Genomic DNA, 53,263 nt, shown 5'->3' with positions numbered 1-53,263 from the left:
CGCAGCAGCGGCTGCGGCGCACCGGCATACACCGGAATCTCTTCACGCCCTGCCCACTCGCGCGCCAATCGCGCATTACGCGAGGTCTTGTCCAGCCGCACGTTGCCGGCCACGGTAGTCAGCGCACGAATGTTCAGCTCCTGCGGCGAGGCCATCGCAAACAGCAACGCGACCACGTCGTCGGCGCCCGGATCGGTATCAATGATCAGGTCGATTTTTTCCACCGCCTGGGCGCTTGCAGCAGTTAGCACGGACAAAAGCAGCACACTCCGAAACAGGTGTCGCAGGGTTGGGGTTCTACGTTGCATGACGCACTCCTTGTCATTGTGGGAAATGCTAGAAAGTCACGCCAGACACCAGCGCGATATTACAGTAAGGCTGGCACTCGCCAGTACGCACCACCGCGCGGGCCTTGTGAGTGAGCCGCTTGAACTCCTCATGACTGAGCAGGCGGCGCTCACCCAGGTCACCCGGGGCCAGCGCGTTGAGTTCCGCCAGCGCCGGCGGTTGTTTGTGCAGGATTTCCTCGGCCAATACGTGGCTTTCAACCTGCATCTCTGTAAGCACGATACGCAGGGTACTGATGAAATCGGGAATGCCCTGGGTCAGCGCCAGATCAATCAATTCCACACCCGGCGGCACCGGCAGGCCGGCATCACCGATCACCAGGATGTCACCATGACCAAGGGAGGCGATCACGCGCGACAGGGCAATATTGAGCAATGGGGTCTTTTTCATGGGTGAACAACGCCTTGGACTTCATGCAATGTGGGAATCGACGGTTGCGCTCCGGCACGGGTGACCGACAGGGCCGCCGCCACCTGGCCAAAACGGATGGCCTCGGCCTCGCTCTTACCGCTCGCCAGTGCCGCGGCAAAGCCACCGACAAAGGTGTCGCCCGCTGCCGTGGTATCCACCGCCCGGACCTTGGGCGCCAACAAGTGCTCGAAGCCCTGGCCATCAGCAAACAGCGCACCGTGCGCGCCAAGCGTCACTATCACCTTGCCTGCCCCGGCCTTGATCAACTGCGTGGCCGCAACCTTGGCCGCGTCCAGGGAATCCACCGGCACACCGCTCAAGGCCGACGCCTCGCTTTCGTTGGGGATCAGGTAATCAATGGCCGCGTACCAGTCTGCTGGCAACGGGCCGCTGGCTGGTGCGGGATTGAGAATCACCGTCTTGCCCAGTTCGCGGCCGCGCTTGAGGGCATACCCCACGGTGTCCATGGGCACTTCGAGCTGGCAGACGATCACCTCGGCCGCCTGCAACACGGCATCGAACGCCAGCAGCGACGCAGGCGTCAGGTGGCCGTTACTGCCAGCGACAATCACGATCGCATTCTGACTGCTGTCATCCACCACGATCAGCGCAACACCACTGGAGCCCGCCACTTCACTGACCGCCTGGCAGTCGATCCCTTCCACCACCAACGCCTCGCGCAGTTGCGCGCCGTAGGCATCGTTGCCCACACAGCCAATCATCGCGACGTTTGCACCCAGACGCGCCGCAGCCACCGCCTGATTGGCGCCCTTGCCGCCCGGAACGGTGGAAAACGACTGGCCGACCAGGGTTTCACCGGCATGGGGCAGCCGGCTGGCGCGGGTCACCAGGTCCATGTTCAGGCTGCCTACTACCACTACTGTTGCTGGCATACATCAATACTCATCAATTCGTTCAGCGGGTTGAGGCAAACACGGCAGCCAACGGCGCCGTTGACTCACGCAAGACGATGCTCGGCGTGACAATGCGCTGGTCAACCGGCAATTGGGGTGTCGCAATCCGTCGCAATAACAGCTCCGCCGCCATCTCCCCCAGTTGCAGGATCGACTGGCCCACGGTAGTCAACGCGGGGTAGACATACCGACTCATTTGAATGTCATCAAAACCAATCACCGACAGCTCGGCAGGCACCCGCAGGTTGCGCTCGGCGGCTGCGCGCAACACACCGAAACCGATCATGTCGTTGCCGGCGAATATCGCGCTGGGCGGATTGTCTGCCAGCAACTGCACCGCCGCCGCATAGCCACCGGTACTGGTGAAATCGCTTTCCAGCACACGACTGGCGGACACGGTGACCCCGGCTTCCTGCAACGCCCGCTGGTAGCCAGCCAGGCGCATCTGCGCAACACGCGTATGTGCGGGCCCACCGATACAGGCGATATCCCGGTGCCCCAGCCCCAACAAATGCCGGGTCGCCAGGTACGCGCCCTGCTCGTGATCGATGCGCACCAGATCCACATCAATGCCCTCCAGGCCCCGGTCGACAATGACCATGGGCGTGCGCACCGCCTTGAGGCCCGTGGTCAGGCCACTGTCATCGCCCCCCACTGACGTCACGATCAGGCCATCGATACGTTTCTCCAGCAGCACCCGCAAATAGTTGCGCTGTTTCTCGGCGTTATCGTCGGAGTTACACAGGATCACGCAGTAGCCATTGCGTTCACAGTAGTCTTCGATGCCCCTGGCCAGCTCGGCGAAATACGGGTTGAGGCTGTTGGGCACCAGCAAGCCAATGGTGGCGGTGGTCTTGGCCTTCAGCGAGCGGGCAACCGCACTGGGCACATAGTCCAGTTGCTTGATCGCGGCTTCGACCTTGAGCCGCACGGGCTCGCTGACCGGGCGCGTCCTGTTCACCACATGAGACACCGTGGTGTAGGAAATGCCCGCAAGCGCCGCCACATCCTTGATCGTTGCCATGTCTTAGCCCCGCCGGCTGGCGCGCTGACTGCGGTAGGTGTCCAGCACCACTGCAATCACGATAACGGCGCCGGTAATGATGCGTTTGGTCGGCTCGGTCGCACCGATCTGCGCCAGGCCAGCCGCCAGTACGGAAATGATCAGCACCCCGAAGAACGTGCTGATCACCGAGCCACGCCCGCCCATCAGGCTGGTGCCACCGATCACCACTGCGGCAATCACCTGCAACTCCAGGCCGGAACCGGCATTCGGATCAGCCGCTTCCAGGCGGGAAATCTGGAACAGTGCCGCCACTCCGGCCAACAAGCCCATCAGGCTGAACACCAGGATTTTGTAGGGCTTTGGATTGATCCCCGCCAGGCGCACCGCTTCTTCGTTGGTGCCGATACCAATCAGGTAGCGACCGAACACCGTGCGCGTCAGGACCGCCTGGGCCACGATAATCACCAGCAGCGCGATGATGAACGATGGCGAGATGCCAAACGCCACTGGGTTGGACAGCCAGGCGAAGGAGTCGCCGATATAGGCGGTGCGCGAGCCTGTCATCTGGTAGGCCGCGCCACGGGCCATTTCCAACACACCGAGGGACACGATGAACGACGGAATGCGCCAGGCCACGGTGATGGAACCGGTAATAGTCCCGGCCAATGCCGCGCAGCCCATGCCCAGCAACGCTGCGGGGATTACGCTCCAGCCCCAGCCCAGGATCGCCACACTGACCGCCGATGCTGCCAGGGCCAATACCGAGCCTACCGACAGGTCAATGCCGCCGATGATCAGGATGAAGGTCATGCCCACCGCCAGCACCATCAGGTCGGGAATCTGGTTGGCGATGGTGCTGAAGGTGTCATAGGACCAAAAGTGACTGCTCAAGGCCGAGAACAGCGCAATCATCGCCATCAAGGCGCCTGCCAGGCCCAGGTAAGTGCCCAGGCCGTAGAAGTTGCCGCCGGCTTTTGCGGTTGGAGTAGCTGTTTTCATGGGGTTGTCCTGGGCGCTGCCTCGTTGAGCAGCGCATCACGTTTCTGATAGCCGGCAAACGCGGCGGCAAGCAATTCGTCCTGGGTCCAGCGGTCACGCTCGAAGGTTTCGATCAAGCGTCCGGCAGACAGTACGCCGATGCGGTCGCAGATCAGCATCAGCTCGCGCAGGTCGCTGGAAACCACCACCAGCGCCTTGCCCTGGCGGGTCAATTCACCGAGCAACGCATAGATATCGAACTTGGCGCCGACGTCGATGCCACGGGTCGGCTCATCAAACAGCATCACCGCGCAATCGCGCTCCAGCCAGCGGCCGATCACCACTTTCTGCTGGTTACCGCCCGACAGCTCGGACACCAACTGCGCCGGGCTGGAGCTGCGGATACGCATGGCGTCGATCTGTCGCCTGGCCAGCGCCGCTTCATCACGTCCGTTGACCAGGCCGGCGCTGGACACCTTCGCCATATTGCCCAGCGCCGTGTTGGCGCTGATCGATTGGCTGAGCAACAGCCCCTCGCCCTTGCGATCCTCAGTAATCAGCGCAATGCCATGGCCCACCGCATCCACCGGCGAGCGAATGCTCACCACGCGCGCCGGCGAGCCAAGGGCCACCGTGCCACTGTCGGCCAGGTCGGCACCGAAGATCAGGCGCAACAACTCGGTGCGGCCGGCACCGATCAATCCCGAAATGCCGTAGATTTCACCGGCACGCACTTCAAAGGAAACATCGCGAACCTTGTCCGAGCGGCTCAGGCCGGTGACCGTCAATGCGGGCGCGCCGATGGTGCGCGGGCCGAGGTCGATGTGCTCGCCCAGCTCACGACCGACCATCAACGTGACCAGTTGCTCGCTGCTATAGTTGGCCATCGGCTCGACACACACCAACTGGCCGTCACGCAGCACCGCAATACGCTGGGCCACCCGTGCCAGCTCTTCGAGCCGATGGGAAATGTAAATAATCGCCACGCCCCGGGCCTGCAGGCGGGTGATTTGTTCAAACAGCATCTCGACTTCACGGGCGGTCAGCATCGCCGTCGGCTCGTCGAGGATCAGCACGTGGCAGTCGCCAATCAGGTTGCGGGCAATCTCGACCATCTGTTGATGGCCGATGCCCAGGCTGCCGACCAGGGTATCCGGGTCGATGGCATCCAGGCCCACTTGTGCCATGGCCTCGATCGCAGCCTTGCGCAGTTGTTTGCGGCTGATCCAGCCACCGCGACTGGGCAGGTTATCGAGGAACAGGTTTTCGGCCACCGTCAGGGTCGGCAGGAGGTTGAGTTCCTGCATCACCATGCGGATCCCCTGCCGTTCCGCCTGGGTCCGGCTGGCCGGGGCATAGTCCTGGCCATTGAACTGCATGTGGCCAGTGGTCGGTGTCACCAGGCCACCGATGATCTTCGACAGGGTGCTTTTGCCCGCGCCGTTCTCACCCGTCAGTGCCAACACCTCGCCGCGATTGAGCGTCAGGGTGATGTCAGACAGGACGGGCTGGGCATAGGTCTTACCGATACCGCTGACCGAGAGGACAGGGGCCGGTGCGGAAGATGACATAGGAAAATCTCCAGGCGCCCGCTCAGTCCGAACGGGCGCGGTGCTGCGCAATCAGGGATTACTACTTGAGGACCAGCGCTACGGGCGTTTCGATCACGCCGTCCACGGCCTCGACTTTTTCGCCCTTGACCAGTTTCAGCGCATTCTGGATGCCAAACACCGCTTGCTGTGCCGCCGCCTGGTCGGCGGTGGCCAGGATGCGACCGTCCTGCAGCATCGGCTTGATGGCGGCGATGTTGTCATAGCCCACGACCTGGACCTTGCCGGCCTTGCCAGCCGCACGCACCGCAGAAACGGCGCCCAGGGCCATATTGTCGTTACCGGCCAGCAGCGCCTTGAGGTCCGGGTATTCGCTCAACATGGCAGCCGCCACCTTGTTGCCCTGGTCGATTTCCCAGTTGCCGGACTGGATGGAAACAATCTTCATCCCGGCCGCATCCATCGCGTCCTTGAACCCGGCGGTGCGTTGCTGGGCGTTGGTGGTGGTCGGCACACCTTCGATAATGCCTACCTTGTCGCCGCTCGCCAGTTGCTTGGCCAGGTACTCACCGACCAGGCGTGAGCCCTTACGGTTATCAGGCCCTACAAAGGGAACTTCGAGGTTTTTGCTTTTCAGCACCTCGGGGTCGAGGCGGTTATCAATGTTGACCACCTTGATCCCGGCATCGGAGGCTTTCTTCAGCACGTTGACCAAGGCCTTGGAGTCGGCGGGCGCGATGACGATTGCGTTAACTTTGGCGAGAATCATCTGGTTGACGATATCAATCTGGGCAGAGGTATCGGTTTCGTTCTTGATCCCGTTGGTGATCATGTCGAAATCAGCGGCATGGGCTTTCTGATAGTCCTTGGCACCGTCTTGCATGGTGACAAAAAACTCATTGGCCAGGGATTTCATCACCAGGCCGACCTTGGGCTTGGTGGCGGTGTCGTCAGCAAATGCAGAGGACAGAGGCAGGGCAGCGGATGCGGCAGCCAGCACAGCGATAGCAAGAAGACGTCCAGCAAATGGCAGCTTCATGGGTTCACTCCGATCTTATGATTATTGTGAGCAATGTCTGCACCTTCACGTCACTCACGGAGTGCTCGTGAAACATCTCGCAAACGTTTGCGCTTAACAAACTATGCGAAGGCTGCCGAATTTTGTCAACGAAAGAAAAAGTCTTTTTCCTCACTGGCTCTACCTTCGGCCCTACAGCCCGATGACCTCGTGGCTAAACATCCGGGCCGGGTGATCGTTATCTAAAACGACAGCTGCGCAGGAACATTTCAGGAGGTACATCCTGATTTTTCCAGCACTATTTTCGGACAACCGAACGCCAAAGCCTCCAGCGTTCGGAAACTCGGACACGCGCTGAAGCCGACAAATCGAACATTGATATAAAATTGATTTAAATCAACAAGTTAAAATCAAACCCCAAACAAAATCCCGCTGGTACAAATCCTGCTCTTAATCAGCACCTTGTGGCGCTCAGCGCAGCCCGGGGTGTTCTGGATGAACCTGCACACGCACTCATCAAAACTAGAGAGAAAAATAATGAAATCTGCACTCAAGAACTTTGTTCCGGGCGCTTTAGCCCTGCTGCTGCTCTTCCCGGTTGCCGCCCAGGCCAAGGAAGTTGAATCCAAGACCAAACTGTCCAACGTGGTCGTCCTGGCCACTGGCGGCACCATTGCCGGCGCTGGCGCCAGCGCTGCCAACAGTGCCACCTACCAGGCCGCCAAGGTCGGTATCGAACAACTGATCGCCGGCATTCCCGAACTCAGCCAGATCGCCAATGTGCGTGGCGAGCAAGTGATGCAGATTGCTTCCGAAAGCATCACCAACGACAACCTGCTGCAACTGGGTCGTCGTGTCGCGGAACTGGCCGACAGCAAGGACGTGGATGGCATCGTGATCACCCACGGCACCGACACCCTCGAAGAAACCGCTTACTTCCTCAATCTGGTGGAAAAGACCGACAAACCAATCGTCGTCGTGGGCTCCATGCGCCCGGGCACGGCCATGTCGGCCGACGGCATGCTTAACCTGTACAACGCCGTAGCCGTTGCCGGTAGCAAAGACGCACGCGGCAAGGGCGTACTGGTCACCATGAACGACGAGATCCAGTCGGGTCGCGACGTGAGCAAGATGATCAACATCAAGACCGAAGCCTTCAAAAGCGCCTGGGGCCCACTGGGCATGGTCGTAGAAGGCAAGTCCTACTGGTTCCGCCAGCCAGCCAAGCGTCACACCATGAGCTCGGAGTTCGACATCAAGAACATCAAGAGCCTGCCAGACGTTGAAATTGCCTACGGCTATGGCAACGTCAGCGACACTGCCTACAAAGCCCTCGCCCAAGCTGGCGCCAAAGCCATCATCCATGCCGGCACTGGTAACGGCTCGGTACCGGCCAAGGTTGTGCCTGCCCTGCAGGAACTGCGCAAGGAAGGTGTACAAATCATTCGTTCTTCCCACGTCAATGCCGGTGGTTTCGTTCTGCGCAATGCCGAACAGCCTGACGACAAATACGACTGGGTCGTGGCCCACGACCTGAACCCGCAGAAAGCCCGCATCCTGGCCATGGTCGCCCTGACCAAGACCCAGGACAGCAAGGAACTGCAGCGTATTTTCTGGGAATACTGAGTCACTGATACAACCCTTGTAGGAGCCGGCTTGCCGGCGATGGCGTCCCTGAGATCGCCATCGCCGGCAAGCCGGCTCCTACAAAATCCTCGCCGTACACCAGTCCGCGTAACCGTTGTCACACAGACTTCTTGGATTTTAAGCAGTTGCGAATTTCTTCACAGTTAAATACTGTATGTTCGTACAGCTAACTAAGGACTCCTCCGTGGCCAAGCCCTCCTCTACAACACCGACACCTCCCGACGCCTACCAACGCCTGGCGATCCGTGTGCAAAAAGTCATCAATTCCACCAACGCCCAAAAAAACAAGGCCGCGTTGATTTTTCGCCTGCCCGAAGAACCCGAAGACGATTGGGCACGCCTGCTGGAGGAAATCGCAGAAAACGACAACGTCACCCTCGCCTATCGCGATGATGGTGGCGTGCAGATTTTCTGGGTCGTACCGAAGGAAGATTGAGTCAATGAGTGTCCGTTTTATCGCCCTACTCTGTGTTTTGTTTGCAACCGCCGCCCACGCCCAAGCCCCACGTACCTTCAGTGAAGCCAAGAAAATCGCCTGGAAACTTTACGCCCCGCAATCCACGGAGTTCTATTGTGGCTGCAAATACACGGGTAACCGGGTAGACCTGAAGGCCTGTGGCTACATCCCACGTAAAAACGCCAACCGGGCGGCGCGCATCGAATGGGAGCATATTGTGCCGGCATGGCAGATCGGCCATCAACGCCAGTGCTGGCAAGACGGCGGGCGCAAGAACTGCACACGCACCGATAACGTCTTCAAGCGCGCCGAAGCTGACCTGCACAACCTGGTGCCGAGCATTGGCGAGGTCAATGGCGATCGCAACAACTTCAGTTTTGGTTGGTTGCCGGCGCAGAGCGGGCAATATGGTTCATGCCTGACTCAAGTGGACTTCAAGGCCAAGAAGGTTATGCCCAGGCCGTCCATCCGCGGCATGATTGCCCGGACTTACTTCTACATGAGTAAACAATACGGCCTGCGCCTGTCGAAACAGGACCGCCAACTGTATGAAGCCTGGAATCGGACCTACCCCGTGCAGCCCTGGGAACGCCAGCGCAATCAGACCGTGGCCTGCGTGATGGGGCGTGGCAATGAGTTCGTCGGCCCGGTGAACCTGAAGGCCTGCGGATGATGGCGAGCGGGATCCGTAGATCCCGCTGAGCCGCGCCTTACTGGCTGGCCTTGTGCTCGATCACCAGCGACTCGGCGTCGGTTTTCTTCTTTTTCACCAGCCTTTCCTGCAATTGGGTCTGTTTCGCCTCGGCCTCGGCCTTGCTGGCGAACGGCCCCAACAGCACCAGGTCCTTGCCGTCTTCCTTGGCCAGGTAGAACGGGAAGCCGTTTTCCAGCAGCCAGGCGGTCAGGTCGGTCAGCGCCTGCAATTTGTTGTCGGGCGAACGCACCAGGACATCCCACTGCACAGAGGCAACCGCAGGGGCCTGGGCCTTGGCGGCTTCAGCCTTGTCTCGGGGGGTATCGAGATTGGGCCCGTCACCACATCCGGCCAATGCCAATACCACAATTGCCATCGCTACTTTACGCACTGCCCTGCCCCTTTAAGGATCAAAGAGGCAACTTTATCATTCACTGTCTATTCTGGCCGTCATAAACGTTGGCTTAAACATTGCGAAGGATGTTTCCCAGACCTGTATGATGGCGCCATGGGAATTAATGCCGCCTCCATGCGTCCTAAAAGAGGCAGCCACAGGGAAGCGCTTCACAGTAAGCTACACGTAACCGACATCCGCCCTGTTAGAAACATGCGTCCTTCAAAGCAATCAAGGAGAAGTCCATGCTGATACTCACCCGCAAAGTCGGTGAAAGCATAAATATCGGTGATGACATTACGATCACCATTCTGGGCGTTAGCGGCCAGCAAGTAAGAATCGGCATCAATGCTCCCAAAGATGTTGCCGTGCATCGCGAAGAGATTTACCAGCGCATCCAGGCAGGCCTGACTGCCCCGGATAAACGCGAAACACCTTGAAGCACCCCCAGTAGCCAGCCCGCTCGTCCCCTGTAACGGCTGGCGAAAGCCCCTTGGCCTGTCTACGGTATTCCGTGATCAGCGCAGCACTCGCGCCAGGCCCCGACACTTGTCGTCAGCACGCAGGCTCATCCACGGAACTTGCTGGACGTTTAGCAGACAAATCCCTCCAGGAACGTAACAAAACCTTACAGTGCCTCGGAGCGCGTTGATGAGGCGATCCCGCAAACAGCCTTATACCTATAAATCCTGGATAATCGCCCTGCTGATTGCCCTGCCCTTCGTGACGATCGGATACGGCATCAGGCTGTACATGGAAGGCACCACCACCGCACAGGATGCCCATTCGTGGCCCGACCTGGCGTTGTTTCTCGGTGGTTATCTGTTCTGCTTCTGCCTCAAACCCATTCAGGCTGCCATCCAGCGAAAACTCAGTCGCCGGGCATTTCGGCGTGCTCGCCAGCAAAATCCCTCTTGAAGCAGCGATTGGATCCTATATTTAAAACATAAGGAACTATCCGCCTCGGCAGCACCCATACCCATACATTCATAAAAAACGTTATCGACATGGACATAGAACATAACGCCAGGCACCTCCAGTCCCTGATCGAACAGCTCTCGGCAGATAACCCAAAATCTGCCACCGAGTTGCAGGGCAAACCCGATGAAGTCCTCGCCGGCCTGCGCCAGCTTTACCTGCTGAAACTGATCACAGGCACCTTCATCCACGGGGACATTATCGACCCACTGGGCCATCAATGGGTGGGTGCCGAAAACATCCTGCTGACCCGTCGCGGGCTGGTATTCAAGCCATCGTAGAAGGCCGCAAGCGCAGCAAACCGGCGGCATCACACTGGACCTGTACCTCGTCATAACTCGCAATCGTCGGATGCCGCGTTACCATCGACTCGTCATGCGCCGCTGTCACCACCACGACGTCCGCACCCGCCGCCTCACCGGCACGGATACCCACCGGTGCATCCTCGAATACCAGGCACTCCCCCATCGGTATCCCCAAACGCTGCGCCCCCAGCAGGTAACAGGCCGGGTCTGGCTTGCCATTGGCCACATCCTCAGCCGTCACCATGACAGCCGGCGGCACCAGGCCTGCCGCGTGCATGCGGCGCAGGGCCAGGGCCTTGGGCGCTGACGTGATCACGGCCCAGCAGTGTGCAGGCAAGCGCTGCACAAATGCCACGGCCCCCGGGATCGCCACCACGCCCTCCACGTCCGCGATCTCCGCCTCGGTAATACCACGCGCCTCAGCCTGCGCGTCCACCCCTGGCAGTGCCTGGCGGCTGATTGTATCGATGGCGCGAGCGCCATGGATGGTGGTCAGAAACGCCTCGACATCCAGGCCATGGCGCTGCGCCCAGGCAGCCCAGACTCGCTCTGCGGCGGCGATGGAGTTGAGGAGGGTGCCGTCCATATCGAACAGGAATGCACGGTACTGACGGTCAAATACGGCCGGATCTTTGGCGGACACTGCTGGGTTTCCTCTTGCGCTCGTCGCCCGTAGTTGGGCCCTGATGCAATCTACGGATCGGCCCAGAGCTTGTAAACGGAGGATGACGCGTCAGGCAATCAGCACACCTGGCCACCGCTCTCAGCAATATCACGCGGCGTGGCCCAGGCAGCCAAAACGGCCACCCTCAGCCCTTCAACCGTTGTCGCCAACGCCATCGAGGGCTCAGCCCCCTGCCCTGGCAGGCCGGGTACATGGATAAACCCACTGCGCACGCCAGATCCCGCCAGGGCATGCTGCAAGCTGTAGAACACCTGATTGCAGACGAAGGTGCCTGCCGTGTGCGAGACCGAGGCTGCGATTCCGGCCTCGCGCACCGCCTTGACCATGGCCTTGACCGGCAAGGTGCTGAAATAGGCCGCCGGCCCGCCGACGATCACTGGCGTATCGATGGGCTGTGCCCCCAGGTTGTCCGGGATCCGCGCATCATTGAGGTTGATCGCAACCCGCTCGATGGAAATATCGCTGCGCCCCGGCCCCAGCCCGGTGGCAATCACCAGTTGCGGATCGTGCTCGGCCAGCAACTGGTTCAAACAGTCGACTGCGGTGGCAAAGGCACAGGGCAGTTGGCGGGCGATAATCGTCACCCCCGCTTGCAACTGCACCCCATCCAGCAGGCGCACCGCCTCCCAGGATGGGTTGATCAGGTCGTGGTCGAATGGCTCGAACGCCGTCAGTAGCACCGTACCCATCACCACCTCACATCAAGACATAAAGAAGGACGATATTGACCAGCAACATCATCAACGCCGTGGGCATCTGCGCCTTGATCACCGCGTTTTTGTCGGGCAACTCCAGCAGCGCCGCAGGCACAATATTGAAGTTCGCCGCCATCGGTGTCATCAGCGTGCCGCAATAGCCGGAAAACATGCCGATGGCTGCCATTACCGCCGGGTTGCCACCATAAATGCCCACCAGCACCGGCACGCCCACACCGCCGGTCATCACCGGGAAGGCGGCAAAACCATTCCCCATGATCACCGTGAACAGCGCCATGCCCAGCACATAGACCATCACCGCCACCAGCTTGTAATCCAGGTTGATGTAGGTGGTGGTGACATGAGCGACAGCCGTACCGACACCGGCTTCGTTAAACAGCAGGCCGAGCATCGCCAGCATCTGCGGCAGCACCATGGCCCAGCCCAGGGCTTCGGTCAGGCGTCGCGATTCGCGCAAGGCCTGCACCGGCGTGTCGCGTGTCAGCCAGCAGGCCAACCCCAGGGCGATCAGGCAGCCGAGGCCCAAGGACACAAACGTGGTGTTCTTCGGGTCCAGCAGCGGCACGCCGCCAATCTCGGCATTTTTGAGCAGTACAGAGCCGATCACAGTGGTCAGCGGAATCGCCAGGGCCGGAATAAACAGTTTATGACCCAGCCGCCCAGCACTGGCGCGCGAGGCCTTGTCATGCAGCTCTACATGGGTACCACGCCCCACCCCGCCGAGCCCGGCGATAAGCGCCATCAGCACCACACCAACCCCCACGACCACCGACGGCAGGTGCTCGCCCACCAGGAACGGAATGGCGAACAGCAGCCAGAACAACGCGCTTGACCAACGCTTGGGGTGGGTTCGGTCAGCCAGGATCATGCCCGCTGTGATCAGCAACAACACACCGGCGAGCCAGTACAGGTATTGAATGGAAATGATCATTGCACGACCTCCGACTGAACGTTGACTGGCGCAGTGGCCGTCAGTTCGCGTGTCAGTCTTCGGTCAAACCGGTGCAAACGTATCGCATGAACAATGAACGCACAGATCGCCGTGGGGATGCCCCATACCGCAATGTGCAGCGGCTCGACATCAATGCCCGAGCCCAACAGGAAGGTGTGCATCAGTGCAATTGCACCAAAGGCCACGAAGATGTCTTCACCAAAAAACAGCCCCACGTTGTCAGTGGCGGCGCACATCGCCAGGACCTTGTGGCGCACTTTGTCCGGCAGCTTGCCGAAGCGTTTTTCGGCAGCCCCTTCAGCCATGGGCGCCAGCAACGGGCGCACCATCTGTGGGTGCCCGCCAAGGCTGGTCAGGCCCATCGCGGCCGTGGATTCGCGAACAAACAGATAGATGATCAACAGACGCCCGACGGTGGCACGCTCGAAGCGCGCAATCCAGTTCTGCGCGTGCAGGCGCAAACCATGGCGCTCCAGCAAGCCGATAACGGCCAGGGGCAGCAACAGGATCAGTTGCAAGGCACGGGTCTGCAGGAAGCCATCACCCATGGTGGCGAGGATTTTTTCCAGGGGAAAGTGGGCAGCAAACCCGGTGGCAATCGCCGCCGCCGTCACTACCAGCAATGGATTGAAGCGCAACACAAAGCCGACCACGATGACGAGCACGCCAATCAGCGGCCAAAGGTTCACAACAGTTTGCATGGCGTTGAGTCCTTGAATGCGTGCTGCGACGCCTGCATCGCTGATAAGCAATAGCGGGCTGCCCGACGCGGATTTTTATTATTGACCGGGTAGGTCGAGGGTCATTGGCGGGCATCTTTGCTGCTTGGAGCGGAGGGTGTCCAACAAGAAAAATTGTTGCTGCAAATCAATAAAGTTTGTGAGGGGATGGCAACCCATTGTGATCACGCCACGATTTGCGTGGATCAAATCGCGGCGTGGCCTCGTGCGCAAACCGGCGTGATCAGGGCTGCCAAGCCTTGGAACCGGCTGCCGCCTTGAATTTGGCGCTGTTCTGCGGCGTGGCTGGCGGCTCGGAATCACCAAAAATGGCTTTGAGCCAATGCCCATCGGTAGGGTTGGGGAAGAGAACAAACTTGCGACCGAACTGTTCTTTATCTTCAGTCATCAGCGCCATGCGCTGTTGTACATCGGACACGTAGTACTTGCGCTTGAAGTCATTGAGGTTGTCGCCCAACATCACGACCACCTCATAATCCTTGGCAATTTCTATCTGCCGGGGCTCTTTATTGGACGTGTCGCGATAAACCGTCAGATGCTTTTCATCGGCAAAGGGCAACTTGCTGTTGCGCAGGTTGGCCAAGGCGTACTCATAGGTCTTTTCGCCCTGGTCACGACTCGTGACGTAGAAAACTTCCACCCCCTTCGATTGCGCATAATTGAGAAATTCCACTGAGCCTGGCGTGGCCACAGGGCCGTTTTCAGCCACCCATTTATCCCAGGCGGCATCATCGAAGAACTCTTTCCCCGAATTGACCATGTAGCCCCAGTAGCTATTACTGCTCAACACGGTGTCGTCGATGTCGCTGATGATCGCCAACGGTCGATCGCCCGCCTTGTGCGCCTGCAAAGCACTGTCCAGACGCATTTTGGCGACGTTGAAACCTTGATAGTAAAGCGCTTCGAATTCAGCAGCCGTCTGTCTCCAGGCAACCGCTGACGTCAAGTCATTGGAAACCGTGCCGGTTACCTGCCCAGACCATGCAGGCGCGCATTGAAGCATCAAAAGCGAGAAGAGAATGGGAGCGGCGAGGATCTTGTTGTTTTTCCCTACTTTCATTTTCAAACCCATATCTTGAGGTTTAGGCAGCCTCGGCAGGCACTGCAAGGGTGTTGTTCTATAACACCTTGCAGGCCGGCTCAATATGAGTGTCGCGATAGTGGATCAATCAGGCGCAACGCCCGCATTTACCACTGATGTGTGTAGCTTGCGGTCAGCACCGTGCCGGGCGCTGGCAGGTGGCTGGTGTTGTTGCTGCTACGCATCAGTTGGCTGTAGAGCGGGTAGTAACTGCGGTTGAACAGGTTCTGGATCCCCATGCTGACCTGATCATTTTCACTGAGTTGGTATTGGCTGATCATGTCGACGGTGGTGTAACTGTCGACCTTGCGCCGGCCAAAGCTTGCAACGCCATTCAAACGATAGTCGGCACTGTCGAAATAGGTGGCCTGCACGCGGTTACTCCAGTCTTGCGTCGGTTTGAACTCCAGGTAGGCGGTCAGTTTGAGCGGTGGTATGCGGCACCCGGTCATGTCCTGCCAGTCACGCCCTTCCACGCCGTAGATCCGCTCTTTAGTACGGGTCAGGATCAGGCCGTTGTTGAACTTTGCACATCCCCAAGCTTGGAGGTGGTGTAGAACACGGCCAGCGAGGCCAATGTCTGCTGGCCTCAACCGTCTGCTTTTTGTGATCGATGCCAACGGCAATGTTTTGCACTACGAATTGATACAGAGTTCAGGTAACGCCGACCTGGATGAGGCAACCCTGGAAATGATTCGCCGCGCACAACCGCTACCAAAGCCACCAGCCGAAATGCTGAAAAATGGAAGCGTCGAAATCGTCATGCCCGTCGTGTACTCCGTCAAGCGGCCAATCTGACTGGCTTAAGCAAGGCAACAGAGACTGGCAAAAATCGGTACACGGAAAGACACTTTATGAGTTCTCGGCAAAAGCTCCAGATCACAACTGATCAAACCTTGTTGTGTAGCCCTTGACGTGTAATTTGCCGCCAGTACAGATGGAACACACCGTTCTCACCCGCGCTCGCTACCACAGTGAGAGCAAAACTTCGCCCCAGCAGCCATCACTGCATTGCACTGCCCGCAACTGGCTGGCACCAATGAACCTCCACATTGCCGGCAAAAACGTGCATCACCAACATTAATGGTTCGACAACCAGCGCAAGGTGTACCGGAGATCGGTTGACCTTCGCCTTGCTCGTTGTAGCGTCCACCGTGTGAGCCACCATGCCCGTGTGGGTTAGTGGCAGCTTTGGCACTGGGGAGGATCTGGTGGGAAGAAGCTGGATAAAACAGGACAACTCGTGACAAGCCAGGCAAACCGGGACGTTGCAGGCAAGGATGGTCCTGCAAACCAGAAAAAACGGTGCCAAAGCAATGCAAGCGGGTAAACAATCGAAATTAGTCATAGAGCCCAGATTTAGCGGGCTCTTTGACATAGGTGCATTACTTAGATCCAGCCACCAGCCCATACCACACGGCCGATTATTTCCAGGTCTCCCAAGCGTTCCTTGGGGACGACCATTGGCTGGTATTCCTTGTTCTGACTGATGATGCTAACCGAACCGTCAAACTGCCGTTGCAGGCGCTTTGCGTAGAGGTGGTCATCGAGACGAATCACGTAGACCGCCTCACCCTCAAGCGAATTGCGGCCATGGTCAATCATGACGGTGTCGCCATCGCTTAACAGCCCTTCCATTGAATCACCATCCACACGGATAGCTGACAGCTTAGATGGCTCAAGGCCCTTCTTACGCAGTGAGTACGTCGTGAAAGCCAGGTGCGTGAGCACCTTAGTCCCGTCGGTCCAAGAGCCATGGCCCGCACTACAGCGGGCGTCGTAAAGCGGTACGTGAGAATAGACACCCTCAGTGTCTGCCACAGCCTCCTTTTTGGCCGCCCCCACAAACATCTCCCCCTTGCCCGTAGCAATCCAGTCCAGAGAGACGCCCTTGGCGGTAGCCAGCAACGCTACGGAGTCAAACGCGGGCATACCTTCGCCTGCGATCCAGCGCTGGAGTGAAGACAGCGCGGCATCGGCTGTCAGCGCAGCCTGTTTTCGAGACTCGTAAAGGTCGGCAACAGCCGCAATTCGAGTTTCCAATCCCGAATATGGAAAAGAAACATCTTTTCCAGCGAGTTTCTTTTGTTTCTTTTCGTCGTAAGGCATTGAATCCTATGCTCTAAATCTATTTTTCGGGATCGGAAACCGAAAAAGGGAATAGAAACTCTCGAAAACAGTTTACCGAATCCTGTTTTCGAGATATGTTTATCCGCAACAGGACGTTAGACGTCCCAAAAAAACCACCCGTGAAGATGGTTCAAAACTATGAGCGATATCGTCATGCCCACCGACCCTGCCAGCAGATGGGAGTGGATCAAATATCAACTCCGTGTTCGTGGCACGTCCATGGCTGAGCTTGCGCGCCAGCTAGACGTAACCGACCGCGCAATCCGTAACGCCAAAAACACCCCATATCCGCGCATTGAACGCTCACTTGCCATCGTCCTGAGCCTAGAGCCTGCGGACATTTGGCCGGAGCGCTGGAACGCTGATGGCACTCCGCACCGGCAGCGACCTAGCCGTGCAGAAGTAAACACTTCCTACAGCAAGGATACCGGACTACAGCCGGTTGGACACTGTAAAGCGGCAAGGAGTGCCTGAACATGCGTAACCAAAAAGACGACAGAACCTTAGACATCTTCTCTGTTCCGCAGCCTGTGCTTTCTATACCAGGCCTTGGCAACTACGGCGCTCAGGTCAGCGAGCTTGTGAGCGAAGTCCTCAAAGAGTCTGATCTAGACCGCTATGAGATTGCGGCTCGCATGTCCCGCCTCTCTGGCGACGACGTAAGTAAGAACATGTTAGACGCTTGGTCGAGTCCTGCCCGTACAGATCACAACCTTCCTCTATATAGAGCAGCGTTGCTGGAAGAAGTTTGTGCAAGCCATGTCCTGACTAATTGGCAGGTACACCTGCGCGGTGGCCGTGTTGCATACGGACGCGAGGCTTTGGACGCGGAGATCGGACGGCTATCGCGCGTGGCGCACGATGCAACGCGAAAAGTCCGTGACCTGAAAAAAATGCTCGGTGACGACCATGCGTAGTTGGTACTCGCCCCAAGAGCTGGCTGGGCTGCCCAGCATGCCAGGCACGGTGCAGGGTATCCGTAAGCTTGCCTTGCGTGAGTGCTGGGAAGGTCAGCGACGTCTTGGCAGCAAGGCCACTGAATATGCATTTGCTGTCTTGCCGAAGGAAACCCAAGCTGCGCTCATAACAGCGGCTGTCGTCAGTAATACACCTGAGCCAGCAGTTGATTCACACATAGTAATAGCCGGGCGTGACTCAGAAAAAGCGTCACGCTTGAACGACTCACAGTCTTCTGTAATGACTGCGCGCCTTGCGTTCGTGCGTGAAATCGAACGCATGAGCAAGGTAGTCAGCCAAAACCGCGCCATTCTTACCCTGGTTGGGTTGGCGAAAACCGGCGACCTCAGTCCGTATCTGAATGACCGAGTAATCCGCGCCAACGACCGCAAGACCGAAGACCGCACCCTGTCTGAGCGCACCCTCAAGCGTTGGCTGGCGGACTACCGCGCCCACGGCGAAATAGGCCTGGCTCCGGCCCGTCGTCAAAAAGACATGAGCGTCCCGTCCTGGGCGCAAGCATTCCTCAAGCACTACCAACGCCCGCAGAAACCAAGCGTTGAAGCCGCTTATGAACAGTTCAAGCAATTGCACCAGAACATCAATTCCAGTGTTTGCCCCAGCATTCACGCGGTACGCCGCTGGCTGAAAAAACTCAGCCCGTCGGTGCGTGAGCATGGGCGCATGGGTCCGCACGAACTGAACGCCTTAAAAGCCTATAACCGCCGTCAGGCCGACATGCTCTGGCCGAATGACGTGTGGGTGGCTGACGGCCACACCTTTGACGCCGAAGTGATCAATCCATTGACGGGGCAGATTTTCCGCCCGGAAATCACCATGGTCATTGATTGGGGCACCCGCCGTATCGTCGGTTTCTCCGTCAACCTGGCCGAGTCAACCCTAGCCACATTGGACACCTTACGTGACGGCGTAAGTCGTTGCGGCATGTACAAGGTGTTTTACGTGGACAACGGCAGCGGCTTTGACAACGCCGTTGTTTATGAGGTCAACGACCGCCTGGGCGGCACTATCACGCACTCGCTGCCCTACAACTCCCAGGCTCGCGGCGTAATTGAGCGCCCCCATAAAACCATTCTGGTTCGGCTCGCCAAGACGTTCGACAGTTACATCGGCGCCGACATGGATAAAGAGGCCGCTACCAAGACCCACAAGCTGTCCCGTAAACAGCTCGCCCTGGGTATCGCGCCGACAGTTGTGCCTGAATTTTCGGTGTTCTTCGCGGCCCTGCAAGAAGCACTCGATGACTACAACCGCCGCCCACATCGCGGTCTGCCGAAATTCCGCGACCTTGCGACCATGCGCAAGCGCCACCAAAGCCCAATGGAGTCTTGGAAGTCGGCAGAGGCCGAGGGCTGGGAACCATTGTTGGCTGACAGCAACATCGTCGAGAGCCTGACCCGGCCACAGGTCGAGCGCACCGTTCACCGTTGCCAGGTGCAATGGAACAGCGGCACCTACTTCCTTAAAGACCTGGACGGTTTCCACGGGGAACAGGTCCGCGTGGCCTATGACTTCCGTGACGCCAGCCGTGTTTGGGTCCACTCCCTGGAGGGCGATCTGATCGGCGAGGCGCTGCTCGACGGCAACGCTAGCCCTGCCATGCCGAAAACAATGCTGGAAAAAGCCAGCGAGAAGCGCGAGCGCGGCCAGTTGTCCCGCTTGGTCAAAAAAGCCAAAACCATTACCGGGCAAGACGTGGAAATGCGCGTCATTGCTTCGCAGTCGAGCCAGTACGACCTGTCGCCTGACCAACTCGCCGAGGCCCAGCGCTTCGCTCAATTGGCTGCACCGCAGGCCTCGGCCTTTGAATTGCCAGCCGACCCAACCGCCCGATACCGCCTCTGGCTCCTGATCGATGGCCGCATCACTAGCGGCGAATCGCCGACGGCCGAGGAAATGCAGTGGCATGCCCGCTACCCGCAACACCCGGACTTCAAATCCATTCAGCAAATGTTCGCGTTCGCCGACCAGGCCCGCGCTTAACCCAAGACCTTTAGGAGTCGAATTATGAGTGTTACCAAGATTGTTCCCCTGACAAATGTCGGCCTGTTGTCTGCCGCCATTGCCCGTGCCCATGCACGCCCTGCGGGGTTGCCTGGGCTAGTGGTGATGTATGGCGCGAGTGGGCTGGGTAAAAGCGTTGGTGCGGCCTTCGCAGCCAACCAGCACCGTGCCTATTACGTCGAGTGTCGCGACACCTGGAGCAAAAAAGCCTTTCTGCAAGCCATCCTGCGCGAGATGGGTATCGCACCTGGTCTGACTCTGTCGGTGATGGTTGATCAGGTTGCCGAGCAACTGTCCCGCAGTGGTCGCCCCCTGCTAATAGACGACGTGCAATACCTGCTGGAAAAGGCCGTCGCCAACGTGTTGACCGACATCTATAACGCCAGTCAGGGCACCATTGTGCTGATCGGGGAAGAACGTGTGCCGGGTAGCCTGGCCAAACTGGAGCGCCTGCATAACCGGGTGTTGGAGTGGGTGCCCGCTCAACCCGCGACCCTCGACGATCTGCGCGCCCTGGCCCAGGCCAGCTATCCGAAACTGAGTTTTGCCGATGACCTGCTGGAAGATCTGCGCGTCAAGGTGCGCGGCTGCCTGCGTCGTGTCGCTGTCAATCTCTACAAGGTTTATAGCGAAACCCAAGCCATGTGCATCGACAGCATCGACCTCGCTGGCTGGGGCTCACGGGGCTGGTTTACCGGCGAGGCTCCTGTACGGAGGGGCGCGTGATGGCTGGCGGTCGTGGTCGTAAATCCATTGATCTGGAAATGCGCGGCAGCAAAAGCAATCGCCAGCGCATCTGGGAAGCCATCCGTGCAGGCCGTGACGGCTTCAAAATTGCCGAAATTACCCAGCGTTCCAAAACAGACCGAACTGTCGTCAATACCTACGTGCAGTCGCTGATACGTGGTGACTTTGTCGAGGTAGTTTCCGGTGAGCTGTTTAAAGCGCAAACACTGCGGTTGATCAAGGACGTAGGTGCTGAAGCCCCTTCCCTCACCAAGGAAGGCAAACCAAGCAATTCGGGCAAAGGCACCGAAGCAATGTGGCGCACGCTGCGCATTCTTGGGGAACTGGACGCCAACGAGTTAGCGGCCCAGGCCTCAACCGTAACGCCGACAACTGTCTCAACCGCTGGCTCTTATCTGGTTTGGCTCAAGCGTGCGGGCTATGTGATTGAGGTTCAGCCCGGCAGCCAGAAACAAAAGGCTCGCTATCGCTTGGCCCCTGGCAAATACACCGGACCCCGTCCGCCGATGATTCAGAAAATCGGGCAGGTGTTTGACCCGAACCTGGGCAAGGTCGTGTTCCGTCAGCCTGCACCTGCGGAGGCTGACCTATGAACGTCAACCTGTCCGCTTGGGGTAGCGAAGCGCCGCTGTTCGTGCGCCTGCTTGCCGCCGAGGTCGCAGCCACCAACAAAACCAAGGCCAGCCAGCGCATTGGTATGAGCCGCACGGCCGTCAGTCTGATTCTATCCAACCGCTACGCATCCCCCAGCACTGCGGGCGTGGAGCGGCGTGTGATGGAAACCCTGGGCCGTATTGAATGCGTCGCTCTGGACGAGACCATCACCTCTGACCAGTGCCAAAGCTACCGCGAAAAACCGGCACCGACTCACAACCCGCAGGCGATGCAGCACTGGCGCGCCTGCCAACACTGCCCAATCAACCCCGACTGCTGCAACCAGGAGAACGCCCATGCTCGCCTCCACTAACCGCACGCCATTGAAAGTCCTGACCCCGACCCTGGCAGACCGTCTGCGGGTGTTTAACGCCGCCGCCCGCAATTTGCAGGCGCATGGCATCCGCGTGCAGGCGTTTCACCCTGCAAACAATCTCCTGGTGATCACTCCCGAATCAGGTCAGCGCCTGATCAACCTCGGCCATACCGACGGCTACCAACGCCACGGCACGGCCGGCAGCACTCGTTACAACGTGCAGTTTCAGGGCGTGACCCTGGAATGGCGCGAACCCATTAGCGCCGCCCGTCCTGCTGACTGGTCGCGCCCGACTCTCCACTGAGGAACCTTGCAATGACACAACAACAAACCATTCCCGAAGGCTACCGCGTTGACGCTCAAAAGCGGCTGATTCCCGAAATTCTGATCAAGCCTATCGACCTGGAACGTGACGCCCTGGTTCTCGCACTGGTTGAAAAAGCCCGAGCAGCCAGCGCCGTACTGTCGCAGTTCAAAGCGGCGGCATTTGGCGATATCGAAGCCTTCGTCGAGTTGAGCGCCGAGCAGTACGGGGCTCAGATCGGCGGCAAGAAGGGCAATGTCAGCCTGATTAGTTTTGATGGTCGCTACAAGATCATGCGCGCCGTCCAGGAAAGCATCGCCTTCGACGAACGCCTCCAGGCAGCGCGGGCATTGATTGATGAATGCCTACGCGACTGGACCACCGGGGCACGCCCCGAAATTGTCACGCTGGTGAATGACGCCTTTCGGACTGACCAGAAAGGCGACATTCGCACGGCCCGTGTGTTGGCGTTGCGCCGTATGGAAATCACAGATGAACGCTGGCAGAGCGCCATGCAGGCCATTGGTGACGCCTGTCAGGTGGTTGGCTCCAAGTCCTACATCCGTGTGTATCAGCGTGTTGGTGATACTGACCAGTACGAAGCTATCAGCCTCGATATCGCGGGAGTTTGAAATGAAAAAAACCATCACCGCCTATTGTTTTTCATCCGGCCATATCGACTTCGGCGTCACCCTCCCAGAGGGTGCCATTGCGCTAGCCACCGGCGAAGAAAAAATGGTCCGCGACATCCTCACCGCGTGCGCTCGATTATCTCGACTGGACAACGAAACGCTCTTTGTTCCCGGTGTTCCTGAGGCACAAAACCCGCGTGAAGGTATGACCGCCGTGGCGCGCTTTATCCAGTGGCTGGGTAAACGCAACCAATCAGGTTTCAGAGCATCGGGGGCCTGACCATGCAGCGCTATCACGACACCCGCAGCGATCCTCTGCCCATTCACTCGCCGCAACACGATGTTGAACGCGCCAACCTCGACCGCCTGACTGAGCAATTTTTGGGACGCGGCGGAAAAATTCAGAAGGTAGGCCACCAGATGAGCAGCGCCCCTGCGACCTTCACTATTAACCCAGAGCGGACACCGGTCTATGCCCACTTGTTTGTCTCTGTGGCCGCAACTTCGCCCTCTGTATCTGCCGAGCTTGAGGAAGTCGTGCCGGATACCCGCAAGCACGCCACGTTGATCATGGCAGATGCAGCACTGGGCAACTCACCCAAGTGGATCGCACGTAAGCACCACATGACCGAAAAGTACGTGCGCCAGGTGGCTCGCGACTACCACATCAATTTCCACACTCAACGATAGGAAGCCCCATGGCAAAGATCACAATCACCCTGGAGGACCGCACCGAAGGCAACGGCAAGCCCTCCGTCACCGTCGATATGACAGGCGTACCGACCAGCCCCCTGGGCGCACCCCGGCAGACGGAAGCCGTGCGACTTTCCAACAAGCTATTCGACCTGGTCGCCAGCGAAAAGATGTTGGGTGCCATTCCTGCCTGCCGCTGGCAACCGAGCACCACGACCCTTCAATAAGCGAAACCGTCCCGGCTTGCTGGGGGCGGTCTGCCAGGCGTGGTTGCCTGGTACTGATGAGCAGCCGAGGAAGACATGGATCACAGCAAAGCCTTAGACAAGATCAAAAAACTGCTGCGCCTGGCAGCAAGCGACAACCCGCACGAAGCCGCCGCTGCCATGCGCCAGGCCCGTGCCTTGATGGAAAAGTATCGCTTAGAAGAATCGGATATCCAGCTATCCGAAGTCTACGAATGTGCCGCCCGTAGTGGTTCAAAGATGACCCCGCCGCAATGGGAAGCCAACCTGGTTGGAGCCGTTACTCAAGCCTACGCCTGCAAAGTCCTGTTCATGGCTGGTATCGGTGAGTGGCGTTTTATCGGCGAACTGGCGGAGTTGGCCAGCTACACCATGACGCTATTGCTGCGCCAGGTTCGGCAGTCTCGACGCGACTTTATCAACACTCAGTTGAAGCGTTGCAAGACCGCGACCAAGACGAAGCGCGCCGACGTGTTCTGTGCGGCCTGGGTATCGGCGGTACGAAAGCAGGTCATGGCTTTTGCCGGTAACGATGAACCATCCCCGGCGACTTCGGCGTACATGCTCAAGCATCACGCAGAAACGGAAAAGCTCGGCTGTCGCGACCGCAACGCCAGCAAGGGCAATGGCGTGCGTGCGATGACCGACGCCCTGCACGGCATTCTTGCAGCGGGTGATGTGCGCTTAAACCATGGGGTTAACGGTCAGGAACAGCTTGCCCTGCACTAAGCGAAACCGTCCCGACTTGCTGGGGCGGTCTGCCGGACGTGGTTGTCCGGTACTGATGAGCAGCCACCCATGACAGACGAATCACCCACACAGCGCAAAACCCGCCTGGCTCGCGAGCGTAAACGCGCCCAGCGCAAGCGCGACAAGGATAAGCGCCTGGCTATGGGCGCTAGCAAACTCAAGATGGAAATCTATAGCGGCACCAGGAGCGAAGTGGAACAGATCCGCAGCGCCGGGGCGTTCGATGAAACAGAACATGCGCTCACCATGGCTATTCATGGTGTCGCCGCACTGTCCCGAAACGACCCGGCCGCGTTCCAGGCCCTGATCAAAGGAGGAAGACAATGAGCACGCGAAACATGCAACTGAGCAAAATCCATATCGCCAAAAAAGATCTGGGGCTAGATGACGAAACCTACCGCGCCTTACTGGTCCGTGTGGCTGGTGTGCGTTCGGCCAAAGACCTGACTCCACGCCAGACCGGCGCAGTACTAGCCGAGTTCGCCCGGTTGGGCTGGGCGTCAGCACCGGCTAAAAAGCATGGCCGCAAAACGCCGAAACCTGCGCCAGACCGGGAGAAGCTGGTGGGTAAAATTAAGGCCTTTCTCGCCGAGGCGAAACGCTCCTGGGCGTATGCCGATGGTATGGCCTTGCGCATGTTCAAGGTTGAGCGCGTTGAATGGCTCGACCCTGGACAACTGCAAAAACTGGTTGCGGCATTGACCTACGATGCCCGCCGACACGGGAGGCCTGAGCGATGAACGAAGAACTGTTCCCGGATGACATTGATCAACTGGACGCCAAGAAAGTACTGGCGAACATGCAAGACCCTACGGTTATATCCCGCTGGGAGGGCTCATTGCGTGAAATGGTGGAAATCGCCGAGGCCAAGCTCCTGGTCGAGATCAAACCGGGTGTGGAAGCCGCGGAATTGGCTCGGCATGTTGTTTTTGCGATTTGCTCCGTGATGGGGGGGCGAGTGGTGTACTTGCCACGCGGGGATGCACTCAAACGGGCGCTACGCGATGCCATGATTTATCGGGACTGGAAGGATAACGACATTAAGATCCCGGACCTGGTCAGCAAGTACGACCTTGCGAACCAGACCATTTATGACATCATTCGCCGACAACGGGCGCTGCATCGCAAGAACGAGCCTGACCTATTTGGATTTGACGAAGGGACGATGCACTGATGAAAGGACTAGCCGCAATCAGCACTATGGCATTGCTCATCGGCTTTACCGGATGCTGCCTTGCCGCTAATCCGGGAAGCGTTTCAATTGAACAAGCGACTACAGAGGCTTTAGAAAATCGTGAGTTTGCAAATGTCCTACGGGCTCATGCTCAACAGGCGTGCATGATAAAAGACAGGCAAAAACAGTCTGCTGTCATGCAGGTGATTAACGAACGACTTAAAGAGCAACCGACAAATAATTTGACGTACAGTGCTCGATTTGTTCATTCCAGTTGCAGACAGATGCTTCTCAATGTGTCTTTCATTAATGGTGCTTGCCTTAGCAAGCCACCTACACAGCATGAGATTGATTATTCAAATAGAGTCTGGAAAGAAGACTCACTGAGTTGTGATGCTGAGATTGCAAATCCAGATCTGACACGCGCTGAACCAGTTAAAGAGCAGACAGAAGCGGAGTGGGAGGCGGAAAGAAAGAAAGAAGGCGTATCCGATGAGGACATTGCTTTTATGAAGAAAATTCGCAGTTCGTAAGTCTCCATCCCCGCCACCGAGCGGGGTTTTTCTTAAACCCCGCTGATACTCAACCAATACCTTCTATACGCGAAGCTGGCACCGTTCCCTCAACGGCAGGTTCGCGCTATGCATTCCGCTCCCCCCAAAGTTTCCCGGCCCCAACGGCCGCGCCAGTTCGCCCAGCTTATTCAAGCCGCAGGTGATGATGCAGCGCGTGCGGTGCTGTGGGCCAAGGTTCCGGCCGACTGGCGGGAGTTGGTGCAGTCGCATATCTCACAAGCCGAAGCCCGCACCGAGCAACACGTCCGGGAACAGGAAAAGTTACGCCCCCCTGTAAGAACCATCACACCAACCTTTGCCGAATACCAAGCCCCCACCTACGTGCGCGGCAATGCCTCTGTGGCCGCTCAACAACTGGCCGCACTGCGTGCCACCATGCATTCACCGCGAGTATCCCAATGACTAGCACCGTATCGAAACGGAAACCCCGCACGCCTCGCATGACCTTTTGGGCGTTGATCACCATCGCCTTGCTGTTCTGTCTGGCAATTGTCGCCCCAACCAAATTGCCCGTTGTCCTCTATAAATGTGGCCTGGTCACACTGGGTTGTGTGTTGGGCTATTGGCTCGACCGGGCTCTGTTCCCCTATGCACGACCAGATACGGTCCCCGCTTGCGACCGCCCCATGGCGGGCATCCGCCGCGCCCTGGTCGTACTGGGCTGCGTCCTTGGCCTGACGCTGGGGCTTTAACGATGCGACAACATCTACTCAACCTTGCGGCGGCTTGCCTGGTATTGCTCGTAGTTGTGAGCGCTTGCTCAACAGCCAGAGCCGAAATCCCAGACCAGGCCGAACGCTACCGCCGCGACCTAACCCGTATCGCCCAAGCCGAATGGGGCTTGGACGCCCCGGTGTCCACCTCCGCCGCCCAGATCCACCAGGAAAGCCGCTGGAGGTTCGACGCCCGGTCGCCCGTCGGTGCGCAAGGCTTGGGCCAAGTGATGCCCTCGACCGCCACCTGGCTCGCAGGGCTGTTCCCCAAAGCCCTTGGCAAGGTCGAGCCGTATAACCCGGTTTGGTCCATGCAAGCGCTTGTCAGCTATGACCGTTGGCTGGCGAACCGCATCCAGGCGCGTGGCCCCTGCGAACAAGGGGCGCTGATCCTTTCTGCCTACAACGGCGGTTTGGGCTGGGTCATCAAAGATCGCAAGTTGGCATCGGCTAAAGGGGCCGATCCGCTGACCTGGTTCAACTCTGTCGAGCGGTTCAACAACGGCCGCTCGGCCGCTGCATTCAAGGAAAACCGCCAATACCCGCGCCTGATCCTCCTGCGCTGGGAAGCCCTGTATGTCGCTGATGGCTGGGGCCAGGGGGTCTGCCAATGAAAAGCCTGTTTGACCTGGTCAAGCCGCTGCTCTGGTACGTGGCTGTTATCAGCGTCGTGGTGTACGGCTTTCACTTGAACCGCCAGGACGGCTACGACGAAGGCTACAGCCTGGCTAAGTCCGAAGGGGAAACCGCTGTAGAGGTTCTGCGTAAAGAACACGCCGTGGAAAAGCAGCTCGCCGCCGATGCAGATCTGGCGCGGCTACGCATCGAGCAAGGCAAAAATAATCAACTGGTTAGCCAGCTTGCAGACACCAAAGAAACCCTGCGTCAGACCACTGACCGACTCACAGGAGATGTTGCCCGTGTTACCAAACTCTATCGCCGCGCCTTGGATGCGAAGCCTGAGCCACTGCCTGCTGCTGTGTTCACTACTGGCTTTGTCCGCGTGTGGAACGCCGCAAACGGTATTACCCCCAGTTCCGCAATGCCAACCCCGAACGGCTCCGGCCGAACTCCTGCGCCTGCCAGCGGAACCGGAAACGCTGACGACCTCGACTCAGGCGTCACCCAGGAACAACTCCTGACCAACCAGGTACGCAATGGCGAGCTGTATGGAATCTGCCGGGCGCAGCTCAAAGACCTGATCAATTGGACCCGCAATGAAAGCAAGTGACTACGCCAGCGTCCTGGAAGCCCTGCACAACGAAAGCGCTTTAGCGACTCATTTGGCACAGCAAGAAATTTTGATCGGCCCCTCGGCCGAGTTCTGCCAGGTGGCTGATTGCGACATGCCGATACCCGAAGAACGGCGCCAAGCCATCCCCGGTGTGCAGCGTTGCGCGCAGTGCCAAACCCGTCGCGAAAGGAGCAAGCACTAATGGCGACACTCGAAATGCCGGTGTGGCAAATGATCAGTATCGCCGTGACCATCCTCGGCGCATTTGTCGGCGTTATGAAAATGCTCCTGGTGCAAATGGAACGGCGCCTGGATCAACGCTTTGCCGTGGTGGACAAGGACAGTGAGCGCCTGCGCGAGATGGAGATCGGCATGGAGCGCCTGCGTGGCGAGATGCCTTTGCACTACGTCCGCCGAGAAGACTGGGCACGCAATCAATCCATTATCGAAGCCAAGCTCGACGGCCTGGCACTCAAGTTAGAAAACGTTCAGCTCAAAGGACTACGCCCATGAACATTGATCCAGCCAAGGCCCGCCGGGAATCCCTGCGTTGGTACATCATCCTTACCCTCAACACATCGCGCCCCGTTGACCCCCACGAAGCGGTGGTGCTGTCGACCATCCAGGGCATCTTCCCCGATGCCACCAGCCTGGAACTACGGCGCGAACTGGACTACCTGGCCGACCGCAGCCTGACAACCCTGAAGAAACAGTCTAGCGGTGCGTGGATCTGCGGATTGACCCACTACGGTGTCGACGTGGCCGAGTACACCATCGACTGCAATCCTGGTATTGCCCGCCCAGAAAAATACTGGAGCTGACGCCATGCCCCCGCGCAGCAAAGTCGCCAGTCTGCCCAAGTCAGTTAAAAACTGGCTCGACAAAGCCTTGGCCGAAAACAACTTCAGCGATTACGAAGCCCTGGCTAACGAGCTGTCGACCCAGGGTTTTTCAATCAGCAAGTCTGCGCTGCATCGTTATGGTCAGGACTTCGAGTCCAAACTCTCGGCCTTGAAAATGGCAAGCGAACAGGCTCGCGCCGTGGTGGCCGCTGCGCCGGATGAAGAAGGCGCGGTCAACGAAGCGTTGATGCGCCTGGTCCAGGAGCACCTATTCAAATTGCTGATGACTGATGGTGATCAGATGGACTTGCCGAAGGTAGCCAAAGCTGTGGCCGAGCTGGGCAAGGCTTCGGTGGTGCAGAAGAAATGGCAAGCCGAGTGGCGGGAGAAGGTCGAAACAGCAGCGGCTCGCGTTGATAAAATTGCCAAGAAAGGTGGGATGACTCAGGCAACGGCCGACGAAATCCGCCGCGAGATTCTGGGGATGGCATCGTGAGCCTCCCCCTTATCCTGGACAGCACCGCCACCTTGCTCGCACCGGCCGTGCTACTCGACTATCAGAAGGAATGGATCGGTATCCGCGCCCCGCTCAAGGTGGGCGAGAAGTCCCGGCGTATTGGCCTCACCTGGGCCGAAGCAGCAGATAACGTCCTGGTGGCAGCCTCAGAAAAATCGGCGGGCGGCCAGACGGTCTACTACCTGGGCTACAACCAGGACATGACAGTCGAATATATCCAGGCCTGCGCCATGTGGGCGCGGGCCTACAACTACGCGGCCGAGCAAATAGAAGAAGGCATTTGGCCCGATAGCGACCCCGACAAACACATCAAAACCTACACCATCGCGTTTCCCAGCGGCCACCGCATCGTGGCGCTGACCAGCCGACCATCCAACCTGCGCGGCCGCCAGGGTGTTGTGGTGATCGACGAAGCTGCATTCCATGCGGACTTGGCCGAGTTGCTGAAAGCGGCCATGGCTCTTCTGATTTGGGGTGGTGAAGTCCATGTGATCAGCACCCACGATGGAACCGAAAATCCCTTTAATGACCTGGTCAACGAGATTCGGGCAGGCAAGCGCAATGGCGAAGTGTTCCGCTGCACGTTCGGTGAAGCGGTAGCTGACGGGCTGTACAAACGTGTCTGCTTGCGTAAGGGAATTGAGTACAGGCTTGAGGACGAACTTGCCTGGGTGAAGGATGTATACGGATTCTACGGCGATGCAGCCGACGAGGAACTGGACTGCGTGCCGTCCCAAGGCGGCGGTGCCTTTCTCAGTATGGCCCTGGTCGAGCAGCGTAGTAACCGTAACGTGCCGGTTCTGCGCCTGGCCTATCCGCAGGGTTATGAAACCATCGCTGAACATCTGCGCCTGGCCGAGTCCCTGGAATGGTGCGAAGAGCATTTGCTCCCGCTTCTGTCAGCCATTCCACTGGACGTGCAAAGTTTTTACGGTATGGACTTCGGACGCTCTGGCGACCTCTCAGTCTTCTGGCCGTTGCTCAAGGAACAGAACCTACGCAAACGCACACCCTTTGTGGTTGAGCTGCGTAACGTCCCATTCAAGCAGCAACTGCAAATCAAGTTTTACATCATTCGTCGCTTACCCAATTTCCTCAATGGCGCCGATGACGCCAGAGGCAACGGTTCGCAATTATCGGAAGACACTGCCGTTGAGTTCGGTTTTAACCGTATTGAGCGGGTGATGCTCACCGAAGGTTGGTATCGCGACAACATGCCGCCGTTCAAGGCTGCCCTTGAAGACGACACCTTCTACGACATCCCGGCCGACAAGGACGTGGTTAGCGACGTGCGCGCCTTTCGGATGGTCAAGGGCGTGGCCCGTATTCCAGAAAAGCGCACCAACGAGAAAGGCGAAAAGTCCGGCCCCAAGCGCCATGGCGACGCGGGTATCGCTGCTGTGTTGGCCGACTACGCCTCTCGCCAGGAAGTCGAGATCATCGAATATCACCGAGTCCTGCCCGCGTCCCAGCATGATCGCGAGATCCAGATCGGCGCCGGCTGGCGCTCCACTAAAGGCATTTGGTAATGGCTCAATCCAAAATCGTGGACCAATACGGTCGCCCGATCCAATACGACAAGCTCACCGAAGAACTGGCCGCAGCCCGCACCACCGGCATTCGCCAAGTTTGGCACCAGTCGGTAGCCAGCGGTCTGACGCCTGGTCGTCTTGCCGCCATCCTGCAAGCCGCCGCCGAAGGGTCGGCCCATGACTACCTGACCCTTGCCGAGGAGATGGAAGAACGGGATCTGCATTACGCCTCGGTGTTAGGCACACGTAAGTTGGCGGTGTCTGGCCTTGCTATCCGGGTAGAAGCTGCCAGCGACGACGCCGAGGACGTAAGGCGCGCCGACCAACTCAAGGAAATTGTGGAGTCTCCAGAGTTCGGGGAACTGCAAGCCGACCTCACCGATGCCATGGGCAAGGGCTATGCCGTCTCCGAAATCATGTGGGACCGTAGCGGCAAGACCTGGAACCCATCGCGCTTTGAACCACGGGATCAGCGGTTTTTCCAGTTCGACCGCGACACCGGCCGGGAGCTGCGCCTGCTCGATGAGGCCGATATGGTCAATGGCATTGCCTTGACGCCGTACAAGTTCATTGTCCACCTGCCGCGCATCCGTTCGGGCTTGCCGATCAGGGGTGGTCTGGCGCGTTTGGCGGCGGTTGGCTACATGTGCAAAGCCTGGACCTGGAAGGACTGGATGGGCTTCGCGGATATCTTCGGCATGCCTATGCGTGTGGGCCGCTATGGTCCAGGCGCGAGCAAAGACGATATCAATACCCTGATGTCAGCCGTAGCCAACCTGGGCAGCGATGCAGCAGCGGTGATCCCGGACAGCATGCGTATCGACTTCACCCAGGCGGCGAACGTAACCGGCGCAGGCGACTTCTTTAAAGGCCTCGCCGAGTGGTGGGACAAGCAGATCAGCAAAGCGGTGGTCGGCCAGACCATGTCCACCGATGACGGCTCTAGCCAGGCCCAGGCAACGATCCATAACGAAGTCCGCCTGGATCTGTTGCAAGCTGACGCCAAGGCCGAATCGAACACTTTGAACCGCTACTTTGTGCGGCCCTGGTGCGAACTGAACTTTGCACCTGGTCGGCCATATCCCCGGTTAATCATTGATGTACCGAAGCCAGAAAACACCAAAATCCTGATCGAGGCGCTAAAGGAACTGGTGCCTCTAGGTTTGAAGGCCGAGCAATCAGTTATACGCGACAAGCTCAATATCCCGGCACCGGCCGCAGGTGCCGATCTGCTCGGTATAGCTGCGCCAGTCGCTGCACCAGTACTGGCGCAGGCGACCAATAGCGAGCAAGTGCCCAAAAAACCGATAGCGATACCGGACATCGTGGACAACCAGGTGCAGACGTTGGAGCGAACAGCCGGGACATATCTGGATGATATGGTCGACCAGGTCAAGGAGCTGCTCGACTCCGTCAGCAGCCTGGAAGAGTTCCGGGATAGGTTGATAGAGACCTATCCAACTATGACCACCAATCAACTGGCCGACGCCATGGCCGATGGAATGATGGCGGCTAGTTTGGCTGGACGTAATGATATTTTGAGAGGGTTATAACAGTGGCCGTCTCTCATGGCTCATTGCCATTCAAAGAGCAGATCGACTACTTCCGCAACAAAGTTAATCTGCCAACTCGCTCCTGGACGGATATCTATACCACTGAACATGACTATGCCTTTGTTGTAGCCGGTGCAGTAAAAAGAGATCTGCTGACCGACTTGCGGGGCGCTGTAGAGAAGTCTATCGCCAGCGGAACCACCCTGGAACAGTTCAGAAAAGATTTCGACCAGGTAGTCGGCAAACATGGCTGGCAGTACAACGGCGGTCGTGGATGGCGCACTAATGTCATTTGGGAAACAAACTTGCGGCAGTCCTATAACGCCGGGCGCGAAGCGCAGATGGCTGATCCTGAACTGCGCAAGCGTCGCCCATATGCTGTTTATCGCCACGGCGACAGCGCTCACCCTCGGCCGATGCACTTGTCCTGGAACGGTACAACCCTCCCGCTTGATGATCCGTGGTGGGCAACCCATACCCCGCAAAATGGTTGGGGCTGCAAGTGCAAAAAGTTCATGGTCTCAGCCAGAGATGTAGAGCGGATGGGGCTTACAGTTGGCTCGGCGCCCGCCATCGAGTGGGAAGACAGGGTCATTGGCAAGAACAGCCCCGAAGGACCGCGAACTGTTCGTGTGCCAAAGGGAATTGACCCAGGCTTCGAATATGCACCAGGTCAGTCGAAACTTTCCGGCGCGGTCCCTCCTTTGCGGGCACATGATCCACTGCCTGAAATTGAGGGCAAGCCCGCCAGCGCTCACGCGGCAGGCCTGCCTAATCGCCGCGCTAGCGATGCACTGCCAGCACCACGCTCCGTTCCTGCCAGTCAGTTGCTGCCATCGGGTTTGACCGACGATGTATACGTGGATCGCTTCCTGGCCGAGTTCGGTGCCAAACAAAGCGCGCCAGCATTGTTCAAGGATGTGACCGGTGACTCTGTGGTGATTGGTCGCGATATGTTCACAGTCAAGCGCACAGGGGCCTTGAAGGTACAAAAGCGTGGCCGCGAGCGCACGCTACTTCTTGTTGCTCAGGCATTGCGAGAACCTGATGAAATTTGGGTTCGCTTGGAATGGCTCTATGCACAGCAAAAAGCGGTAGTTCGCCGCCGTTACCTTGCGCGCTTTGAAGTCGAGGGCAACCCAGCACCTGCGCTTGCTGTGTTTGAAGTAGGCGATGATGGCTGGGATGGCGTAACGGGCTTTGTTGCTGACAGCGAAGACTACCTGGATGATCTGCGCCTCGGCGTTAGGTTGTATCGCCGCCCCCAATAAAAAGCCCCGACGCTGTCACGCCGGGGCCGCCCCGGATGTAGGCATGGAGGCCCTGACAGGGGCTGCTCATCCGATGGGATGTACTGATAGTAGGAGAGAACCGTGGCAGGTGCAATGCTCGATGTCACCTTAGATACCAGCCAGGTCGGCAAGGTCCTGGACGATTTGGCCGACCGCCTGGGCGACCTGACAACCCCGCTCAATGACATAGGTGAATACCTTCAGATATCCACCGATGAGCGGTTTAGACAGAAGGTGGCCCCGGATGGCTCGCCCTGGGCGCCACTCTCGCCCGTCACCCTCGCCAGAAAGAAAGGCCCCGGAATCCTGCGAGAGAAAGGCACGCTCCAGGACACGCTGCGCAAACAAGTCACCAGCACGGAGCTGGCCTTCGGTACAGACCGTCCCTATGGCGCGGTCCACCAGTTTGGGCAGAGGAAAGGAGCGTCAGGTAAGACAGGTAAAGGTCAGTCTATTCCCTGGGGTGACATCCCGGCGCGGGAGTATCTGGGCCTTTCGGCAGACGACGAAACAGAGGTGCTATTGATCATTCAAGAGTACCTGTTGGAGCCAGTAACAGACTGATCCCGCCAAATCCCACAGGCGAGGCGAACTCGTCTCACGGGTACATCCGCCGCTTGTGGTGGGGCGATTGTGCGTTAGACCTGCGTTAGATTGGCTGGAGGCCCCATGTACAGGCTATGACAGTGAGACGATTTTTCCGGGTCGTGTATAGAATGACGCCTTCGCAGCAAATAGCTAAGCAAGGAAGGTAAAATGGAGTGGTTCACCCTTGAGGCGTTTTTTACGCTTCTGAAAGACAATGTGGTTCCATTGGGGATGTTCGGCGCCGCCGTTACTTTCATGTGGGGTGTTGGCCGGTATGTTTTTGAGAAGGGTCGAGAAGCGCGCCTACGAGAATTTGAGACATACCACGGACTAATACGCGACCTGGTGAAACCTCAAGATCTAGGCGACATAATGTATGTTGACCGGCAATGCGCGGTAATCTTCGAACTTAGATTTTATCCACGATATGACCCACAAACACTAAGAATGCTCAGTCATCTGCTTACCAATGACGCTTGGGTCAAGCATTCAAGATTGCGGAGCGAGTTAACAGTTGGCGCATCTTTTCTAGAGAAGAGAATTAAGTCATTGCGCATGAGACTTCTTAGAAAACTCAAACCATTTTCCTTTTTCAAGGAGTAGCTTTTAGCTACTCCTTCTCCCGAAAGTCTTAAACCCCGCTGATACTCACTCATGCCGCCAGTTCTCACACACTGGCGGCATGAAAACCCAACTCGCACTAAACACCGACCTTTCCGCCACCGTCTCTGACGGCAAGGCCCCGGAGTGGGTCGAACTAATCCCCCCTGGTCCCAACGTCACCGGCCGCGATGGTCGGCAATGGCTGTTCGACGAACAAGCCGGGACGTTGGTCCAGTCCAGTTTCCACGGTCGCGCTATTGACCTGCCCATTGACTGGGAACACGCCACCCAGCACCGCGCCAGCAAGGGCGAGTCCGCACCAGCGGCTGGCTGGATCAAGCAATTGGAGCTGCGTAACGGCGCCCTGTGGGGCTTGGTCGATTGGACCCCTCGTGCCTCCGAGCAAGTCATCAACCGCGAGTACCGCTTTCTTTCCCCCGTCTTTGACTTCGATCCCGACACCACCCGTATTGCTCGCCTGGTCAGCGCGGGCCTGACGAATAAACCCAACTTCCTGCTGACCGCCCTCAATCAAGAAAACACGGAGGTCACGCCTGTGACGCTTTCACCTGCGCTTCTGACTGCACTCGGCCTGCCTGCTACGGCGACCGAAGAACAGGCCCTTGCGGCCACGGCTCAACTCAAAGCAACCGCGCAAGCGACGAACACCGAAAAACCCAACCTTGAGCAGTTCATGCCACGGGCGGACTACGACAGCGTTTTGCTACGAGCCACCAATGCCGAGCAAGCCTTGGCCGATCAGAAGAAAACCGAACACAACAAGCAAGTTGATGCGCTGATCACCTCGGCCACCCAGGCCGGAAAAATAACCCCGGCAACGGCCGACTATCACCGCGCCGCTTGCCAGGACGAAACCGGTTTGGCGCGTTTTAAGGCATTCGTGGACGCGGCGCCAGTCGTTGCTGCCCCCTCCAACCTGGACGAGCGCAAGCACGATAAAACCACCACTGCGCTCAACTCCGAAGAGCAACACGTCGCCAAGCTGCTGGACATGAGCGAAGCGGACTTCATCAAGGGCAAGGCGTAACGCCCTCTATATAAAGGAAGCGATTCATGATCATTACTTCTGGCACCTTGGCCGCGTTGTTCACCGCGTACCGGGCCGAGTTCCAAAATGCCCAGGCAGCCACGCCGACCGATTGGGCGCGCATTGCCACGACCGTGCCGTCGACGTCGGCCAGCAACACCTATGGTTGGTTGGGGCAGTTCCCGAACTTTCGCGAGTGGATCGGCGACCGTGTTCTCAAAAACATGGCGGCGCACAGCTATTCGATCACCAACAAGAAGTATGAGTCGTCCGTGGGCGTGCCGCGTGACGCCATCGAAGATGACCAGATCGGCGTCTATAAGCCGTTGTTTGCCGAGATGGGCCGGGCGTCTACTGCGCACCCGGACGAGTTGGTGTTCAGTCTGTTGAAAGCTGGCTTGACCACCCTGTGCTATGACGGCCAGAACTTCTTCGACACCGATCATCCGGTCTACCCGAACACTGACGGCACCGGCACTGCAATCTCCGTCAGCAACTACCAGGACGGTGAAGGCCCAGCCTGGTATCTGCTCGATGTCAGCCGGGCGATCAAGCCCATCATCTTCCAACTGCGCCGTAAGTATGACCTCAAAGCCATGACCAGCATGGACGACGAAAATGTCTTTATGCGCGATGAATACCGCTATGGCGTCGATGCTCGTGCGAACGTCGGTTTCGGTTTCTGGCAGTTCGCGTTCTGCTCAAAGGCACCCCTCAACGCAGAGAACTACGCCGCAGCGCGTGCAGCGATGAAGGGTTTCCATGCTGACGGTGGTCGCCCACTCGGCGTAAACCCCGGCCTGTTGGTGGTGCCGTCCCCGCTGGAAGGCGCTGCGCGCAAGCTCCTGGTGAAGGATGCCAACAGCGGCAACGAATGGGCAGGCACCGCCGAAATCCTGGCGCCGAGCTGGCTGGGATAAGGGGGCGTTATGACGATCGTTATCACCTCAAAGCGCGACGGCTTCCGTCGTTGCGGTATCGCGCACTCCAGCCAGCCAACCCCATATCCGGACGACTTCTTCACGGAAGAACAGTTAAAGGCTCTCAGCAAAGAGCCTCAATTGGTCCTCGCTTATGTGGAGGACGAATTCGACCAGGTACAGGACCGCCGCGATGAAAACCTCCAGGAAGCCGACCTACAGAAAACGTCCAACGCCGTACAAAACACCCAGTCGCAGGCGACTGAAGCAAACGCTACAGCTCTGGGTGATGCAGTGGTTCTATCCGGCAGCGCGCCCGTTGTCGGAGGTCGGCTTGTATTCAACGGTCCGGCACCAGGGGCAACTTCCCCTGTGATCGAGCACGACATAGAGACACTGAACGCGGCCGACATCGAACTCGACGCTCTCTGGGAAGAGGCCAACCTGGAAGAGCTGGCGCGTGAAGCGGCCAAGGCAGAGGCCCCGAAACCTCCAGCGAAACCCCGGAAACCCAATGGCAACAAGGCCGAGAACAAAGATAAATGAACCTCTCGCTACCGTCCGCCAGCCAGCTCATTGTCCGATTTGGCGCCCGCGATATCGCACAGGTTGCCGTCCCGGATACAGATCGGGTAATCGCCTCTGAGTTGCTGGTAGCGGCGGCGGCTGGTCAGCCCCTGGACGAATGGCCGTCCGAGGACGTAGCTACTGCTGTTGCGACGTTGGCAAGGATCGCCGACGCCGTCACACGGGCGCGTAGCGAAGTGTCGTTTTACCTGCGGTTCCGTGCGGCTGGCGAGGATGCTCCTGCATGGGTCACGGATGACCTGGCCGAGATCGCCCGCTATCACCTGTACGACGACGCAGGCAAGGAAGAGTCGACCGTGCGGGTGCTTTACAAGGACGTGATCAAGCGCCTGGAGACCCTTGCCAGGGAAGACAAGGAGCGTGGGGCTTCGGATGGTGGGCAGTCTGGTTTCCAGATCAGCCACCAGCCTCGGCTGATGACTCGCAGGACTTTGAGGGACTTGTGATGCTGGGCGACCTGGAAGACTTGATCGAAGGCCGACTCAACGAGTTGAGCAAAAGCCTGCCGCGCTTGCGCGTGGCGAGCTACGGCGGCGAATTAGGCGACCCTGATCTGTTGCCGGAATTGCTCAAGCGTTGCCCGTCGATTTTGCTGATGGTGCCCAAGGCCATGATCAGGCCCAAGGCCCAGGGTCGCTACAGCATAAGTATCACTTTCCGCCTGGTGATTGCGGCTCGCCACCCTCGCGGGGAGAAGGAAACGCGGCGCGGCACAACTGACAAGGATGTTGGCACCTATGCGCTATGGGAGGCCTGCATGCACCAACTGGTTGACTGGCAACCTTGGGAGGGCCGCGCAGCCATCAAACCGATGGAGCTTTCCAACCTGGTCAACGGCAAGTTTGCCAGCGACCACCTGTCTGTCCTGGGGCAGTCATTCAACATCGAACTGGACTGGGAAAAGCCGAAAGAGGCCTTGCCCGATTTACTGGGCGTTGATCTGAACTACCACACCCCATCGGACAACCCCAACCCGGTCGCTACCGACAACATTGAACTGAGGGACGTGTGATGCAAGTTAAAGCTGCACCTGGTCATCGGGTGCCCCTGGAAGACGATCCGTACAAGTACATCGAAACAGCCAAGGCTGTTGATGTGCCGGATACCTCCTACTACCGACGCCGGATGGCGGCGGGTGAATTGATGCCCGGCGACAAACTAGGTGCTGGTGCCAAACAACCTGCAAAGGAATCCGCTGAATGAGCATCGAATTCGAAACAATCCCGGCGTCGATTCGCAAGCCGGGCGTTTACATGGAGTTCAACCTCCGCCTGGCTGTACGCAACCTGCCGACTAACAAACAGAACGTGTGCCTAATCGTGCCGCTTGGCGAGGGGGCGACAGTTGAGGCAAATGTCCCGAGGCCGTTCTACAGCTCGCCAGAGGCCAAAGACTTGTTCGGTGGAACTGTGGCCGAAGAAATGGCCGAAGCCTTTATCAGAGCCTACCGTTACGCCTCTATCTCCGCCGTGGGTGTGGTAGTTGAAGGTGACGCCGAGCCCGATATCAAGGCGGCGCTGGACGCTACGGCCATGGGGGGCTTTACCATTCTGGTTCCTGCTTGGTACAGCCAGACTGCGCTCACTGCATTGCGAACGCATATTCAGACCTGGACCAGCTCGATGGAGCAGCAAGGCATCATTGGTGTGGCAGCCAATACCGTCAGTTTGTCCGCAGCCACTACGCTGGCTACGTCCTTGAACTCTGGCGCTATCAGCCTGGCGTCGTTGCCTGGCACGGAATCGACTGCCCGTCAGGTCGCCGCAGCATACGCTGCTGTGATCGCCTCCGAGGAAGATCCTGCGCGGCCACTAAATACCCTGGAGGTTGCAGGAATTAAAGTTCCGCCTATGGGTAAACGACTTGGCCGCGCTGAGCAGGAAACCGCCTTAGCTAACGGTGTGACTCCACTTGAAGTTGGCCCTGGTGAGATTATCCAGATCGTCCGTGCAGTGACCACTTACACCAAGTCTGCGGCGGGAGCCACAGATGTGTCGCTGTTGGATCTGACAACCATCCGTACCCTGTATTACATCCGTATGGCGTGCCGTGATCGCATCCGCTTGCGCTTCCCGCGCTCAAAGTTGTCGAAAAAGACCCCGGCAGCAGTGCGCGGCGAGCTGCTGGACGTGCTGCTAAAGGCGCAGGAGCTGGAGATCGTCGAAGAAGTCGAGGCCAATGCGGCCGGGCTGGTGGTCGAGCGATCTTCCCAGGACGTAAACCGCCTTAACTGCACCATTCCTGTCGACGTCGTCAACGGCCTGCATGTATTCGCCGGTCGCATCGACCTGCTCCTGTAAGAGGTGATTTTAGATGGCTGATAACTATGTAGGGCAGATCGTCCTGGAGATCAACGGCACCGACTATGAGGTGGTGAGCGTCGAGCCGAGCCTCAAGACCGGGCGCAAGATCGTCAAGACAATGAATCGCAGCGGCCGTCCAACCGGCACGGCAAAGGGCATTGAAGATCACGAGCTGAAAGTCTCGGTGGCTATTCCTAAAAATGGTGAGCCGGACTGGCGTGCCCTGTTGGATGCCAAGCTGACGATCTATCCCCAGGATGGCGGCGGTAAGCGTGAGACCTGGACTGGTTGCTCATTGATCGACCTTGGCAGTAAGTACCAAGTAGAGGGTGAAGCCACCCGCGACCTGACCATCGCGGCTCTCAACTACTACACGGAATAACCCAATGACCGAGCAACCGAGCAAGCGCTGGGAAGGCCTGTGCATTACCGGCGAGTTGAGAATGGGCGTTTATTACGCTGGTTTGCGCCACAAGACCTTTACCTTGCGCGTTCCTGTTGCGGGCGACCTAGTCGCGGCACAGGAGCTGCATCCAGGCGCGCCTTTTCAACTGATTACCCTGGAGGTCTACCGCCGTCAATTGTTGTCCCTGGGCGAAATCCCCGTCGAGGCGCTGACAACTGAATTGCTCCTGGGCGAGTTGACCGAAAGCGACTTGGCCATCATCGCCGACGCCGATGCCGAGTTGGAAAAAAAGCTCGCGCCGCCGAGCGCGGCAACACCGACTGGCGACGAATCGAACACGCCTTCGTCCGGCACGGCTACCGACTAGAAGAGCTGCGCCAGATGACCAGGGCCGAGATCGACGCACGTATTGATCTGATCATCGGCAAGGTCAAAGGCACCCGCTACGTCAGCCAGCGCCAGCGCAAGGCGTTGCCAAAACCCAAAAGATAGGCTCGATACCGGGCCTTTCCTATTCTAGTAAGACCCTTTCCGGGAGTTTCCCATGTCCGATCTGCGCGTCGCGCTCCGTTTCCAGGCCCATGCGGGCAACAGTCGGCGTGAGATCGAGCAGATCAACCGCGACTTACGCAAAGCCGGTAAAGAGGGAGCGAAATCCCTGGCCGATGAAAGCTGGAAGGCATCCTCGGCCATCACCAAAGTGGGTCAGGTCGGGGCCAACAGTTATAAGACCATCCGTAGTGCCATGCGTGAAACCGCGAAGGCAGGTTCCGGCACGCGCATCGAGGTCAGCAAGACATCCGCCGAACTCAAGGAGATGGCCACCGCCGCCCGTAAGGCTGCGCGTGATGCCAAAACCGAACTTATGGGTGCTGATCGTCAAGGTGTGCAGCCACTGCGCCAGAGTGTTGATCGGACGGAAACGTCCTTCCGACGCATGGCTCAGAACAGCGGGCGTAGCCTTCGCACGTTGAAAACCATTGCGATGGGTGTGCGCCAAGAGTTCGACCGCATCAAGGGGTTGGGTGGCAGTATGCAGGGGCAACTGGCTGGCTTGGGTGTTGGTATTGGTGTGGTCTCCGGCCTCAAGGCTAACGCTGTGCTGGAACGTATGCTGATTCAAACTAAGCAAACTGCAGATATGTCAGGTTCACAAAAAAACGAATGGAAAACCGAAGGCTTCAGGATTGCCAAGGACTATGGAGTAGAGCGTACTGGCGTAGACATCGGTTTCAATACGTTGATTGCATCAGGAGTTAATTACGATGCTGCCAAAGACGCCGCCGATGCCATTGGCAAAGCCACTGCTGTTACTAATGCCGACCCGGCTGTGCTAGGGGATGCTCTTATGACGGGGGCATCGGCATTCAACATCGACTTGAACAAGAAAGATGCTGCGCTCGACTTACTGCAAAAGATGACTGTGGCTGGTCGGTTGGGTAGCGCTGAACTGGAGAACCTTGCCAGCCTGTTTCCAAAGCTCGGTGGTGCTGCCAATGCCGCAGGTATGTCGCTATCTCAGGCCTTGGCATTTACAGAGAGTTTATCCAAGGTTGAAAAACAACCCGAACGCCTGGGCACTTTGGCCGAGTCTACTTTGCGGGTCTTCGGGAATAAGCAGTATCGAGATCAAGTTACTAAGTCAACAGGCGTAAAGTTTTTTAATAAGGATCAAAGCACCCGTAACCCCGAAGATGTTTTCGGCGACGTGAAGCGCAAGTATGAAGCCATGAAAACTGATGAGCAGCGCGCAAAGTTCATGGGGATTGTATTCAAAGGTATGGATCAAGACACGGTTCGCGGTTGGCGCAGTATGTTGACCGGTGAGCGCCTTGAAGACTTCAAATCCGGTTCAAGAACGATTGATAAGTCTGCTCCGATATTCAATCAGGATTTGAAGGAGAACACCGAAAGCGCAAGCGGTACGGCGGCGCGAGTGAAAGCAACGTTGGCCGAAGCTATCGACCGGATGGCAACACCCTTGAATAAAGGGTTTGCCGATATGGGTACGTATCTGCTCGATGATTTGAACCTTTCTGGCGAGCAAATGCTTGCCGGTGGTGCTGCACTTGGTGTTGGAGGCTACTACGCCGGTCGCGGTGCCAAAGCGGGTGCAGGTGCGTTGCTCAACAAGTTCATGGGCGGTCCCGAAACCTTAAAAGGTATTGCTGTGGGTAAGGTGCTGGAAGAAGCCACGGGCGTTACATCTGTATTTGTCACCAACTGGCCTGCTGCTTCTCTGGGTGGCATTGGCGGGCCAGATCTGCCGAGCGGTTCTAACTCGGATAAAACCAAGGGCAAGCCCGGTGGCTTTATCACCCCATGGCTGGCACCACTTGCATTAGGGGTTACGGCGACCCAACTCGGAGGCTCAACCGGCCAGAACACCGATGCAGACCGGCTAGCCATGGTGCCCCGTAACAAGCTGATCAATGATGACCAGCGCGTCTATGAAACTTCTTTTTACCGCAACCGTATTGCCCTTGCGGAACAGAATCCCGACCAGTCACAAGGCTGGCTGTCCACGGAAGCCCAGCGCCTGGCGCACCATGAAACTGGCCTGACAGCATCGGGTTTGCCCGTCAACGGCGCCAACACCTGGGCGCAAGGTATCGCCAATAGAGCCCTGGCAGCGGGCGCCGAAACCTTCACCGCCCAACAACAACTGCGGGACATGATGTCGCAATCTGGCACCAGCCAGCCGTCCAACTGGTTGGCTGCCCAGGCCCAGCGCCTGGCTACTCCACTGTCAGGCGGTAATGCTCCTGGTATGCCGGGTTTTGGTCCCAATGGCGCTGCACCTGGTGCAGCCGGTGCCAATCCTGCCGCACAAGCCGCCGAGGAGCGGTTGCGTGCCTTGCTCGCTCAACCATTGGTCATTGAAGTTCGCACTGACTCGCACATGTTCCAGGCCGAGGTCGAGCGCCGAACCAGTGTTCAGATGAGGCGCGGCGGATGAGCTGGGCAGAGAACCTGCTGGACGCCTCTTTTCGCGGCGTTCCGCTCCAGATCGAAAGCGAAAGCATGCAATGGCAGCGTGCGCTGTCAGAGCATGGGACGCCGTTCAAGGACGGCGACCGGGTCAAAGACTTGGGCCGTGGCGCCCGACGCTTTCCCATGCAAGTGGTGGTGTTCGGTGTCAATTACGAGATCGAACTCCAGAACATCCTCCGTACCCTAAACACTCCAGGTACGGGCGAACTGATCCACCCGATCTATGGCAGCCTAAATGTCGTAAGCAATACCGGCGAGGTTAAACACCACGCCGAGCGTCCCGACTATGCTGAGATCAGCATCCTGTTTGTCGAGGACACGCCCGATGCACCGTTTTTTGAGCGGCAATTTGAGTTCGTCGATATCGGCGTGCTGGGGCTTGAGGACGAATACACCTGGCAGGATGGCATCTTTGATCTGTTCGGGCGCATTGACTCCCTGGTCGGCGAGATTCAATCGTGGATCGGTGGCGGCTGGGTTGGCCTGATCGAAAAGGCTCTGGGCCTGCCAGGCATTGGTCTGCGTCTGCAACAATTGCGCTCGCAGATCCTCGGTGTGGTGTCTGGCATTGGGTCGATGGCTAAACGGCCGTCGGGGGCCTTTGATCCGCTGGTGGACCTGATGCGCACGCCCTCAGAGATCCGCGCAGCGATCCAGGGCAGTACCCCCAGTTCGTCGACAGCACTGCTTGCCAGATCTGGCGTGCCCGCCGCATTGCCTGGCAGTGCCAGCCTGACGGCCGACGCCGCCCGTGCAGGCAGCGGCTTTTTGATCGGTGCCCGCCAAGGCGTAGCGCCGACCGTCGAGCTGCTGGTCGAAGGCGTGCCAGGTAACACCGGCACCGGTTTGGTACTACTGCCAATCGGCATGCCGGATGATCCGGTGATCGCCAGCGGTTTCGCCCTGGTCGTCCTGGTCATCACTGAACTGGCATTGGCCCACGCGCAGGCGGTCGCCTCCGTCATCGAGGACGAAGCCGACACACCGACCTTGAGCCCACTGGAACTGGAGGGATTGGTTAACCTGGTGCGCTCCCTGGTGCAGTCATCCATACTGTTGCAACGTCACCTATACGACGTGGAGACCGCCCGGCCGATCATTGAGGCGTTGCGTAACGTCGCCGCATTGATCCAAGCCCGCGCCCGCCAGGTCATCCTGCAAAGCCCGCCCATGATCGAGCGTGTGGTTGAAACCCCAGCGAGCCTGCGCCTGCTGGCCCATCGCTGGTACGGCGACCATACCCGTGCCTCCGAGTTGATCCGCCTCAATCCCGGCCTGAAAACGCCCCACAACATCGAAGCCGGGGAGGTACTGCGTGCCTACGCCAAATAAAGCTCTGGAAGAATCCATACGCTTATCAATTGGTGGCCTGGCCCATGAAGAATGGGATGGCTGGTCGATTGAATCCGACCTGTTGATCGCGTCTGATGGTTTCGAGCTGGAGCTATATACCAAGGACGCCACACGCTTACCCAGCGTGTTGGCCGAGGGCGCGCCATGCTCGCTGACCTTGGGTAAGGATCGCGTGCTGACGGGACAAATAGACGAGTTTGAACACGACATCTCCCGTCAGGGTATCTCGATGCGTATCACCGGCCGAGACCGTGCGGCGCCCCTGGTCGACTGTTCGGCGCCGTTCGTCTCGATGCGCGAAGCCACACTCGCACAGATCCTGGACCAGGTCGTCAAACCGCTGGGCATTACCAAGGTCGAGATCCGCGCCGCTCAGGCCAAGACCCGGCGCCGTGTGCAGATCGAACCGGGCCAGAGTGCGTGGGAGGCGTTGCTCCAGGTTGCCGAGGCCAATGGACTGTGGCCGTGGGTCGAGCCTGACGGGCGTTTGATCATTGGCGGGCCGGATTACAACGCGGCGCCAGTAGGAACACTGATCATGCGCGAAGACGGTGTCGGCAATAACGTGCAGCGCCTTAGTGTGCGGCGTTCCATCGCCAATCGGTACAGCCAGATCACCGTCCTGGGCCAGCATGGGCAGTACGACAATGACGGCCTGGACAGCAAGCGCGCCCACCTACGTTCGGTCATCCAGGACGAAACCCTGGCCCGTCGTGGGATCTTCCGGCCGAAGGTGGTCATTGATAGCTCCAGCGAGAACCAGGACATGGCGACCACTCGCGGTCGTAAGCTGCTAGCCGACAGTCGCCTGGAAGGTTTCGAGATCCGCGCAGTGGTGATGGGCCACCGTGCCGATAACGGCCAGGTCTGGAGCCCAGGCCAGCGCGTCATTGTTCGTAGCGAACCTCATGGATTGGATGCGACCTACTTTTTGATGTCGCGCACATTGCGTCTGACCCGTAGTGAAGGGCGCATCACTGAGTTGCGGTTGCGCGAGGATAAGTTGTGGGTGCTGGATGGCAACCCGACCAAGAAGCGCAAGGGCAAGGGTAAGAAGGCTGACCCGGACGCTGAGTTGGTCGAAATTATCAGGAACGCATGATGAGCAATATGGCGCGCCTGGTGCGCGAGCAGGTTAGTAGAGTGATGAGCAGCGTACGCCAGGCCTTCCGTGGCACGGCAGCACGCAACACCCATGGCAAGTTGATTGGCATCGAAATGGAAGGCCTAGCGGGCGAGTCGGTTTCCGGCGAGCAGATGCAGTACTACGGGTTTACCTCGGCCCCGCTGCCTGGCGCTGAATTTATCGCTCTCCCCATTGGTGGAAACAGTAAACATGTGGTTGTCATCGCCAGCGAAGATGGGCGATATCGCGTCGTACTCAAGGACGGCGAAGTTGCGCTCTACACCGATGAAGGTGACTACATCCACATGAAGCGCGGCCGGTTGATCGAGATTGAAACCGACACGCTGGTGGTCAAGGCCACGACCAAGGTTCGCTTTGAAACGCCCCTGGTCGAAATGAGCGAGGACGTTAAGGCGACGGGAGAAATTGCGGACCATACCCGGACCATGCAGGCGGATCGACTTATCTACAACGGTCATAACCACGGCGGCGGGCCAGTACCAGGTCAACAGCAATAAGCTGTGCTAACGTCGAATGTTCACAGCAATGGAGATTCGTCATGTCAAAAATTGTGCAAATTTCACCGTGTTCGGGCTGGGTGCATGTTTCGGGAGCGGATGGTGATCTAAACATCCATCGCGTCGCTTCCTGGGCTGTTTTAGAGAATGGCGAAGTCGTAGGTTTGGTACCTGTGAGTGCGGCAGGAAGGGCTCAACCCAACGCCAAACTAGTGCCTGCGCCTGATGGTGGAAGGTACTGCTTGCAGGAGCAGCTTAATGTCACAGAACAACTCCACCTCCGGCTAAATTAACTGACTGCTTGCTGGCCGCATTCTTTCCTAGATGCGGCCCTTTCTTAAACCCCGCTGATACTCAGTTTTCTAAGACTGCGCGCCACTATGCCAGCCTATGGACGCAGGCATAAACCCAACCACTGGCGACTTGACGGGCCAGCGTATCAATACGCTGGGCAACGCCGTTTATATCCGCCTCATGACACCCATCGGCACCTGGTGGAAAGACACCACCGTGGGCTCCCGCCTGCATGAGCTGAAACGCTCCAAAGACCTGCCACGGGTCGGCAAGCTCGCCAAACAATACGCCGAGCAGGCGCTCCAGCCGCTGCTCGATGACGGCCGTGCCCAAGACATCACCATCACCGTCGAGCAGCCCCACAACGGCTGGCTTCACTTGCAAATCGACATCACCGACGCCACCGGCAATCCGCAGGTGTTTCGCCAACCTGTAAGGGTGAATTGACATGGCTTATACCGCCCCCGGCCTGGACGAGATTCTGCGCGGCATCCTGCGCGACATTCGCAACCTTCAAACCGAAGCCGATATCGGCCCCGACAGCGACAACTATGTACGCTCGGCCGCTGTGGCCTCGGCTATTGAGGGGCTATATCAGAAGCTGGCCTGGGTATACCGCCAGATTTTCCCGGACACTGCCGACGAAGAGGAACTGGTCCACGCGGCCGCGCTTAGGGGGGTGCTACAAAAAGACCCCGTAGCGGCCACCGGTACGGCTGCACTCAAAGGCACGCCCGGCGTACCGTTGCTGCTTGGTGCCACCTTAAAACACGTTGTCACGGGCGAACTGTTCACCGCCAAAGCTAGCGCGAACATTGGCACCGATGGCACTGCCTCGGTCCTGGTCGAAGCCCAAACCGTCGGTGTTGCACTCAACGATCTGACGGGCGCCCTGGTGCTAACCAGCCCGCCGTTGGGCATGGACGCGGCCGCTACTTTCATCGGCAAGACTACGGGCGGCGAAGAACGGGAGACAGTTGAATCCCTGCTGGCCCGTTACCTGGACATCATCCAGTCGCCCCCGGCCGGTGGTGCGGCCTATGACTACCGTCGTTGGGCGTTGGAGGTCGATGGAGTAGCCGACGCGCTGCCTATCCCCCTGCGTAGAGGGGGCGGCACCGTTGATGTAGTCATCACCGCCAGCTCTGGTAACCCTTCGGCCGAGGTCATTGCGGCATGCCTGGCACATATACAAGACCAGTGCTCAGTGATCGCCGACCTATGGGTCTACGCGCCAACTATCCGCGTAGTCAACGCCGCCGCCAAAATTGAACTAGCCCCAGGCTTCACTCTGGCCGAAGTGCAGGCCGCAGCGCAAAAGGCTTACAACGTCCTTCTGGGCGCGTTAAAGCCCCGCGAGCCCCTCAAACGCTCACAGATCGAAGCCATGATCAACAACCTGGCTGGCGTCCTGGACCGTGCTGTCACTGCTCCAGCCGGGAACGTCAAAGCGTCCGATGACCCGGCGCTTATTGGCTGGATTCGCCCCGGCACCATCATTTTGGGCCTGCTGGAATGACCACGCTCGCCGATCAGCTCCGGTTGCTGCTGCCGCCTGTTTCCTATGACGGGTCGGCGCCTTACCTGTCAGCCACCATTGAGGCCGAAGCCAATGCCATGGACCTGGCCGACGCCCAGGCAAACGTGGTTTACAACACAATTTTTCCCGATTCCGGCGAAGGGCTTGCCGATTGGGAGCGGGTGCTGGCCTTGCCCGACCCCTGCCTGCTCGGCCAAGCCCAGACTGTCGGCCAACGTGTAAAGGCCGTTGTTAGCAAGCTGCCTGGCCGTGCAGGCCAAAGTAAATCCTTCTTTATCGCCCTGGCTAAGTCTTTGGGCTACGACATCACCATCACCACATTCCGACCAGCGCGAGTTGGCATAGCGCGAGCTGGCGACCCCATCAACGGTGCTGACTGGGACTTCACCTGGCGGGTTAACGCTCCGGCCGTAACGGTGAGTTATGCCAGGGCCGGTGCTACGGGCGCTGGCGATCCTTTATCCGTCTGGGGCAACAGAGCCCTGGAGTGTCGGCTGGGCCAGATGAAGCCCGCCGAGTCCATTTTGCTGTTCGGTTACGGAGACAACTAATGCAGAAGATCAGCGACAGCACCAGCACCGCGAATGCTGATGGCGAGTTTACCGAGGGCAACCCACAAGCTGGGGCAGACGCGACACTGATCAAGGCAGCTTGGCTGAACGCCATTCAGCGAGAGATTGTGGCGGTTATTCTCGCTGCTGGGCTGAATCTCAATAAAAACGATGACACCCAACTGTCCAAGGCTGTCAGCGCGTTGGCAGGGTCAGCAGCTGACTTTAATAAGCTGCTGAACAAGCCAACCACGCTTGGTGGCTATGGCATTACTGATACCTATCGTGCCGTCGATATCGACCACAAGCTGAATGGCAAGATTAATGGGGATTGGGCCGATACCATTGGGTTTGCTGGCGACAACCCAGCACAACCCTACATGCGCCAGACATCGACCGGCACCAATTTCCTCTTGGCACCTGCAAATCACGGCCACTCCTTTTCGAGTCTGACTGGAATACCAACCACGCTAGCGGGGCATGGCATCTACGATGCCTTTACTAAAACGCAGGTCGAAGCACTTATCAACGGAGAGGTTGCTCGACTGATCGGTGCCGCTCCCGGTGCTGTAGATACGATTGAAGAGCTTGCTAAGTCGCTCAACAACAACCCAAATTTTGCGACTGACGTAATTAATGGTCTGTCCGGCAAGGCCGACAAAGCAACGACCATACAAGGCTATGGAATTACTGACTGTTATCGTGTAGTCGACGTGGACTACAGGCTGGATGCCAAGGCCAATTGGGGAACCACTCTGGCCGACTATCGAATCACGGACTCGTATCGTGCCGTTGATGTTGATTACAAACTCGTTTTCAAGGCAGACAGGGCATCAACCGCTGCTGGTTACGGTCTCACAGATGTTCACACGCTCACTTCGTTCATGAAGCCTGTCACTGGGCAGTGGGTGGGCCTGAGCGGGTCGGGAGCTATTCCAGCGGGTGGGACATGGGCTTACTTTGTCGTTAGCTACAACAACGTCGGGGTGATTGCTCAAAGTGGTGCTGGGGTGACGACAGGTGGAACAACTGTCGGATTCACAAACAGTTCAAATGGTTTTGCATGGAGGATTGCATAATGACGACTAAGAAAGTGGCGATTGTAGGGTCGTCAAATGTAACCATCGCCCGCGATCTGGTGGGAGTCCCAGCAGAGCCTACTATCGAGAATATCCAGAGGGTGTCCGATGGGAGCTATATGGTGACCTATAACGGGGCGCCCCATCATGTCGTAGAACTGGAGTCACCCGAGCTATACACCCTGGTCCTTGCGAGCATAGAGGCTGGGGCGAAAGTCGAAAAATATCTGGGGTCGAGTACTTCTGATGAATTGAAGCCTTCCGTGCCAGAGCCGACGATTGAGAATATCCAAAGCCGAACTGATGGAAGCTACGTTGTCATTTACAAGGGCCTTCCATATCACGCCACAAGGCTAGAGACCCCCGAGGTTTACGAGCAAGTCCTTGCAAAGATTGAAGCGGGTGAGCCTGTCACGGAATATCAGGAACGAGTTGTTCCAATGCCCACTCCGGCTGAGGAAGCTCAAAACGTAATCGCCAGCCGACGCGCCATTGCTGATTACGCAATCAGGCCGTTTCAGGACGCCGTAGATATTGATGATGCGACCGATTCAGAGGTTGCAGCACTCAAAGCCTGGAAGAAGTATCGGGTGGCCCTGAACCGAGTGCATGAGCAACAGGGTTATCCCCTGAAAATCGAGTGGCCTGAGGTGCCAATCATCCCGCAAAACTCAGCAGGTTGACCCCGAATAGGCCGTGCCAATCATCGTGCAACGCGGTGCCAAATCCGACGCGCGCTTACAGCCCGCGATTGTGGTGCCCACCTAACATCTGCTTGAAAAAGCTCATGAGTGTGTCTCCAATTGAGTGTGTTTCAAGATTAAAAACCCTGAAGCAACATTAGAGTCAAGACACCCTTCACAGTTAATTTTGTAGCCTTCCCCAGCAGATTTTGTTTGGTAACCGCGATGCCCCTCCTATCGAGGTGACTTCCAAGTTCTTCCAAGCCAATTATTAATAATAAAAAACATGTAATACATTTCTAAAGCGCCTCAACACACCCTATAAGAAGCAATAACTTAAAGTTGTATATTGCTACAGCAACCGCCCTCCTCCGGCACCCTACCCACTGTGCACAACCCAATCAAAAATAAATTAAATCATCGACCTGAAACAATAAGAGACACCATATCAGTAGAATAATTAAATTACTTATTAGACAATTAAAGGTTGGTTGCTTTGGAGGAGTGACATGACCACATTTCAATTTATCTTAGGCATGATTTTCTGCCTTGCCCTGCTTGGTGTCAGGGCCTACTTGACCATACGACGCTACGGAAAAAATGATGGGAAGCATTCCGTAAGCAAGTGAACCCAATAGGTGAAAAACATAATCTGAAGCCCCGAACCCTAGGTGAATTCAGGGCTTTTTTGCGCTTACTGACTGGCCGGCCAAATCGCCATGAGGCCATGGTTGATGCAAATTTTAGTTCACCATAACGAAACTTCCCGCCATAAAGTCGAAAAAAACGGACTTCGGCTTAGACTGAGCCCCCATTCTGGTTTTCCTACATGGCTTGAGGTCGTGCGAATGTTCTCAACCGCAACTGTAAGTTGCCGAAGCCATCGCCACTCTTAAAGCTCAACCAAGCTTTATTCATTTTGAGTTGAGGGGCTACGGGCAGAGCTTCAGCACATACTTGTGCCGCGCCCTCAAGGCTGCTTGATCGGCAATGGCACTGGCGCGGATAACAGGACGCTCGTGGCGTTCACATTACCCAATGCGAACGAAGCCGATATTTTGTGAACGCTCTGCATGAAATCCAAGACAACAAAAAAGGGCCCACCTTTCGGTGAGCCCTTCTAGACCGCCCAGCAGAGCGGATTTTGTTTGGTAGGCGCGATTGGACTCGAACCAACGACCCCCACCATGTCAAGGTGGTGCTCTAACCAACTGAGCTACGTGCCTGCTGTGAGGCGGCATTCTACGGAATTCCCGAGGGGTGTCAACACCTTTTTTGCAGCTAAGCCTATGAATATGCGAATTTTTTATTTTTGATCGGTATAGCTGCTTTTCCCGGGTGGCTGGCAGGGGATTTTCAACTCAGGTAGGATCGGCGCACTCGTAAAAAATATAAAACAGAGGTTCCAGTATGGCGAACACCCCCTACCCCCAGTCGTATTACGCCGCGTCCGCCAATGCGGTTCCTCCCCGGCCGGTCCTGCAAGGCGAAGTCGAAACCGACGTGTGCGTGATCGGCGCCGGCTATACCGGGTTGTCGAGTGCACTGTTCCTGCTGGAGAGCGGCTTTCGCGTGACGGTACTGGAAGCCGCCAAGGTGGGCTTCGGGGCTTCAGGGCGCAATGGTGGGCAGATCGTCAACAGCTACAGCCGTGATATCGATGTGATCGAGCGTAGTGTCGGTCCCCAGCAGGCGCAGCTATTGGGGCAAATGGCGTTTGAAGGCGGCAGGATCATTCGTGAACGGGTCGCCAAATACCAGATCCAGTGCGACCTGAAGGACGGCGGTGTATTTGCCGCGCTCAATAGCAAGCACATGGGTCACCTGGAGTCGCAGAAGCGCCTGTGGGAGCGCTATGGCCATACTCAGCTGGAGTTGCTCGACGAGCGGCGCATCCGCGATGTGGTGGCCTGTGAGAACTACGTCGGCGGCCTATTGGACATGAGCGGTGGGCATATCCACCCGCTCAACCTGGCATTGGGCGAAGCGGCGGCGGTGGAGTCCCTCGGCGGCACGATCTACGAACAGTCTGCAGCGGTGCGTATCGAGCGCGGCGCCAACCCTGTCGTCCACACCGCCCAAGGCAAGGTGAAGGCCAAATTCATCATCGTCGCCGGCAACGCCTACCTGGGCAACCTGGTGCCTGAGCTGGCAGCCAAGTCGATGCCTTGCGGCACACAGGTAATTACCACGGCACCTCTGGGTGATGAACTGGCTAAAACCCTGCTGCCCCAGGATTTCTGCGTCGAAGATTGCAACTACTTGCTCGACTATTACCGACTGACCAGCGACAAGCGCCTGATCTTCGGGGGTGGCGTGGTGTATGGCGCGCGGGATCCGGCGAATATTGAAGCGATCATCCGCCCGAAGATGCTCAAGGCATTCCCGCAATTGAAGGATGTGAAAATCGACTACGCCTGGACCGGCAATTTCCTGCTGACCCTGTCGCGACTGCCTCAGGTCGGGCGCCTGGGTGACAACATCTACTACTCCCAGGGCTGTAGCGGCCATGGCGTGACGTATACCCACCTGGCAGGCAAGGTGCTAGCCGAAGCCCTCAAAGGCCAGGCCGAGCGTTTTGATGCGTTTGCCGACCTGCCCCACTATCCGTTCCCGGGCGGCCAACTGCTGCGAACCCCATTTGCGGCGCTGGGCGCGTGGTACTACGGGCTGCGGGACAAGCTGGGCTTCTGATCGACACCCTGTAGGGGCCGGCTTGCCGACTCCTACAGGGCGCACCATCAAATCGCAGACACAAAAAACCCCGGTCTTTCGACCAGGGTCTTTGCTATCGATCCAATCAAGCATGAAGCTTGCCTTGGCGCTCTCAGGGTGTTCAGTGGACCCTGGAACAGATATGGCGCAGCGGACGGGACTCGAACCCGCGACCCCCGGCGTGACAGGCCGGTA

69 protein-coding genes, 1 tRNA gene, 2 other RNA genes and 2 pseudogenes (1 of these 74 cut by a window edge) are annotated in these 53,263 nt (G+C 57.9%); 57 read left to right on the top strand and 17 right to left on the bottom strand.

What is annotated here, in order from left to right; genetic code table 11:
* The 7 genes from KL786_RS22405 to KL786_RS22375 all read right to left on the bottom strand — a co-directional run.
* On the bottom strand, nucleotides 1-308 hold the start of the coding sequence (locus KL786_RS22405) for a nucleoside hydrolase (protein WP_215518992.1). The gene continues 721 nt to the left of window position 1, outside the view; only the first 308 of its 1,029 coding nucleotides appear in the window; its start codon is at nucleotides 306-308; the stop codon falls past the left edge of the window.
* Between the two features lie 28 nt (nucleotides 309-336).
* Nucleotides 337-738 carry a D-ribose pyranase gene (rbsD, locus tag KL786_RS22400; protein WP_215518991.1) on the bottom strand — a complete coding sequence of 134 codons (402 nt, stop codon included), beginning with the start codon at nucleotides 736-738 and terminating at the stop codon, nucleotides 337-339.
* Complete coding sequence (gene rbsK, locus KL786_RS22395) at nucleotides 735-1,652, bottom strand: ribokinase (protein WP_215518990.1); 918 nt, start codon at nucleotides 1,650-1,652, stop codon at nucleotides 735-737. Before rbsK ends, rbsD begins: the two co-directional genes overlap by 4 nt.
* Before the next feature lie 22 nt (nucleotides 1,653-1,674).
* Nucleotides 1,675-2,697 (bottom strand): LacI family DNA-binding transcriptional regulator, encoded by a 1,023-nt coding sequence (locus KL786_RS22390; protein WP_215518989.1) that lies wholly within the window; start codon nucleotides 2,695-2,697, stop codon nucleotides 1,675-1,677.
* Between the two features lie 3 nt (nucleotides 2,698-2,700).
* A complete protein-coding gene (locus tag KL786_RS22385; protein WP_154842533.1) occupies nucleotides 2,701-3,678 on the bottom strand; it encodes an ABC transporter permease in 978 nt (325 codons plus the stop codon).
* A complete protein-coding gene (locus KL786_RS22380; RefSeq protein WP_215518988.1) occupies nucleotides 3,675-5,228 on the bottom strand; it encodes a sugar ABC transporter ATP-binding protein in 1,554 nt (517 codons plus the stop codon). Before KL786_RS22380 ends, KL786_RS22385 begins: the two co-directional genes overlap by 4 nt.
* A 61-nt stretch (nucleotides 5,229-5,289) precedes the next feature.
* A complete protein-coding gene (locus tag KL786_RS22375; protein ID WP_215518987.1) occupies nucleotides 5,290-6,246 on the bottom strand; it encodes a sugar ABC transporter substrate-binding protein in 957 nt (318 codons plus the stop codon).
* A gap of 516 nt (nucleotides 6,247-6,762) precedes the next feature.
* Here KL786_RS22375 and KL786_RS22370 point away from each other — a divergent pair.
* From KL786_RS22370 to KL786_RS22360, 3 genes are all read left to right on the top strand, one after another.
* Nucleotides 6,763-7,851 carry an asparaginase gene (locus KL786_RS22370; protein ID WP_032859510.1) on the top strand — a complete coding sequence of 363 codons (1,089 nt, stop codon included), beginning with the start codon at nucleotides 6,763-6,765 and terminating at the stop codon, nucleotides 7,849-7,851.
* Nucleotides 7,852-8,056: 205 nt separating this feature from the next.
* The gene (locus tag KL786_RS22365) at nucleotides 8,057-8,308 is read left to right on the top strand and encodes a DUF1654 domain-containing protein (RefSeq protein ID WP_032859507.1); all 252 of its coding nucleotides are present in this window, start codon (nucleotides 8,057-8,059) and stop codon (nucleotides 8,306-8,308) included.
* A 4-nt stretch (nucleotides 8,309-8,312) separates the two neighbouring features.
* A complete protein-coding gene (locus KL786_RS22360; protein WP_065943850.1) occupies nucleotides 8,313-9,002 on the top strand; it encodes an endonuclease in 690 nt (229 codons plus the stop codon).
* Between the two features lie 37 nt (nucleotides 9,003-9,039).
* On the opposite strand, the gene KL786_RS22355 is transcribed toward KL786_RS22360, so the two are convergent.
* Nucleotides 9,040-9,414: an SPOR domain-containing protein gene (locus KL786_RS22355; protein ID WP_090290764.1), complete on the bottom strand. Its 375-nt coding sequence runs from the start codon at nucleotides 9,412-9,414 to the stop codon at nucleotides 9,040-9,042.
* 248 nt (nucleotides 9,415-9,662) lie between these two features.
* On the opposite strand from KL786_RS22355, the gene csrA reads away from it, so the two are divergent.
* The 3 genes from csrA to KL786_RS22340 all read left to right on the top strand — a co-directional run bounded on the left by csrA (nucleotide 9,663) and on the right by KL786_RS22340 (nucleotide 10,676).
* Complete coding sequence (csrA, locus tag KL786_RS22350) at nucleotides 9,663-9,857, top strand: carbon storage regulator CsrA (RefSeq protein WP_007920550.1); 195 nt, start codon at nucleotides 9,663-9,665, stop codon at nucleotides 9,855-9,857.
* Between the two features lie 211 nt (nucleotides 9,858-10,068).
* Nucleotides 10,069-10,335 carry a hypothetical protein gene (locus KL786_RS22345; protein ID WP_215518986.1) on the top strand — a complete coding sequence of 89 codons (267 nt, stop codon included), beginning with the start codon at nucleotides 10,069-10,071 and terminating at the stop codon, nucleotides 10,333-10,335.
* An 89-nt stretch (nucleotides 10,336-10,424) separates the two neighbouring features.
* Nucleotides 10,425-10,676, top strand: a complete 252-nt coding sequence (locus KL786_RS22340; protein WP_215518985.1) for a bL27 family ribosomal protein — start codon at nucleotides 10,425-10,427, stop codon at nucleotides 10,674-10,676.
* Here the strand turns inward: KL786_RS22340 and KL786_RS22335 are convergent.
* The 6 genes and pseudogenes from KL786_RS22335 to KL786_RS22310 all read right to left on the bottom strand — a co-directional run.
* Entirely contained in the window at nucleotides 10,663-11,343 is a 681-nt protein-coding gene (locus KL786_RS22335) for an HAD-IA family hydrolase (RefSeq protein WP_215518984.1), read from the bottom strand. The two genes, KL786_RS22340 and KL786_RS22335, sit on opposite strands and share 14 nt — an antisense overlap.
* Nucleotides 11,344-11,441: 98 nt before the next feature.
* Nucleotides 11,442-12,074, bottom strand: a complete 633-nt coding sequence (gene pcp, locus KL786_RS22330; protein ID WP_215518983.1) for a pyroglutamyl-peptidase I — start codon at nucleotides 12,072-12,074, stop codon at nucleotides 11,442-11,444.
* 7 nt (nucleotides 12,075-12,081) lie between these two features.
* Entirely contained in the window at nucleotides 12,082-13,032 is a 951-nt protein-coding gene (locus KL786_RS22325; RefSeq protein ID WP_215518982.1) for a DUF979 domain-containing protein, read from the bottom strand.
* Nucleotides 13,029-13,754, bottom strand: coding sequence for a DUF969 domain-containing protein (locus KL786_RS22320; RefSeq protein WP_215518981.1), 726 nt, complete (start codon nucleotides 13,752-13,754; stop codon nucleotides 13,029-13,031). Before KL786_RS22320 ends, KL786_RS22325 begins: the two co-directional genes overlap by 4 nt.
* 262 nt (nucleotides 13,755-14,016) lie before the next feature.
* On the bottom strand, nucleotides 14,017-14,853 hold the full coding sequence (locus tag KL786_RS22315; RefSeq protein ID WP_215518997.1) for a 5'-nucleotidase, lipoprotein e(P4) family: 837 nt from the start codon (nucleotides 14,851-14,853) through the stop codon (nucleotides 14,017-14,019).
* Nucleotides 14,854-14,981: 128 nt separating this feature from the next.
* Nucleotides 14,982-15,463: pseudogene (locus tag KL786_RS22310) on the bottom strand (TonB-dependent receptor domain-containing protein); the annotation flags it as partial.
* On the opposite strand from KL786_RS22310, the pseudogene KL786_RS22305 reads away from it, so the two are divergent.
* A pseudogene (locus KL786_RS22305) lies at nucleotides 15,460-15,672 on the top strand (energy transducer TonB family protein); the annotation flags it as partial. The pseudogenes KL786_RS22310 and KL786_RS22305 overlap by 4 nt on opposite strands.
* 155 nt (nucleotides 15,673-15,827) lie before the next feature.
* Here KL786_RS22305 and KL786_RS22300 read toward each other — a convergent pair.
* On the bottom strand, nucleotides 15,828-16,124 hold the full coding sequence (locus KL786_RS22300; protein WP_252193823.1) for a double zinc ribbon domain-containing protein: 297 nt from the start codon (nucleotides 16,122-16,124) through the stop codon (nucleotides 15,828-15,830).
* 139 nt (nucleotides 16,125-16,263) lie between these two features.
* A complete protein-coding gene (locus KL786_RS22295; RefSeq protein ID WP_092235968.1) occupies nucleotides 16,264-16,983 on the bottom strand; it encodes a LexA family transcriptional regulator in 720 nt (239 codons plus the stop codon).
* Between the two features lie 159 nt (nucleotides 16,984-17,142).
* Here KL786_RS22295 and KL786_RS22290 point away from each other — a divergent pair, with 159 nt between their 5' ends.
* From KL786_RS22290 to KL786_RS22050, 49 genes are all read left to right on the top strand, one after another.
* On the top strand, nucleotides 17,143-17,478 hold the full coding sequence (locus KL786_RS22290) for a helix-turn-helix domain-containing protein (protein ID WP_092235966.1): 336 nt from the start codon (nucleotides 17,143-17,145) through the stop codon (nucleotides 17,476-17,478).
* Nucleotides 17,479-17,480: 2 nt separating this feature from the next.
* On the top strand, nucleotides 17,481-17,921 hold the full coding sequence (locus KL786_RS22285; protein WP_092235964.1) for a hypothetical protein: 441 nt from the start codon (nucleotides 17,481-17,483) through the stop codon (nucleotides 17,919-17,921).
* A complete protein-coding gene (locus KL786_RS22280) occupies nucleotides 17,914-19,965 on the top strand; it encodes a Mu transposase C-terminal domain-containing protein (protein WP_092235962.1) in 2,052 nt (683 codons plus the stop codon). The genes KL786_RS22285 and KL786_RS22280 overlap by 8 nt, the downstream gene beginning before the upstream one ends.
* Nucleotides 19,966-19,989: 24 nt before the next feature.
* Nucleotides 19,990-20,712, top strand: a complete 723-nt coding sequence (locus KL786_RS22275) for an AAA family ATPase (RefSeq protein WP_092235959.1) — start codon at nucleotides 19,990-19,992, stop codon at nucleotides 20,710-20,712.
* Nucleotides 20,712-21,326 carry a hypothetical protein gene (locus KL786_RS22270; protein WP_092235956.1) on the top strand — a complete coding sequence of 205 codons (615 nt, stop codon included), beginning with the start codon at nucleotides 20,712-20,714 and terminating at the stop codon, nucleotides 21,324-21,326. Before KL786_RS22275 ends, KL786_RS22270 begins: the two co-directional genes overlap by 1 nt.
* Complete coding sequence (locus tag KL786_RS22265) at nucleotides 21,323-21,700, top strand: hypothetical protein (RefSeq protein WP_092235953.1); 378 nt, start codon at nucleotides 21,323-21,325, stop codon at nucleotides 21,698-21,700. Before KL786_RS22270 ends, KL786_RS22265 begins: the two co-directional genes overlap by 4 nt.
* Entirely contained in the window at nucleotides 21,684-22,007 is a 324-nt protein-coding gene (locus KL786_RS22260) for a hypothetical protein (RefSeq protein ID WP_092235950.1), read from the top strand. Before KL786_RS22265 ends, KL786_RS22260 begins: the two co-directional genes overlap by 17 nt.
* Nucleotides 22,008-22,018: 11 nt before the next feature.
* Complete coding sequence (locus tag KL786_RS22255; RefSeq protein ID WP_092235947.1) at nucleotides 22,019-22,639, top strand: DUF3164 family protein; 621 nt, start codon at nucleotides 22,019-22,021, stop codon at nucleotides 22,637-22,639.
* Between the two features lies 1 nt (nucleotide 22,640).
* Nucleotides 22,641-22,919 (top strand): host nuclease inhibitor protein, encoded by a 279-nt coding sequence (locus tag KL786_RS22250; protein WP_092235944.1) that lies wholly within the window; start codon nucleotides 22,641-22,643, stop codon nucleotides 22,917-22,919.
* A gap of 2 nt (nucleotides 22,920-22,921) precedes the next feature.
* Nucleotides 22,922-23,329 carry a hypothetical protein gene (locus KL786_RS22245; protein ID WP_092235941.1) on the top strand — a complete coding sequence of 136 codons (408 nt, stop codon included), beginning with the start codon at nucleotides 22,922-22,924 and terminating at the stop codon, nucleotides 23,327-23,329.
* An 8-nt stretch (nucleotides 23,330-23,337) separates the two neighbouring features.
* Nucleotides 23,338-23,559, top strand: a complete 222-nt coding sequence (locus tag KL786_RS22240) for a hypothetical protein (RefSeq protein WP_092235938.1) — start codon at nucleotides 23,338-23,340, stop codon at nucleotides 23,557-23,559.
* Nucleotides 23,558-23,629, top strand: an RNA gene (locus KL786_RS22235) — hammerhead ribozyme type II. Before KL786_RS22240 ends, KL786_RS22235 begins: the two co-directional genes overlap by 2 nt.
* Before the next feature lie 5 nt (nucleotides 23,630-23,634).
* A complete protein-coding gene (locus KL786_RS22230) occupies nucleotides 23,635-24,306 on the top strand; it encodes a DUF2786 domain-containing protein (RefSeq protein WP_092235935.1) in 672 nt (223 codons plus the stop codon).
* Nucleotides 24,305-24,375, top strand: an RNA gene (locus KL786_RS22225) — hammerhead ribozyme type II. The genes KL786_RS22230 and KL786_RS22225 overlap by 2 nt, the downstream gene beginning before the upstream one ends.
* Nucleotides 24,376-24,654 carry a hypothetical protein gene (locus KL786_RS22220; RefSeq protein WP_092235932.1) on the top strand — a complete coding sequence of 93 codons (279 nt, stop codon included), beginning with the start codon at nucleotides 24,376-24,378 and terminating at the stop codon, nucleotides 24,652-24,654. It begins immediately after the preceding RNA gene.
* Complete coding sequence (locus KL786_RS22215; RefSeq protein ID WP_092235929.1) at nucleotides 24,651-25,067, top strand: gp16 family protein; 417 nt, start codon at nucleotides 24,651-24,653, stop codon at nucleotides 25,065-25,067. The genes KL786_RS22220 and KL786_RS22215 overlap by 4 nt, the downstream gene beginning before the upstream one ends.
* Nucleotides 25,064-25,501: a Mor transcription activator family protein gene (locus KL786_RS22210; RefSeq protein ID WP_092235926.1), complete on the top strand. Its 438-nt coding sequence runs from the start codon at nucleotides 25,064-25,066 to the stop codon at nucleotides 25,499-25,501. The genes KL786_RS22215 and KL786_RS22210 overlap by 4 nt, the downstream gene beginning before the upstream one ends.
* Entirely contained in the window at nucleotides 25,501-26,034 is a 534-nt protein-coding gene (locus KL786_RS22205) for a hypothetical protein (RefSeq protein WP_092235923.1), read from the top strand. Before KL786_RS22210 ends, KL786_RS22205 begins: the two co-directional genes overlap by 1 nt.
* A gap of 108 nt (nucleotides 26,035-26,142) precedes the next feature.
* Nucleotides 26,143-26,478: a hypothetical protein gene (locus KL786_RS22200; protein WP_092235918.1), complete on the top strand. Its 336-nt coding sequence runs from the start codon at nucleotides 26,143-26,145 to the stop codon at nucleotides 26,476-26,478.
* Nucleotides 26,479-26,516: 38 nt separating this feature from the next.
* On the top strand, nucleotides 26,517-26,768 hold the full coding sequence (locus KL786_RS22195) for a putative holin (protein ID WP_092235914.1): 252 nt from the start codon (nucleotides 26,517-26,519) through the stop codon (nucleotides 26,766-26,768).
* Between the two features lie 2 nt (nucleotides 26,769-26,770).
* Nucleotides 26,771-27,403, top strand: coding sequence for a transglycosylase SLT domain-containing protein (locus KL786_RS22190; protein WP_215518979.1), 633 nt, complete (start codon nucleotides 26,771-26,773; stop codon nucleotides 27,401-27,403).
* Nucleotides 27,400-28,020 carry a DNA-packaging protein gene (locus tag KL786_RS22185; protein WP_092235911.1) on the top strand — a complete coding sequence of 207 codons (621 nt, stop codon included), beginning with the start codon at nucleotides 27,400-27,402 and terminating at the stop codon, nucleotides 28,018-28,020. The genes KL786_RS22190 and KL786_RS22185 overlap by 4 nt, the downstream gene beginning before the upstream one ends.
* On the top strand, nucleotides 28,007-28,225 hold the full coding sequence (locus KL786_RS22180) for a TraR/DksA C4-type zinc finger protein (RefSeq protein WP_092235908.1): 219 nt from the start codon (nucleotides 28,007-28,009) through the stop codon (nucleotides 28,223-28,225). Before KL786_RS22185 ends, KL786_RS22180 begins: the two co-directional genes overlap by 14 nt.
* The gene (locus KL786_RS22175) at nucleotides 28,225-28,536 is read left to right on the top strand and encodes a hypothetical protein (protein ID WP_092235906.1); all 312 of its coding nucleotides are present in this window, start codon (nucleotides 28,225-28,227) and stop codon (nucleotides 28,534-28,536) included. Before KL786_RS22180 ends, KL786_RS22175 begins: the two co-directional genes overlap by 1 nt.
* Entirely contained in the window at nucleotides 28,533-28,844 is a 312-nt protein-coding gene (locus tag KL786_RS22170; RefSeq protein ID WP_092235904.1) for a hypothetical protein, read from the top strand. The genes KL786_RS22175 and KL786_RS22170 overlap by 4 nt, the downstream gene beginning before the upstream one ends.
* A 4-nt stretch (nucleotides 28,845-28,848) precedes the next feature.
* Nucleotides 28,849-29,361 carry a DUF3486 family protein gene (locus KL786_RS22165; RefSeq protein WP_092235901.1) on the top strand — a complete coding sequence of 171 codons (513 nt, stop codon included), beginning with the start codon at nucleotides 28,849-28,851 and terminating at the stop codon, nucleotides 29,359-29,361.
* Nucleotides 29,358-30,911 carry a hypothetical protein gene (locus KL786_RS22160; RefSeq protein ID WP_092235899.1) on the top strand — a complete coding sequence of 518 codons (1,554 nt, stop codon included), beginning with the start codon at nucleotides 29,358-29,360 and terminating at the stop codon, nucleotides 30,909-30,911. Before KL786_RS22165 ends, KL786_RS22160 begins: the two co-directional genes overlap by 4 nt.
* Nucleotides 30,911-32,467: a DUF935 domain-containing protein gene (locus KL786_RS22155; RefSeq protein ID WP_092235896.1), complete on the top strand. Its 1,557-nt coding sequence runs from the start codon at nucleotides 30,911-30,913 to the stop codon at nucleotides 32,465-32,467. The genes KL786_RS22160 and KL786_RS22155 overlap by 1 nt, the downstream gene beginning before the upstream one ends.
* Nucleotides 32,468-32,469: 2 nt before the next feature.
* The gene (locus KL786_RS22150) at nucleotides 32,470-33,738 is read left to right on the top strand and encodes a PBECR2 nuclease fold domain-containing protein (protein ID WP_092235893.1); all 1,269 of its coding nucleotides are present in this window, start codon (nucleotides 32,470-32,472) and stop codon (nucleotides 33,736-33,738) included.
* Between the two features lie 102 nt (nucleotides 33,739-33,840).
* Nucleotides 33,841-34,323, top strand: a complete 483-nt coding sequence (locus KL786_RS22145; RefSeq protein WP_092235890.1) for a phage virion morphogenesis protein — start codon at nucleotides 33,841-33,843, stop codon at nucleotides 34,321-34,323.
* A 192-nt stretch (nucleotides 34,324-34,515) separates the two neighbouring features.
* Complete coding sequence (locus tag KL786_RS22140; RefSeq protein WP_092235887.1) at nucleotides 34,516-34,950, top strand: hypothetical protein; 435 nt, start codon at nucleotides 34,516-34,518, stop codon at nucleotides 34,948-34,950.
* 79 nt (nucleotides 34,951-35,029) lie between these two features.
* On the top strand, nucleotides 35,030-35,998 hold the full coding sequence (locus KL786_RS22135) for a phage protease (RefSeq protein WP_092235884.1): 969 nt from the start codon (nucleotides 35,030-35,032) through the stop codon (nucleotides 35,996-35,998).
* Nucleotides 35,999-36,024: 26 nt separating this feature from the next.
* The gene (locus tag KL786_RS22130; protein WP_092235882.1) at nucleotides 36,025-36,918 is read left to right on the top strand and encodes a Mu-like prophage major head subunit gpT family protein; all 894 of its coding nucleotides are present in this window, start codon (nucleotides 36,025-36,027) and stop codon (nucleotides 36,916-36,918) included.
* 9 nt (nucleotides 36,919-36,927) lie between these two features.
* Entirely contained in the window at nucleotides 36,928-37,464 is a 537-nt protein-coding gene (locus KL786_RS22125; RefSeq protein ID WP_092235879.1) for an HI1506-related protein, read from the top strand.
* Complete coding sequence (locus KL786_RS22120; protein WP_092235876.1) at nucleotides 37,461-37,952, top strand: phage protein Gp36 family protein; 492 nt, start codon at nucleotides 37,461-37,463, stop codon at nucleotides 37,950-37,952. The genes KL786_RS22125 and KL786_RS22120 overlap by 4 nt, the downstream gene beginning before the upstream one ends.
* Nucleotides 37,952-38,518 carry a phage protein Gp37 gene (locus KL786_RS22115; protein ID WP_092235873.1) on the top strand — a complete coding sequence of 189 codons (567 nt, stop codon included), beginning with the start codon at nucleotides 37,952-37,954 and terminating at the stop codon, nucleotides 38,516-38,518. Before KL786_RS22120 ends, KL786_RS22115 begins: the two co-directional genes overlap by 1 nt.
* The gene (locus KL786_RS22110; RefSeq protein WP_092235870.1) at nucleotides 38,518-38,709 is read left to right on the top strand and encodes a hypothetical protein; all 192 of its coding nucleotides are present in this window, start codon (nucleotides 38,518-38,520) and stop codon (nucleotides 38,707-38,709) included. Before KL786_RS22115 ends, KL786_RS22110 begins: the two co-directional genes overlap by 1 nt.
* Nucleotides 38,706-39,806, top strand: a complete 1,101-nt coding sequence (locus KL786_RS22105; RefSeq protein WP_092235867.1) for a phage tail sheath C-terminal domain-containing protein — start codon at nucleotides 38,706-38,708, stop codon at nucleotides 39,804-39,806. The genes KL786_RS22110 and KL786_RS22105 overlap by 4 nt, the downstream gene beginning before the upstream one ends.
* Before the next feature lie 13 nt (nucleotides 39,807-39,819).
* On the top strand, nucleotides 39,820-40,191 hold the full coding sequence (locus KL786_RS22100; protein WP_092235864.1) for a phage tail protein: 372 nt from the start codon (nucleotides 39,820-39,822) through the stop codon (nucleotides 40,189-40,191).
* Nucleotides 40,192-40,195: 4 nt separating this feature from the next.
* A complete protein-coding gene (locus KL786_RS22095) occupies nucleotides 40,196-40,582 on the top strand; it encodes a hypothetical protein (protein WP_092235861.1) in 387 nt (128 codons plus the stop codon).
* Between the two features lie 177 nt (nucleotides 40,583-40,759).
* Nucleotides 40,760-43,174, top strand: coding sequence for a phage tail tape measure protein (locus KL786_RS22090; RefSeq protein WP_092235859.1), 2,415 nt, complete (start codon nucleotides 40,760-40,762; stop codon nucleotides 43,172-43,174).
* Nucleotides 43,171-44,541, top strand: coding sequence for a DNA circularization protein (locus KL786_RS22085; protein WP_092235857.1), 1,371 nt, complete (start codon nucleotides 43,171-43,173; stop codon nucleotides 44,539-44,541). The genes KL786_RS22090 and KL786_RS22085 overlap by 4 nt, the downstream gene beginning before the upstream one ends.
* Nucleotides 44,525-45,664, top strand: a complete 1,140-nt coding sequence (locus KL786_RS22080; protein ID WP_235861026.1) for a phage baseplate assembly protein — start codon at nucleotides 44,525-44,527, stop codon at nucleotides 45,662-45,664. Before KL786_RS22085 ends, KL786_RS22080 begins: the two co-directional genes overlap by 17 nt.
* Entirely contained in the window at nucleotides 45,664-46,206 is a 543-nt protein-coding gene (locus KL786_RS22075; protein WP_092235854.1) for a phage baseplate assembly protein domain-containing protein, read from the top strand. Before KL786_RS22080 ends, KL786_RS22075 begins: the two co-directional genes overlap by 1 nt.
* 390 nt (nucleotides 46,207-46,596) lie before the next feature.
* The gene (locus KL786_RS22070) at nucleotides 46,597-46,947 is read left to right on the top strand and encodes a phage GP46 family protein (RefSeq protein ID WP_092235851.1); all 351 of its coding nucleotides are present in this window, start codon (nucleotides 46,597-46,599) and stop codon (nucleotides 46,945-46,947) included.
* A gap of 1 nt (nucleotide 46,948) precedes the next feature.
* Complete coding sequence (locus tag KL786_RS22065) at nucleotides 46,949-48,019, top strand: baseplate J/gp47 family protein (protein ID WP_092235848.1); 1,071 nt, start codon at nucleotides 46,949-46,951, stop codon at nucleotides 48,017-48,019.
* Complete coding sequence (locus KL786_RS22060; RefSeq protein WP_092235845.1) at nucleotides 48,016-48,591, top strand: YmfQ family protein; 576 nt, start codon at nucleotides 48,016-48,018, stop codon at nucleotides 48,589-48,591. Before KL786_RS22065 ends, KL786_RS22060 begins: the two co-directional genes overlap by 4 nt.
* Nucleotides 48,591-49,670, top strand: a complete 1,080-nt coding sequence (locus tag KL786_RS22055; RefSeq protein ID WP_092235842.1) for a hypothetical protein — start codon at nucleotides 48,591-48,593, stop codon at nucleotides 49,668-49,670. The genes KL786_RS22060 and KL786_RS22055 overlap by 1 nt, the downstream gene beginning before the upstream one ends.
* On the top strand, nucleotides 49,670-50,353 hold the full coding sequence (locus tag KL786_RS22050; protein ID WP_235861023.1) for a tail fiber assembly protein: 684 nt from the start codon (nucleotides 49,670-49,672) through the stop codon (nucleotides 50,351-50,353). The genes KL786_RS22055 and KL786_RS22050 overlap by 1 nt, the downstream gene beginning before the upstream one ends.
* 1,149 nt (nucleotides 50,354-51,502) lie before the next feature.
* Here KL786_RS22050 and KL786_RS22045 read toward each other — a convergent pair.
* A tRNA-Val gene (locus tag KL786_RS22045) sits at nucleotides 51,503-51,579 on the bottom strand.
* Between the two features lie 184 nt (nucleotides 51,580-51,763).
* Between KL786_RS22045 and KL786_RS22040 the strand changes: the two genes are divergently transcribed.
* Entirely contained in the window at nucleotides 51,764-53,047 is a 1,284-nt protein-coding gene (locus tag KL786_RS22040; RefSeq protein WP_032859482.1) for an NAD(P)/FAD-dependent oxidoreductase, read from the top strand.
* Nucleotides 53,048-53,263 lie beyond the last annotated feature (216 nt).

The sequence above is a fragment of the Pseudomonas sp. TAE6080 genome, from assembly GCF_018732265.1.
Lineage (GTDB): Bacteria > Pseudomonadota > Gammaproteobacteria > Pseudomonadales > Pseudomonadaceae > Aquipseudomonas > Aquipseudomonas brenneri.
The sequence above is the reverse complement of the archived record's forward strand: the minus strand, read 5'-3'. Positions and strand labels throughout refer to the sequence as shown.

What these genes read in the sequence shown, in the direction of transcription:
- KL786_RS22260 (WP_092235950.1), top strand. Translation starts at nt 21,684, where the DNA reads ATGCTCGCCTCCACTAACCGCACGCCATTGAAAGTCCTGACCCCGACC.
- KL786_RS22135 (WP_092235884.1), top strand. Translation starts at nt 35,030, where the DNA reads ATGAAAACCCAACTCGCACTAAACACCGACCTTTCCGCCACCGTCTCT.
- KL786_RS22140 (WP_092235887.1), top strand. Translation starts at nt 34,516, where the DNA reads ATGGAGTGGTTCACCCTTGAGGCGTTTTTTACGCTTCTGAAAGACAAT.
- KL786_RS22170 (WP_092235904.1), top strand. Translation starts at nt 28,533, where the DNA reads ATGAACATTGATCCAGCCAAGGCCCGCCGGGAATCCCTGCGTTGGTAC.
- pcp (WP_215518983.1), bottom strand. Translation starts at nt 12,074, where the DNA reads ATGGGTACGGTGCTACTGACGGCGTTCGAGCCATTCGACCACGACCTG.
- KL786_RS22250 (WP_092235944.1), top strand. Translation starts at nt 22,641, where the DNA reads ATGAAAAAAACCATCACCGCCTATTGTTTTTCATCCGGCCATATCGAC.
- KL786_RS22230 (WP_092235935.1), top strand. Translation starts at nt 23,635, where the DNA reads ATGGATCACAGCAAAGCCTTAGACAAGATCAAAAAACTGCTGCGCCTG.
- KL786_RS22095 (WP_092235861.1), top strand. Translation starts at nt 40,196, where the DNA reads ATGACCGAGCAACCGAGCAAGCGCTGGGAAGGCCTGTGCATTACCGGC.
- KL786_RS22275 (WP_092235959.1), top strand. Translation starts at nt 19,990, where the DNA reads ATGAGTGTTACCAAGATTGTTCCCCTGACAAATGTCGGCCTGTTGTCT.
- KL786_RS22195 (WP_092235914.1), top strand. Translation starts at nt 26,517, where the DNA reads ATGACCTTTTGGGCGTTGATCACCATCGCCTTGCTGTTCTGTCTGGCA.
- KL786_RS22175 (WP_092235906.1), top strand. Translation starts at nt 28,225, where the DNA reads ATGGCGACACTCGAAATGCCGGTGTGGCAAATGATCAGTATCGCCGTG.
- KL786_RS22185 (WP_092235911.1), top strand. Translation starts at nt 27,400, where the DNA reads ATGAAAAGCCTGTTTGACCTGGTCAAGCCGCTGCTCTGGTACGTGGCT.
- KL786_RS22155 (WP_092235896.1), top strand. Translation starts at nt 30,911, where the DNA reads ATGGCTCAATCCAAAATCGTGGACCAATACGGTCGCCCGATCCAATAC.
- KL786_RS22295 (WP_092235968.1), bottom strand. Translation starts at nt 16,983, where the DNA reads ATGCCTTACGACGAAAAGAAACAAAAGAAACTCGCTGGAAAAGATGTT.
- KL786_RS22270 (WP_092235956.1), top strand. Translation starts at nt 20,712, where the DNA reads ATGGCTGGCGGTCGTGGTCGTAAATCCATTGATCTGGAAATGCGCGGC.
- KL786_RS22060 (WP_092235845.1), top strand. Translation starts at nt 48,016, where the DNA reads ATGACCACGCTCGCCGATCAGCTCCGGTTGCTGCTGCCGCCTGTTTCC.
- KL786_RS22340 (WP_215518985.1), top strand. Translation starts at nt 10,425, where the DNA reads ATGGACATAGAACATAACGCCAGGCACCTCCAGTCCCTGATCGAACAG.
- csrA (WP_007920550.1), top strand. Translation starts at nt 9,663, where the DNA reads ATGCTGATACTCACCCGCAAAGTCGGTGAAAGCATAAATATCGGTGAT.
- KL786_RS22070 (WP_092235851.1), top strand. Translation starts at nt 46,597, where the DNA reads ATGGACGCAGGCATAAACCCAACCACTGGCGACTTGACGGGCCAGCGT.
- KL786_RS22315 (WP_215518997.1), bottom strand. Translation starts at nt 14,853, where the DNA reads ATGAAAGTAGGGAAAAACAACAAGATCCTCGCCGCTCCCATTCTCTTC.
- KL786_RS22200 (WP_092235918.1), top strand. Translation starts at nt 26,143, where the DNA reads ATGCATTCCGCTCCCCCCAAAGTTTCCCGGCCCCAACGGCCGCGCCAG.
- KL786_RS22105 (WP_092235867.1), top strand. Translation starts at nt 38,706, where the DNA reads ATGAGCATCGAATTCGAAACAATCCCGGCGTCGATTCGCAAGCCGGGC.
- KL786_RS22255 (WP_092235947.1), top strand. Translation starts at nt 22,019, where the DNA reads ATGACACAACAACAAACCATTCCCGAAGGCTACCGCGTTGACGCTCAA.
- KL786_RS22320 (WP_215518981.1), bottom strand. Translation starts at nt 13,754, where the DNA reads ATGCAAACTGTTGTGAACCTTTGGCCGCTGATTGGCGTGCTCGTCATC.
- KL786_RS22040 (WP_032859482.1), top strand. Translation starts at nt 51,764, where the DNA reads ATGGCGAACACCCCCTACCCCCAGTCGTATTACGCCGCGTCCGCCAAT.
- KL786_RS22190 (WP_215518979.1), top strand. Translation starts at nt 26,771, where the DNA reads ATGCGACAACATCTACTCAACCTTGCGGCGGCTTGCCTGGTATTGCTC.
- KL786_RS22220 (WP_092235932.1), top strand. Translation starts at nt 24,376, where the DNA reads ATGACAGACGAATCACCCACACAGCGCAAAACCCGCCTGGCTCGCGAG.
- KL786_RS22245 (WP_092235941.1), top strand. Translation starts at nt 22,922, where the DNA reads ATGCAGCGCTATCACGACACCCGCAGCGATCCTCTGCCCATTCACTCG.
- rbsD (WP_215518991.1), bottom strand. Translation starts at nt 738, where the DNA reads ATGAAAAAGACCCCATTGCTCAATATTGCCCTGTCGCGCGTGATCGCC.
- KL786_RS22290 (WP_092235966.1), top strand. Translation starts at nt 17,143, where the DNA reads ATGAGCGATATCGTCATGCCCACCGACCCTGCCAGCAGATGGGAGTGG.
- KL786_RS22165 (WP_092235901.1), top strand. Translation starts at nt 28,849, where the DNA reads ATGCCCCCGCGCAGCAAAGTCGCCAGTCTGCCCAAGTCAGTTAAAAAC.
- KL786_RS22380 (WP_215518988.1), bottom strand. Translation starts at nt 5,228, where the DNA reads ATGTCATCTTCCGCACCGGCCCCTGTCCTCTCGGTCAGCGGTATCGGT.
- KL786_RS22205 (WP_092235923.1), top strand. Translation starts at nt 25,501, where the DNA reads ATGAAAGGACTAGCCGCAATCAGCACTATGGCATTGCTCATCGGCTTT.
- KL786_RS22280 (WP_092235962.1), top strand. Translation starts at nt 17,914, where the DNA reads ATGCGTAGTTGGTACTCGCCCCAAGAGCTGGCTGGGCTGCCCAGCATG.
- KL786_RS22050 (WP_235861023.1), top strand. Translation starts at nt 49,670, where the DNA reads ATGACGACTAAGAAAGTGGCGATTGTAGGGTCGTCAAATGTAACCATC.
- KL786_RS22240 (WP_092235938.1), top strand. Translation starts at nt 23,338, where the DNA reads ATGGCAAAGATCACAATCACCCTGGAGGACCGCACCGAAGGCAACGGC.
- KL786_RS22180 (WP_092235908.1), top strand. Translation starts at nt 28,007, where the DNA reads ATGAAAGCAAGTGACTACGCCAGCGTCCTGGAAGCCCTGCACAACGAA.
- rbsK (WP_215518990.1), bottom strand. Translation starts at nt 1,652, where the DNA reads ATGCCAGCAACAGTAGTGGTAGTAGGCAGCCTGAACATGGACCTGGTG.
- KL786_RS22285 (WP_092235964.1), top strand. Translation starts at nt 17,481, where the DNA reads ATGCGTAACCAAAAAGACGACAGAACCTTAGACATCTTCTCTGTTCCG.
- KL786_RS22360 (WP_065943850.1), top strand. Translation starts at nt 8,313, where the DNA reads ATGAGTGTCCGTTTTATCGCCCTACTCTGTGTTTTGTTTGCAACCGCC.
- KL786_RS22115 (WP_092235873.1), top strand. Translation starts at nt 37,952, where the DNA reads ATGCTGGGCGACCTGGAAGACTTGATCGAAGGCCGACTCAACGAGTTG.
- KL786_RS22215 (WP_092235929.1), top strand. Translation starts at nt 24,651, where the DNA reads ATGAGCACGCGAAACATGCAACTGAGCAAAATCCATATCGCCAAAAAA.
- KL786_RS22125 (WP_092235879.1), top strand. Translation starts at nt 36,928, where the DNA reads ATGACGATCGTTATCACCTCAAAGCGCGACGGCTTCCGTCGTTGCGGT.
- KL786_RS22110 (WP_092235870.1), top strand. Translation starts at nt 38,518, where the DNA reads ATGCAAGTTAAAGCTGCACCTGGTCATCGGGTGCCCCTGGAAGACGAT.
- KL786_RS22265 (WP_092235953.1), top strand. Translation starts at nt 21,323, where the DNA reads ATGAACGTCAACCTGTCCGCTTGGGGTAGCGAAGCGCCGCTGTTCGTG.
- KL786_RS22210 (WP_092235926.1), top strand. Translation starts at nt 25,064, where the DNA reads ATGAACGAAGAACTGTTCCCGGATGACATTGATCAACTGGACGCCAAG.
- KL786_RS22375 (WP_215518987.1), bottom strand. Translation starts at nt 6,246, where the DNA reads ATGAAGCTGCCATTTGCTGGACGTCTTCTTGCTATCGCTGTGCTGGCT.
- KL786_RS22385 (WP_154842533.1), bottom strand. Translation starts at nt 3,678, where the DNA reads ATGAAAACAGCTACTCCAACCGCAAAAGCCGGCGGCAACTTCTACGGC.
- KL786_RS22085 (WP_092235857.1), top strand. Translation starts at nt 43,171, where the DNA reads ATGAGCTGGGCAGAGAACCTGCTGGACGCCTCTTTTCGCGGCGTTCCG.
- KL786_RS22325 (WP_215518982.1), bottom strand. Translation starts at nt 13,032, where the DNA reads ATGATCATTTCCATTCAATACCTGTACTGGCTCGCCGGTGTGTTGTTG.
- KL786_RS22130 (WP_092235882.1), top strand. Translation starts at nt 36,025, where the DNA reads ATGATCATTACTTCTGGCACCTTGGCCGCGTTGTTCACCGCGTACCGG.
- KL786_RS22120 (WP_092235876.1), top strand. Translation starts at nt 37,461, where the DNA reads ATGAACCTCTCGCTACCGTCCGCCAGCCAGCTCATTGTCCGATTTGGC.
- KL786_RS22090 (WP_092235859.1), top strand. Translation starts at nt 40,760, where the DNA reads ATGTCCGATCTGCGCGTCGCGCTCCGTTTCCAGGCCCATGCGGGCAAC.
- KL786_RS22370 (WP_032859510.1), top strand. Translation starts at nt 6,763, where the DNA reads ATGAAATCTGCACTCAAGAACTTTGTTCCGGGCGCTTTAGCCCTGCTG.
- KL786_RS22075 (WP_092235854.1), top strand. Translation starts at nt 45,664, where the DNA reads ATGAGCAATATGGCGCGCCTGGTGCGCGAGCAGGTTAGTAGAGTGATG.
- KL786_RS22055 (WP_092235842.1), top strand. Translation starts at nt 48,591, where the DNA reads ATGCAGAAGATCAGCGACAGCACCAGCACCGCGAATGCTGATGGCGAG.
- KL786_RS22065 (WP_092235848.1), top strand. Translation starts at nt 46,949, where the DNA reads ATGGCTTATACCGCCCCCGGCCTGGACGAGATTCTGCGCGGCATCCTG.
- KL786_RS22390 (WP_215518989.1), bottom strand. Translation starts at nt 2,697, where the DNA reads ATGGCAACGATCAAGGATGTGGCGGCGCTTGCGGGCATTTCCTACACC.
- KL786_RS22100 (WP_092235864.1), top strand. Translation starts at nt 39,820, where the DNA reads ATGGCTGATAACTATGTAGGGCAGATCGTCCTGGAGATCAACGGCACC.
- KL786_RS22345 (WP_215518986.1), top strand. Translation starts at nt 10,069, where the DNA reads ATGAGGCGATCCCGCAAACAGCCTTATACCTATAAATCCTGGATAATC.